This is a genomic window from Streptomyces sp. NPDC007164, from assembly GCF_040634135.1.
GTDB classification, from domain to species: domain Bacteria; phylum Actinomycetota; class Actinomycetes; order Streptomycetales; family Streptomycetaceae; genus Streptomyces; species Streptomyces sanglieri.
Genome location: NZ_JBEYFB010000008.1, coordinates 57,672 through 114,357 on the forward strand (window position 1 = coordinate 57,672; position 56,686 = coordinate 114,357).

The following is a 56,686-nucleotide window of genomic DNA, read 5'->3' on the forward strand; positions in this document are numbered from 1 at the left end:
ACGCGTACGACCATCATCACTGCTGACGGGGTTGTAAGCCCGGAAAACGCGTCCATCATCATCAACGTGCTCGCTGCGTTCGCTGAGTACGAGCGAGACATGATTAAGTCCCGCATCACGGCTAGCAAGGAACACTTCCGGTCGCGCGGCAATCACCTGGGCGGACTTGCCCCCTATGGCTATGCCGTAAGCGGTCCGATCAACAACAAGCGTTGGGTCATTGACGAGTCAGCGGCGGGAATTCTCCGAGAGTGCGCGGACCGCCTCATTAACCACGGCGCATCACTGACCGGTCTTACGCGTGAGCTGAACGACCGAGGAATTTCCTCCCCGGCAGACCATGCCCGAAAGCGTGCCGGTCGAAAGGTTCGCGGTACCAAGTGGGCTTCAACCACACTGCGCGACATCCTTTACACCCCGGCCGTCCGTGGCTGGCTCGTCCAGGCCGTGCCCGGAGAGAAGCGCAGCGCGTTGACCAATCAGCCCGTGCTAGACGCTGAGGGGAAGCCCGTATCAGCGGGGCCGGAACTCCTCAACGCTGAAACGTGGTCGGCCGTGCGTGCCGTCATTGACGGTAAGGCAAAGGGGCGGGGCGCTCCGCGCAACGCAAAAGCCTTGCTTCTACATGTGGCGCGCTGCTCGGAGTGCGACGGCCCCATGTACCGGCAGCGCCGTGAGGTCAACGGCAAGGACTACTCGACGTACGTTTGCCGGGCGGGTGTCGGCAAGGTGGGAATTCACAAGCCCAACGTCATCATTGCCCGGCATCTTGAAGAGTTGGTGACCGCCGACTACTTGAAGCGGTTCGGCTCATTCGCGCTTATGCGCTGGGCAGAGCCGGACGGCAGCGCCGTACTGCAACTCTCGGAAGTCACGGGGCAGATTGAGCGATTGGCCGGAAACCTTGCCCAGCTTGAACCGAACGGCACTGCGGCACGGGTAGTAATTGGTCAGCTCACATCGCTGGAAAAGCGGCAAGCGGAGTTGAAGGCTGAGGCCGATCACGCGGAAGGCCGTTGGGTGGGCACCGATGGCACAATTGCAGACGCGTGGGAATCGCGCAGCGAAGAGGGGCGACGGAACTTGCTTGGGGACCTGGGGGCACGCGTAGCGATTCGCCCGGCTACACCGGGAGCACCTAAGCGGTTCGATCCGCAACGGGTGACGCCGACATACGAGGGTCCGGCATGGTGGCGCGACAGCCACCCGGCAGAGGCACAGCTTGCCGCTATCGCACTGGACGAGGAGCTGTCGGCGTGAGCACCATCCACCTGACACCCCATCAGGTAATGGCAGCAAAGGCCGGTGACCCTGACGCCGTAAACGTCGTGCTCCGAGAGCTTGAGGGGCTGCTCTTGTCCCTCGCGTGGCGCGTCGACCGGGCCAATGCAGAAGACCTCTCGCAGGTAGGCCGGGAAGCGGTCTGGACGGCCCTTACGCGCTTCCGGGGGACCACGGTGGGGGAGTTCATCAACTACGCCCATCGGACGGCTACAGGGGCAATGTCGGACGCTCGGAAAGAGGCTCAGCGCCAAGGGGTAAGCCGTGCTGTTGCCGCTGATTTCGAGAGGGCGCTACGGCTTGCCGACGGGGACCCGTACCTAGCTCAGATCCTGGCAACTACCCCCGAGGTCATGGGCGTTCGCAGGATGACCCCGGAGACCGCCTATGCGGCCCGCATGTCGTACGAGGGGCCCGTGTCCCTCGATCTCCCCGTAGAGGGCTCAGGCAGCCTCGCGGAAGCGTTGCCCGGCAACTCCCCGGCGGACGACTCAGAGGCCCGCACAACGGCTACTGAGGCCCGTACGAGCTTCGCGCTCCGTCGTCTCGGTCGGCAGCACCGGACCGTGCTGGAACTGACCCACGGGATTGGGGAGAGCGGGACCCACAGCGACGCGGAGATATCGGCGCTGCTCGGTATCTCCCCGGAGCGGGTGCGTTCCGTCCGGGCGCGTGCTCGTCGTCGCTTCGCTGAGCTGTACCGGCAATGGGGCGGCATGGCTGCCTAACCGGCCCCTCAGGGCATAGCCCCCGTTCTCTCAATAGCGAGAGAGCGGGGGCTTCTTGCTGTCCGGCGAAGGGCGTTGTGCGGCCCGTAGGGGGCTAGTGGGACCGGCCGGGGCCCGAGGGTCACCGGACGGCTCAGGGGCGCCTAGGCGGGCGCGTGCGGATTCAGCGAGAGGGCGGGCCAGATGACGGTGATGACGAATCGAATCAGCGAAGGAGCGAGAAACAAGCCTCTGACCTGCATAAATGATGAAGTGACAAAAATAGCGTCATTTCTAGATCCCCCTATGCAAGTCCTCTCTTTAGCTCTATGCAGCGCAACCGGGAACCACTGTCATTTCGTCAGACGCGTCATTTTCGTCACGCACTCCGCCTCGCTGATCCTTATTTGGTAACGGCTCGGTAAAGAAATGACACTCACGAGCCAGCCTCGTCCTTATATGTCCGTTTCGTTGGAAGTCCTTTCGCTCTAGTAATAGTAGAGGGGAAAGCCCCTCCTTTCTGCGGACGGCATCACACCTTGTCCGCCACTTAGACGCCCCGCGCGTGGCTGTAACGCGCCAGAAGCCCTATCCGGGTTGACTCGCCATCGGGAAGTGATGCCCTCGATGCGTTGAGTCCCCGGATAGGGCTTCTTCCGTTTCTTCAGGCATCACACTGAATGGACTTCCACATGAGCGTTAGCTCTCAGTACCGCGCTGCCCATCTGCGCGTTGAGGACGAGTACGGCAAAGCCAACGTGAACACCTGTGCATGGTGCGGGGGTTTCGCTGACCACTGGGCTTACGACTGGACTGACAGAGACCAGCACGAGGCAGACGGTAGGACTTGGTCGGATGACCCCGAGCGTTACATGCCCCTCTGCATTCGCGACCACGCGGAGTTTGATAAGGCTTATCGCCGTGTGGGGCTCTCTGGCCTTGAGGCTGAGATTGCCCCACTGAGGGCAGAGGCCGGAAAGCGCTACGACGAGGAGCAGCGTCGGTTTATCGAGAGGGTTTGCACCCAACAAGCCATTCTGAGCGAGCGAGTTCGGGCGGCAGAGGCTATGCAGCGAATCGCTGAGCTTCGGGACGAGAGGGCCCGCCTGCAAGCCGCGAACGAGGTAAGGCAGCGTCGGGCGAACGGGTTTGCATTCAAGGACTCAGACACGCTCGCCGGATTCTTCCCGGGGCTGTTTGAACTTGGCAGCTCGTCTGACGTGTTCCTTGGCGCTGACCTATATGACGTCTACCGCGAATGGTGCGAGAGGTTCTGTAACCGGCTCGGCATTCGCGTGACCGTTCCCTTGGGTCGGACGTCGTTCTATCGCGCTCTCGAAGAGCGAGGAGCGGCACGCAAGAAGACTGACAAGGGAATAGCGATCTACGGAATTAAGTTCGCCTAGATCTTTCTCCTAAGGCAGCGAGTTCCGACGCATCCTCGCTGCGGCCGGACTGGACCCGTGTTGGGGAACCGGGTCCGTCCGGCCACCTACTGAATTCAGTACCTGCTAGCTCTCGAAAGGGGGCCCTATGGACCCGTATGCGGCCCACTACGCGTTGGGCGTGCTGGAATCCCACACGATCACGCCGGTAGGCGAGCAGGAGCGCATTTCTGTTCGCCGCTCGTTTGCCGTGCTTGAGGAACTTGCCACGCTCTATCGCGCGGCTACTGAGGAGACCAGTGCCCCCACTATCTGACTCTCATGTCCCTGCCCAACCACATCTCTAAGTCGCGCCCCAAAGGACACTACGAATGAGCAATATTCAGGAACCCACCCCGGCTAGCGCCGAGGGCGACACGCCCGAGATTGAGAGCGCCAATCCGAACGCTGAGGCTGCCAAGTATCGGCGCAAGCTGCGTGACACTGAGTCGGCCCTAGAGACGGCTGAGGGCCGCGTAAATGCGCTGCTCCGCCGTGAGGCTGAGGGAGTAGCCGGTAAGACGCTGGCCGTCGGCGCTGACCTGTTTGAAATCGGCGGGGTGGCTATTGATGACCTCACTGACCCTGAGGGAAACGTAATGCCCGATGCGGTTGAAGCTGCCGTTGAGGCGCTGCTTGCTAAGCGTCCCGGACTGCGTAACGCCGATGCAGGTTGGGGTGCTGTGAGTGGCGGTCGTTATGACGACGACGAAGCCCCACGACGCGCAAGCATGCGCGATGTACTGCGTGAGGCGCGCAATTCGCGCTGACGCTTACGCAGGAATTCTCAAAGTTTTCGTGGCCTTGTTTGTGCCCCAGGTGGGCAGCAGGGCCACACGTTTGGGCCAGGTGCCCGGATTCCTCTCGCTGTCAGGTACAGCGGGCTACCAAATAGGCTCAAACAGAAAGAGGACTGAGCGTAATGGCTCTCTACACTTCCAACACTGAGGCGCTAACCCCTGACGAGCGGGGCGCGCTAGTTACCAAGCCTGTTGAGGCGCTTTCCGTGGCGTACGCCGTGGGTACCCGAACGGTTACCAGCTCCACTGTCTTTGAGGTTCCGATTCTCGACAGTGACGTGACCGTTGGCGCTGTGGTCGAAGGCGCCGAGATCACGCCGAGCGACGCCACGTTTACGGCGCTGCGTATCGCCCCGGCCAAGTTCGCGGGCCTCACCATTATTTCGCGTGAGCTATTCAATGACTCCGACCCGTCCGCCGCTGATCAGATCGGCAAGTCCATTGCCCGGCAGATCGCTAAGGGTGTGGACATGGCACTATTCAACTCTCTGTCTGCGCCCAACCCTGCTGGCTTTGCTTCGCTCGCTGATATCAGCACGGTTGAGGCTCCGGTGACTTACGCCAACCTTGACCCGTTCGAGGACGCCCTAAGCATTAGTGAGGCGAACGGTGGTCGTGTTACCCACTGGGTTACTGGTGCCTCTAATGCTCTGGAGATTGCGAAGCTCAAGGAGGCTACTGGTAGCAACCGGGGTCTTCTCAACCCGGATCTTGCCGTTGATGGTCGCCGCACGCTTCTAGGCCGCCCGATTGTTGTTTCGCCGCACGTTCCCGCTGATGTGGTTTACGGCGTCAGCAAGGAGGACTTCCTAGTTATCGAGCGTCAGGACACCACGCTTGACGTTGACAAGTCGGCGTACTTCTCGTCTGACCGAATCGGCGTCCGGGGCACTATGCGAGTCGGTTTCGCTATGCCGGTTCCTGAGCGTCACGTCCGTATTCAGAACGCTGCTGCATAACGGCTAGCCACAAGGGCCCGGTATCCGCTGACGAGTGGGTATCGGGTCTTTCGTGTTTGCAACGCCACCCATCGGCCGGCGATTTCGTCACCCTGCGGTTGAGCTGGCCGTTCCTCTCTCGTCCTCGTTCGCCCCCCTGTTTGCTTGGAGGCAACATGCTTGCTGACCCCGACGCCCCTCAGCGGGCAACATCCCTTGCCGACGCGTTCGGCTATGCCCGGCAGTACGCCGAGGAACTGAGGGCAATTCTCGCTGCCGGACAGATAGACCACGAGAGAACACACCGGCTCGTGCAGGCAATGCATAACACCGTGCTTGCTGCCCTTGATGACATTCATGAACTAGACGACGTACAGCAAGAGATAGACGCAACTGACGCCATACAGGCGCTCAGCGACGAGGAGCTATTCAAGGCCCTAGTCACCCCACATAAGCCCCCTACCGCCGACTAGTCCCGCCTCGTATTCGGAGACCCCCTATGCCCTGGAAACCACCCCGTCCGTGTGCCCAGCCTGGGTGCCCTGAGTCGGTACGCGGGAAAGACAGCACATGCCCCGAGCACGCCAAGCAGCGGCATAAGCAGCGGGCTAATCGTGGTGGTAGTTCGTACGGGCGTAACTGGCGTGAGCGAGTGCAACCAAGGTTCATCTATCAGAATCCTTGGTGCGTCTTGTGCGGTGGGCAAGCGACTGTCGCTGACCATTGGCCAATCAGTCGGCGTGACCTCGTCGCCAAGGGTGAGGCGAACCCTGATTCGTTCAAACATCTGCGACCACTGTGCAAGGCATGTGATGCCAAGGAGCGGCCTAAGCGTGAGCCGGGCGGTTTCTACGCTGAGCGACGCTTTCAGCTAGAGGCGGCGCAACACAAGGCATCTGACTACGTCCGGTTCAATGATGTTCCGCCGTTCTGATCTCTGCTGACTCCCACCCCCTGGGTAGGGACCCCCTCCGCCTCTAAATGCGGCGCGGCAGGGAGGAAAAGTTCTACGATGGCTGATTAGACCATTTGCGCGGGATGATCTTGTCCGCTGACCTGTTGTCCGCAGGTGAGGAACTTTGCGCGGAGCCGAACCCTTCGCTGTTTGATCTCTCCCTTACGGCGCCTGGCGGGGATAGGGAGTCCCGTTCTCATCTGCGACTTCTGCCAACGACGCAGGCTGCACCTCAACCCGAAGAACGGGCCAGGGAGTTGGGCTGTCAGCATTCCCACCCTTCAGAAGCATGTGGCGCACGTACGCCCCAACCAAGAACTCACGCTCTGCTAGGCGGCTGACGTACTGTTGAAGGGCCTTCTCTGCGTCGCGATTCTCTCGGACGCTTACAAGTTCCCCGGCTATGTCAAGGTAATCCCTCAGTACGTCCATGAATTCGATGATTAGGTCTTCATCGTCCTCATTCAGATGGTCCGGCATCCCGTACTCAAACGCGACGCTTTCTTTAACCATGTTCCAAAGCGGATTTCCCCGCGTGATCAGCTTTAGTGCCTTGGGCTGAGGGAAAAGCGGGTCATGCACCAGCCTCAAGCGACTTTCATCGGCGTCCACCACGGAACGCACCCACGATTCATGGGCCGATTTGATCGACTGGAGCCGCTCCACAGTGAAGTGGTTAGGCTGATCGTCGACCCGTTTGTGATCCTTACTGCACAAGAGGATCAGATTCGTGTGATGGTTAATTAGATCCTCTGCCAGCCCTCCTGCCCGAGGGCCGCCCTCTGACCGTGCGACGATGTGCGCTTCCTCGCCAAATACAGAAGGGTCATCCGATGCAGTCCCAGGTGTGATCACCTGCGCTCTACAGATGGCGCAGATGCCGCCAGCCTGAACCCACAAGATCTTTCGAGTCTTCTCGGAGATACCCATGCGTCAACCTCGCAAGTATGTGGGTGCGCTGTCGGATTGATTCTGCTCCACTCGACCGCCCCGTACTCGCTGCCTTCCCTGGTGGCCGGTACGGGGTTTTCGTTGTCTAGTGCTCCCTCCGCACTGCCAGTGGCAGCCCCACGCGGAGGGAGCAGCCAGCAGCCTAGGCGCTGGTCGACAGACCCGGTTTCCCGTTCTGGAAATCAGAGGCTCTTGCCTTACCCGCTGACTGCGTGAACGATCTGACGAGACACCGCTACCGGCCGAGGGGAACGCCCGTGAAGGTGACCATGCTTGCGACGACGTGCGACAAGAAGGACTGCCCCACGATCTACAAGACGGACCGGGGCACGATCCTCGTGCAGGGCGAGACGCCGACGGATCACGGGCTCTCGATTCCGGCTCACGAAACCCTCGTTGAGATCCCGATTGAACTGATCCGCGAAGCGTTCGGAGACCAGCTCGGTGGCTAGGACCCTGGGGGACATGTTCGACGACTTCCAGCGGGAAGCGTTCCGGCTGGAAACCCTCGACGACTACAGCCGGTCCGGCAGCGTGGACGCGTACCGGCTGTTCCTTGAGGGGCACCCGAAGCCAGCGGACTACAACGCCGACTGGCTAGACGAGGTGCGCGGGCATGTCGGCGCCGGACGCAAGGTCTACCGGGTGCACGTGCTCACGCGTCCGCTGACCCCGTATCTGCGGTTCGAACTGGGGTGGGGCTACCAGACGAATGCGGCAGCCGGGGAAGAGTTCTTCATCTTGGATGTGACTGAACTACCCAATCCCATAGGGTCAGTTGGGGACTTCTGGCTATTCGACTCAGTCACGGCAGCACCGATGCAGTACAGCGATGACGGCAAGTTCCTCGGGGCTGACGTGCTGCCGGATGACCAGGGCGAGCAGTACGTCACGCACAGGGACACGGCGCTAGCTCACGCCGTGCCGTTCGCGGACTGGTGGGCTAAGTACGCCGAGTGAACCGTTCAGAGCTTGGGGCCGCGCTGCGGGTGCTGCGAAACGCTTCCGGGAAGGAAGCCAAAGCGGTTGCCCGCAGCGCTGTCATGTCGCCAAGCAAGCTCAGCAAGATTGAGACAGGGAAACTCTCCCCGAGCGCGGACGACGTTGACCGCATCCTGACTGCTATCGGCGTCTCAGACGACGTGAAAGCGGAGTACATGGATGCCGCCCGCGCTGTCGCCACAGAGGCCACAGCTTGGCGCCTAATCCAGCGTGCGGGGCTCCATAAGGCTCAGCAGCGTCTACGGGACGTAGAGGCGCGTATGGGCCTCCTACGGCTGTTCCAGCCCGCCCTAGTGCCGGGCCTGCTACAGACCCCGGAGTACATGCGGGCAATCCTGTCTCGTCACGAGGATCTGACCGAGGAGACCGTTCGCCGGACCGTGAGCGCACGGCTTGAGCGGCAAGAGGTTCTGTACGACGAGGCAAAGCAATTCCGATTCGTCATCACGGAACCGGTCCTTAGGTGGCTGATCGTTCCGCCCATGGTGATGGTGGGACAGCTTGACCGGCTCGCCTCAGCGTCCCGGCTGCCGAACATAGACGTTCGGGTGGTGCCGATGGCTGGTAGGAAGCACGACATTCCCAACCATGCGTTTGTGATCCGGGATGACCGGGCCGTGACCGTTGAGACCGTGCATGCGGAAGTCGTGGTGACTGACCCTCGGGATGTTGCGCTGTACGTCTCCAAGTTCGATGGATTCGCTCAAGACGCCCTTGTGGGGGGCGAGTTGATCGCGCTGCTTGAGTCCATCCGGGATGACCTGTTGCGGTAACGGGAAAGCGGCTAGGAAGCTCCTCGTTCCCGCCCCACGATGGTTCACCAGAGGCCACAAGCGGCGGGGAGTTCCCATGGCGAGCAACGCAGCAACCGCAGATACGACAGACGCGCGGAAGGGCGATTACGTGACCTACGCCCCGAAGGGCGAGAAGTGCGCCGACTGCAAGCAGCCGATCAACACCCTTGACCGTGTGTGGCGCATGACCATTGAGCGCCAATCCGGCCCCCCGGCCTTGGGTCCATACAGGCACTACGGCAAGTGCCCTGAGTAGGGAGGCTTAATGCTTGCTCCTATCGCCCCGAGCATGCTTGCACCCATTCCCCGAGACTCCGGCCCGCTGAACGACGGCGAGCAAAACAGTTCAGCGGATCGGACGGCAACGCTCCTGACCGGTTCAGCCTTGAGCGAGGGCAGACGTGCCCCGACGAGCGGACGCGCTCAGCTGTCGCCCCGGTCCGCCCCTTAGCTGGGGGGCCGCATCCTCGGCGCGGTAAGAGCTAGCCAACGGCCCCGTCTGTGCGTCCCCTACCCGGATGCGTGGGCGGGGCTTCGTCATGCCCGCTCACGTGTGCTACGCGCATGTATGGTTAAGCCAGACACCCGCCCTCATGGCCGGTGTTCAGCGCGGCCAGGAGCTCAGTGACCTCGGCACCACGCACTTCTCCGACCACCAGCCGGTCAGGCCGCATCCGCAGCGCCTGTCGCACCAGGTCCCGAAGGGTCACCCGTCCCGCGCCCTCCTGGTTGGCAGGACGCGACTCCAGGCGCACCACGTGCGGATGGTCCGGCCGTAACTCCGCCGAGTCCTCGGCGAGCACGATGCGTTCCCGCTCCCCGACCGCACCCAGCAGACTCGACAGAAGCGTCGTCTTCCCGGCCCCCGTACCTCCGCTGATCAGGTACGAGACCCGGGCCTCCACCAGGGCCCGCAGCACCCGGTCACCGCCCGGTGGCACCGTCCCCGCAGTGACCAGCTCCGCCAGCGAGAAGGCCCTGGGCCGGACCACCCGCAGCGACAGACACGTCGAGCCCACTGACACCGGGGGCAGCACGGCATGCATTCGGGTGCCGTCCGGCAGCCTCGCGTCCACCCAGGGGCGGGCGTCGTCCAGCCGCCGCCCCGCCACGGCGGCCAGCCGCTGCGCCAGCCTGCGCACCGCGGCTGCGTCCGTGAAGGTCACCCCGGTGAGTTCGAGGCCCCTGCCCCGGTCCACCCACACCCGGTCCGGTGCGGAGACCAGCACATCCGTGACCTCCGGATCGGCGAGCAGAGGCTCCAGAACCCCGGTCCCGACCAGCTCACCGCGCAACTCGTCGGCCGCCCCTAGCACTTCGGCGTCCCCAAGGAGCCGCCCCTGGGCCCGCAGCGCGGCAGCGACCCCGGCCGGTGTCGGCGCGGTGCCGCTCTGCGCGAGCCGCTGCCGTACGGCATCGAGCAGTGTCTCCGTCATGACGCACCCCCACCGGTCCGTCCCCCCGCACCCTCCGGGGCGAGCGCCTGTTCCCAGAACGCCGCGCAGAACCTGGCCAGCGGACCGCGCACACTGCCGCCCGGGGGCGCGCCGTCGTCCTGAGCGGCCAGCAGCCCGGCGTCGATCGGGAGTTCACCGGCGAGCGGCAGCCCCAGCGCCTGTGCCACCCACCGCTCGTCGAGGCCCGCCGCGTACGGCCCGCGGGATACCACTCGCAGGTCGTCCAGAATCATCCCGGCCATCGACGCCACACGCTTGGCCGCCGCGACCGCGCGGAGCTCCCCCGGGACCACCAGCAACCCGAGGTCCAGCTGTGTGAGCGCCTCGGCCACCGATTCGTCGACCCTGCGCGGCAGATCGACGACCACCACCCCGCCGAGCCTGCGCGCGGCAGCCAGCACGGCCTGTATGGCCTGCGGTGGGATGACCACCCAGTCGTCGCGGCCCCAGCTGAGCACCCGCAGTCCGTGCAGCGCGGGCAGTGACTCCTCCAGCGCACCGCCGCCGACCCGCCCCTTGGAATGGGTGAAATCCGGCCATCGCATTCCCTCGGCCCGTTCGCCCCCGAGCAGCACGTCGATGCCTCCGCCGAGCGGATCGCCGTCGATCAGCATGGTCCGCCGCCCGGCCCTGGCCGCCGTCACCGCGAGGGCACAGGCCAGCGTGGACGCGCCCGAGCCGCCACGGCCGCCGATCACCCCCACGGTGAGCGCCGGCCGGCCCACCCCCTCCGCCGCATTGGCGATCTGGTCGACGAGCCAGCCCTCCGCGTCGGGCAGCCTCAGCACATGTTCGGCCCCGATCTCCACGGCCCGGCGCCAGACATCCGGCGCGTCCCGGTCCCGGCCGACGAGCATCACGCCCCGCCTGCGCACCGCTCCTCGGCATCGCTGGGCGGCATCGTCGCCCACGAGAACCATCGGCGCCTGTTCCCAGCTGCCCCTGTTCTCGGGCGGCGAGTGATGAACTTCCGGTTCCGCTCCGGCGGCGGCACACAGCCGCAGCAGATCGTCGAGCAGTTCCACATCCTCGGTCACGATCAGCGGTCCGCCCCGCCGCCCTCCGGCGGCCGGCAGAGGATCCCGTGCGATGGACTCGGCCACGATCTCCGCCCCCTTCTCACTGCACCTTCATCGCGGTTCGCGGTGATCTCGGAGTGTTCCGGGATCGGCGATTCCACAACCCGCGGACTTCGCGGCTGGAATCACCGTGCAGCGCTTCGGAAAATCGTGTGGATCTTGCTCGAAAACTGTGGACAACTCCACCGTTGTGAATATCTCCGTCGCTCATACCGGCGACTTCCGGAGTGCAGCACTTCCGCTACGCACCGTGACGAGTCATCGTGGTGGGGGACGGAACGAGAAGCGGGCCGTCGCGACCGAAATGGAGGCGGAATGCTTGATTCCGAACTGCAGAAACGCGTCCGGACATGCGACGACCCCCGCCGGGGGGGAGAGCGGGGGTCGTCCCCACGGCCGACTCGGGGGGGGAGGAGCCGGACCGGGTTAGCACGGTCGCGAACGATCCGTGACTTCCATGGTGTACCCGAGAGCCTTCTCAGGCAAACCCACACGCCAGAGTTTACGCCGAATGGTGTCCCCCTATGCTCTGCCTTGTGGAAAACCGCTTCTTGCCGCGCACAGCCGCCTTCTTTGACCTGGACAAGACGGTCATTGCGAAGTCTTCGACGCTGACCTTCAGCAAGTCCTTCTACCAAGGCGGACTGATCAACCGCCGCGCTGTACTGCGCACTGCGTACGCACAGTTCGTGTTCCTTGCCGGGGGTGCAGATCACGACCAGATGGAGGGGATGCGGGAATATCTCTCCGCACTCTGCAAGGGCTGGAACGTCCAGCAAGTGAAGGAAATCGTCGCCGAGACCCTGCACGAGCTGATCGACCCCATCATCTATGACGAAGCGGCGACGCTCATCGAGGAGCATCACACCGCCGGGCGCGATGTGGTGATCGTTTCGACCTCGGGCGCCGAGGTCGTCGAGCCGATCGGCGAGCTGCTCGGTGCCGACCGGGTCGTCGCCACCCGAATGGTCGTCGGTGACGACGGCTGTTTCACCGGCGAAGTCGAGTACTACGCCTATGGGCCGACGAAGGCCGAGGCGATCAGAGCCCTCGCGGTGTCGGAGGGGTACGACCTCTCGCGCTGCTACGCCTACAGCGACTCCGCCACGGACGTACCGATGCTGGAGTCGGTCGGCCATCCGCACGCGGTCAATCCGGATCGTGCCCTACGGCGTGAGGCGACCCTCCGCGAGTGGCCGATTCTCGTCTTCGACCGGCCGGTCCGGCTCAAGCAGCGACTGCCCACGTTCTCGCTGCCGCCACGTCCGGCATTGGTCGCGGCGGCAGCGGTGGGAGCGGCCGCCGTCACGGCGGGACTGGTCTGGTACACCTCACGCCGTCGCACCGCGGCCTCCGCCTGACGCACCCCCGGGCGGCGGTCCGGCGTACGCCGACTCGACGGTCGGTGCGAAATATCCAACTCACCCGTAATTGAACCCAAAAGTAAAGAAGTGGGGCCAGCACTACCGCTCACCCCGGCTCTGGAGTACAAATGACTCAACGGCCCGCGAGACCAAGGACATCCGAGAGGATTACCTGTAACGCAGAGACGGCCCCACGGACCGAGCATGAAAACCGAGCACCCACGCGACGTCGACCCGTCGATTACGGGCCAGCCGCACCAGGGAACGGGCAAAGCATCCCGACCTGATGGGCACATATCGAGGACGCATGGTAACTGGGTAGACATGCCAGCGGCGGTACCGAGGACGGTACCGCCGCAACCCTTTTCCGGGCAGTGAAGCCAATACGGTAAGTCAATGCGGCGAGCCGAAGCGACAAGTCGACATGGTGAAGACATTCGTGAAGTTACCGGGATGAAGTTACTTCGGTGGATTTATCTCGACGCACACCGCGAAAGCGGCGCCCGGCGGACTCGAAACCGGTGCCCGATCGGCTCGCGACCCCAGGCCGGAATCCACCGCTTCCCCATTGAACGGCTTCCGCTGAACGACTTCCGCGCGAACGGTTTCTACGCGGCGCCGCGCTGCAGCGCCTCGCACACCGCCGTCGACTCCCTGACGCCCAGTTCCACGGAGCGTCCGCAGTGCGCGATCCAGGCCGCCATCCCCTCCGGCGTCCCCGACAGATAGCCCTCAAACGCCGCGACGTACGCCGCCCGCCCCTGCTCGGCGTGGCCCACCTCGGCGGGGCAGATCGACTTGGGGTCGAGCCCGCTACCGATCAGCACGATCCGCTCGGCGGTCCGCGCGACGAGGCCGTTGTGCGAGCCGAAGGGACGCAGGGCCAGCAGTTCGCCGTGCACGACCGCCGAGACCACCAGCGCGGGCGCCGAAGTGCCGGAAAGAATCAGCCCGGAGAGCCCCTCCAGGCGCCCGGCCACCTCGTCGGCGTCCGGCAGCGGCGCCTCGACCAGCGGCTCGTCCACCGGCTCGCCCGCCAGCCTCGGCCGGCCGACGGCGTCGTCGGGTGCCGCTCCGCCGGCCGCGACCAGATGCAGCCGCGCCAGCACCCGCAGCGGCGACTGCCGCCAGATGGAGAGCAGTTGGCCCGCTTCCGCGGTCAGCCGCAGAGCCGCCCCGATCACGTGCGCCTCGCCGTCACCACTGAAGTCGGTACGCCGGCGCACCTCCTCCAGGTTCCAGTCGGCGCCCGACAGCGCCGCCGAGCCACGGGCACCGCGAAGTGCCGCTTCCGCAGTGACCTCATTGCTGCGGCGCCGCATGACACGGTGACCGTAGACCCGGTCGACGGCCTTGCGCACGGAGTCCACCGCGTCGGCGACCCCAGGCAGGGTGCCCAGAGCGGCGAGCGGGTCAGGGGCAGTCGTACTCATAGGTAGCGAGGCTACGCGTCCACCGCGCCGATACGGCCCGGGAGTGGCCTTCTTCACGAAGTGTGACAGCAGAACGCGATCGCACCACTACCCTAGGTGAACATGAAGATCGCTTTCGTAGGGAAGGGCGGCAGCGGCAAGACAACGCTGTCCTCGCTCTTCATCCGCCACCTCGCAGCCAATGAAGCCCATGTCGTCGCGGTGGACGCCGACATCAACCAGCACCTCGGGGCCGCGCTCGGCCTCGACGACCAGGAGGCCGCCGCGCTGCCCGCCATGGGAGCGCATCTGCCTCTGATCAAGGAGTATCTGCGCGGCAGCAACCCCCGCATCGCCTCCGGCGAGACGATGATCAAGACGACTCCGCCCGGCGAGGGGTCGCGGCTGCTGCGGGTTCGCGAGAACAACCCGATCTACGACGCGTGCGCGCGCACGGTCCGGCTCGACGACGGGGAGATCCGGCTGATGGCCACCGGGCCGTTCACCGAGTCGGATCTGGGCGTGGCCTGCTACCACTCCAAGGTCGGCGCGGTCGAACTCTGTCTGAACCATCTCGTCGACGGCCCCGACGACTATGTCGTCGTCGACATGACGGCGGGTTCGGACTCCTTCGCCTCGGGGATGTTCACCCGCTTCGACATGACGTTCCTGGTCGCGGAGCCGACCCGTAAAGGCGTCTCGGTCTACCGCCAGTACAAGGAGTACGCGCGGGACTTCGGGGTCGCCCTCAAGGTCATCGGCAACAAGGTTCAGGGCGAGGACGACCTGGAGTTCTTGCGTGCCGAGGTGGGCGACGACCTGCTGGTCAGCGTCGGACACTCCGATTGGGTGCGTTCGATGGAGAAGGGCCGCCCCGCTCGTTTCGAGTTGCTGGAGGCGGACAACCGGATGGCTCTGCAGGCACTGCAGAACGCCGCCGAGGACTCGTACGAGCAGCGGGACTGGCAGCGCTACACACAGCAGATGGTCCATTTCCATCTGAAGAACGCGGAGAGCTGGGGCAACGAGAAGACGGGCGCCGATCTGGCCGCCCAGGTCGACCCCGCCTTCGTTCTCGACGAGCGGTACGCGCAGGACGGCGCCGCTCAGCCCGCCTGAACCCTCGGTACCCCGCCGGGCCCTCGCTCCCGCCGGACGGACTCGCCCCGCCCGGCGGGAGCCGTCGTCCCCGAGCGCCGGACGGGTCGGGTCCCCGACCTGTCCGGCGCTCGACGCCCGGTCCCGCTGCCCGGCCGGTCCGCCGCATGACGCGCCGGCCGCACCCGAAGTCCGCGCGGCTCAGCGGCCGGACTTGTCCCCGCCGGGCCCCGCGTGAGCCCGGTCGGCGCCCGTGGTCCGGCCGGTTCCGGAAGTTCCCGCTCCGTCGAGGAACGCGTTCCATCCCTTCTCGGGCGCCTGGCCGACATCCAGCGTGCCGAGCTTCGCCAGCGTCGCCGGGTCCTGGGCGTCCAGCCAGTCGGCCAACTGCCGGAAGGAGACGCAGCGGACGCCCTCCTTGGTGCAGACAGTCGCGATGGTGTCCTCGACGGCGCGCATGTAGGTGCCGCCGTTCCAAGACTCGAAGTGGTTGCCGATGATCAGCGGGGCGCGGTTTCCGTCGTACGAGCGGTCGAAGGCCTGAAGCAGGCCGTCGCGCATCTGGTTGCCCCAGTACTCGTGCATGTCCGGGTCGCCCTGCGTGGTCGTACCGGACTGGTTGAACATGAAGTTGTAGTCCATCGAAAGGGTCTCGAAGGCGCGGCCCGGCACGGGCACGAGCTGCATCGAGAGGTCCCAGACGCCGTCCTTCTTCTTCGGCCAGACCTGGTTGTTGACCCCGCTGGAGTCGTAGCGGAAGCCCATCGTCCGTGCCGCTGCCACCATGTTCTTCTGCCCTTCCAGGCAGGGGGTGCGGCCGCCGATGAGTTCCTTGTCGTAGTCGAAGGGGAGCGGCTTCTCCTCTTCGAGGCCCGGGTCGTTGGTCTTCCAGTTCTTCACGAAGGACTTGGCCTGGCTGATCTCGCTCTTCCACTGGTCGACGGACCAGGTCCCGACGCCGCCCTCGGGACCGCAGAAGTGCCCGTTGAAGTGGGTGCCGATCTCGTCACCGTCCTCCCAGGCCCCGCGCACCTGGGTGATGGTGTCCCGGATTCCGGCGGTGTCGTTGAAGCCGATGTCGGAGCTGCCGGCGTTGTGCTTCGGCGGGTCGTAGAGCTCCCGCTTGTCCTCCGGCAGCATGTACACGCCGCTGAGGAAGTACGTCATGTTCGCGTGGTACTTCTTGCCGACCTCACGGAAGTGCGAGAACAGCTTCTGGCTGTCCTCACCCGCGCCGTCCCACGAGAACACCACGAACTGCGGCGGCTTCCGACCCGGCGCCAGACGCTGGGCCACGGGCTGCTTCGGCTGGCTGCCGGTGAACGCGGTGGACCCGTCGCCGATGAGCCGGAAGAAGCTGTCGGGCGCGGCGGGGACTTCGGGGGCCTTCTTCTTCGGGGCGGCGGCCTTCTTCACCGCGCCCGGTCCGGCGGCCCCGGCACCCCCGCCGGAACCGGAGGAGCACCCGGCCACTCCCGCGGTCAGCGCGACGACCACGACACCCAGGGCGACCCGCCCGGCGGCGGCCTTCTTCTCGACGGCCTTCCTCGTAACGACTCTCTTCGCGGCAACTCTCCTCGTGGCGGCCATCATCCGCCCACCTCTTCCCTGCAGGTAATTTGCGTCGAACTGCCGACACGGCGCGGTCAAGTTCGCACGCGGCCCAGTCGCAACCGATGCGACATACCGAATGAAAAGATGCTTATTCACTTCAATAGGTGATTGAGTGGTCCGTTTGATCGCAAGTGTGGACGCATGTCTTTACTCTCCATTACGATCTGTTTACTGAGAGTTGAGAAATCCCGCCGCTGCACGCCGTGACCCACGGCCGCGTCCCACATTCCGCGACCGCGCTGCCCCGGAGGAGACGGGAACATGTCTGCTTGCGTCCCCACTCGCCACAACCGCACATCCCGCAGTTCGCGTCCACCACGCGCCTCGGGAGTCAAACGACCACACAGCCCGCCGCCACCGCGCGGTGGACGATTCCGTATCGCGGGCGCCGATCTGTCCGCATCGATCACGGTCTTCCTGCTCGCCGTTCCCATGTCGCTCGGCCTCGCCGTCGCCATGGACGCCCCGCTGGAAGCCGGCCTCATCTCCGCCGCGATCGGCGGCATCGTCGCCGGACTGCTCGGCGGAACCCCACTCCAGGTCAGCGGCCCGTCCGCCGGACTGACCGTGGTCACAGCAGAGTTGATCCAGATCTACGGCTGGCGCACCACCTGCGCGATCACCATCGGCGCCGGACTCCTTCAGATCCTGCTCGGCTCGCTGCGGGCGGCACGCAGTGCCCTCGCCGTCAGCCCCGCCATCGTCCACGGCACCCTCGCCGGCATCGGTGTGGCCATCGCGCTCGCCCAGCTGCACATCGTGCTCGGCGGCTCGCCGCAGAGTTCAGCCGTGGCCAACGCCCTCGCGCTCCCCGACCAATTGGGCCGGGTGAGCCCCGCCGCCCCGCTCATCGGCACGCTGACCATCACCGTCCTGATCCTGTGGCCCCGGGCTCCGGGCCGGTTCGGCAGAGCCGTACGACGGATTCCCGCCGCCCTCGCCGCGGTGGTGACCGCTACGGCGGTGGCTGCGATCGCCGCGCCCGGTATCGCCCGGGTCGATCTTCCGTCCTGGCGCTCGCACGCCTTGCCGGAAATGCCGCACGGGCCCGTACTGGCCCTGGCCACCGCCGTGTTCACAGTGATGCTGGTGGCCAGCCTGGAGTCGCTGCTCGCCGCGGTGGCCGTCGACAAACTGTCGGCCGACCGCGCAGCCGCGCAGACGGCCGCCCGGCCCGAGGCCCACTCGACGCCGCCCACACCGGCCGCACCCCCACTCGCGCTCGCGCTCCCGTCCGGGACATCGGCTCCGGCCACGCCCCTCGCCCTGCCCGCCAGACGCTCCGATCTCGACCGGGAGCTGCGCGCCCAGGGCATCGCCAACACACTGTCCGGACTGGTGGGCGGGCTGGCCGTGTCCGGTGGCGCGGTGCGCAGTTCGGCGAACGTACGTGCCGGGGCGACCGGTCGCGCCTCCACCGTGCTGCACGGCGTCTGGGTGCTGCTCGCCACCGGGCTGCTGGTCACCGTGCTGGAGTGGATCCCGTTGGCGGCGCTCGCCGCGCTGGTGATGATGGTCGGTATCCAGATGGTGAGTTTCGCCCACATTCGCAACGTCCATAAGCACCGCGAATTCCTGGTGTACGGGGCGACGATCACCGGCGTGGTGCTCTTCGGCGTACTCAAGGGCGTGGTGATCGGCATCGCGGTGGCGGTGACGGTCGCCCTGCACCGGCTGGCCCGGACCAGGATCACGGTCACCGATCAGGGCGGCCGGCATCTGGTCGTCGTACGAGGTCAGTTGACGTTCCTCGCGGTGCCCCGGCTCAGCCGTACGCTCGGCCAGCTGCCCCAGGGCGGGGACGCCGTCGTCGAACTGGACGGCTTCTTCATGGACCACGCGGCGTACGAGGCGATCCAGGGCTGGAGCACCGCCCAGACCGCCCATGGCGGCAGGGTCGTGTTCACCGGCAGGTCCGGCGGCCGGATCGCCGAGCCCGCATCAGCGGCGCACTCCTGTTGCCGCCCCTGGACTCCGTGGCGCAACCACCACTGCCACGACGAGCCCGGCCGTACGCCGGAAGCGAGCCATGACCTCGGCACCGGCCCTGGCCCCGTCCATGACCCTGGTCCTGGCCGTGGCCGTGGCCTCGGCAAACGGTCCACCGGCACCGGCCGCATCCGCCGCGCCGCCAACACCAGAAGCACCGGCAGCACTGGAAGCACCGGCACCACCGGCAGCACCGGCAGCTCCGATCGCTCCGACCCCACCGATCGCTCTGCCGACCGCCCCGCCGACCTCGCTGAATCGCAGGACATGACCACTGACAGCCCGGGCAACGCCCCCACCCCCGCGCCGGCCCCCGAGGCCCCCCGCCTGGTCGGCGGCAATCGGCTGATCAGCGGTCTGAGTTCGTTCCAGCGCAACACCGCTCCGCTGGTGCGCGACGAGCTGGCCCGTCTGGCCGTCGAGGGGCAGCGCCCGTCCCAGCTCTTCATCACCTGCGCCGACTCCCGTCTCGTCACCAGCATGATCACGGCGAGCGGCCCCGGCGACCTGTTCACCGTGCGGAACATCGGCAATCTGGTGCCCCTGCCGGACGCCGAATCCGGGGACCACTCGGTGGGCGCGGCGATCGAGTACGCGGTGGATGTACTGAAGGTGGAGTCCATCACCATCTGCGGGCATTCCGGCTGCGGAGCGATGCAGGCGCTGCTCGGCGGCGAACCGGACCGGGAGGCTCCGCCCACGTCCCTGTGGCGGTGGCTGAGACACGGGCTGCCGAGCCTGGAGCGGATGGCGTCCCGGCACCACGCATGGGCCCGGATCTCCGGGCGGCTGCCGACCGATGCGTTGGAGCAGCTCTGCCTCACCAATGTGGTCCAGCAGCTGGACCATCTGCGGGCACACGAATCGGTGGCTCGGCGGCTCGCCGAGGACACGATCCAGCTGCACGGCATGTACTTCCACGTGGGCGAGGCCCAGGCCTATCTGCTGACCGAGGGCGCGAGCAGCGGGCTGGAGCTCGACGAGGTCTTCGACCGCGTGGACCCCGGCGACGCTCCTGGTTCCGGCGAGTTGGAACGCACCGGCGTCTGAACCTCGTTCGTCCCCGGTCCGTGAGACCTTGTGGTCCTGCCTCCGCGCTGCTGCGCAGCGCATTGCACAGCTCCGTGTCGCTCTGCGGCGCATTGCACAGCTCCCCGCACTGCGCCGTACCGCGTCGCGCCGCACGTGGATGCGGGGCCGTGTCTCCATACACGAGACACAGGTCTAAACCAATTCCGGGCAGGCACTTGTCACCCGGCCTTTGGCCTGATGAGCTATGCCCCGGGACACAACGGACACCCTGGGAATGGGAGATGTCGTGAGCAACGAAAGCTTGGCCAATCTGCTTCGTGAGGAGCGGCGGTTCGCACCGCCTGCCGATCTGGCCGCGAACGCCAACGTCAAGGCGGAGGCGTACGAGCAGGCCGAGGCGGACCGGCTGGGCTTCTGGGCCGAGCAGGCCCGTCGCCTGACCTGGGCCACGGAGCCGACCGAGACGCTCGACTGGAGCAACCCGCCCTTCGCGAAGTGGTTCGCGGACGGCAAGCTCAACGTCGCGTACAACTGCGTGGACCGCCATGTAGAGGCGGGCAACGGCGACCGGGTCGCCATCCACTTCGAGGGCGAGCCCGGCGACAGCCGCGCCATCACCTACGCACAGCTCAAGGACGAGGTCTCCCGCGCCGCCAACGCGCTCATCGAGCTCGGTGTCGGCAAGGGCGACCGGGTCGCCGTCTATCTGCCGATGATCCCCGAGGCCGCCATCGCGATGCTGGCCTGCGCCCGCATCGGCGCCGCCCACTCGGTGGTCTTCGGCGGCTTCTCCGCCGACGCCATCGCCACCCGCATCCAGGACGCGGACGCCAAGGTCGTCATCACCGCCGACGGCGGCTACCGCCGGGGCAAGCCGTCCGCGCTGAAGCCCGCCGTGGACGACGCCGTCTCCCGTATCGACAGCGTCGAGCACGTCCTCGTGGTCCGGCGCACCGGCCAGGACACCGCGTGGACCGAGGGCCGCGACGTCTGGTGGCACGAGATCACCGGCCGGCAGTCCGCCGAGCACACCCCCGAGGCCTTCGAGGCGGAGCAGCCGCTCTTCATCCTCTACACCTCCGGCACGACGGGTAAGCCGAAGGGCATCCTGCACACCTCCGGCGGCTACCTCACGCAGGCGGCGTACACCCACAACGCGGTCTTCGACCTCAAGCCGGAGACCGATGTCTTCTGGTGCACCGCCGACATCGGCTGGGTGACCGGCCACTCGTACATCGTCTACGGTCCGCTGGCCAACGGCGCGACGCAGGTCATGTACGAGGGCACGCCCGACTCCCCGCACCAGGGGCGTTTCTGGGAGATCGTGCAGAAGTACGGCGTCACGATCCTGTACACCGCGCCGACCGCGATCCGTACGTTCATGAAGTGGGGTGACGACATCCCCGCCAAGTTCGACCTGAGCAGTCTCCGGGTCCTCGGTTCGGTCGGTGAGCCGATCAACCCCGAGGCGTGGATGTGGTACCGCAAGCACATCGGCGCCGACAAGTGCCCGATCGTGGACACCTGGTGGCAGACCGAGACCGGCGCGATGATGATCTCGCCGCTGCCGGGCGTGACGGAGACCAAGCCGGGCAGCGCCCAGCGCGCCCTGCCCGGTATCGCGGCCACGGTCGTCGACGACGAGGCCAACGAGGTTCCCGACGGCGGGGGCGGCTACCTCGTCCTCACCGAGCCGTGGCCGTCGATGCTCCGCACCATCTGGGGCGACGACCAGCGCTTCATCGACACCTACTGGTCGCGCTTCGAGGGCAAGTACTTCGCGGGCGACGGCGCCAAGAAGGACGAGGACGGCGACATCTGGCTGCTCGGCCGGGTCGACGACGTGATGCTCGTGTCCGGGCACAACATCTCGACCACCGAGGTCGAGTCGGCGCTCGTGTCGCACCCCTCGGTCGCCGAGGCGGCCGTGGTCGGTGCCGCCGACGAGACGACCGGCCAGTCCATCGTCGCGTTCGTGATCCTGCGCGGTACGGCCGAGCCCTCCGACGAGCTGGTCGCGGAGCTGCGCAACCACGTCGGTGCCACGCTCGGCCCGATCGCCAAGCCGAAGCGGATCCTGCCGGTCGCCGAGCTGCCGAAGACCCGCTCCGGCAAGATCATGCGGCGCCTGCTGCGGGACGTGGCCGAGAACCGCGAGCTGGGCGACGTGACGACGCTGACCGACTCCTCGGTCATGGATCTCATCCAGACCCAGCTGCCGTCGTCCTCCTCCGAGGACTGATCCGGCAGACGCGGAAGTACGTCCCCGAGGGGCATCCGGCAACGCGCCGGGTGCCCCTCGGGCATCTAAGGTGAAGATCACCGCATAGAACCCCGCGCACCCCGGGTACAGTGGCAGTTGCGTCAACAAAGCAATAAGAAATCTCCACAGGGTGTGCCGGGAAGTCTGGTCGGCAAGTGCATCAGCCATGCCATCGCTGCCGTACCGACCCGGAGGTCTCCACTCGTGGCCGCGCCCACCCCCGCACCCCCTTCGCCCCGCCGCACCCTGCTCGGACGGCTCTCCCTCCCCGAGCGGAACTACCTCGCGGAGGCCCTGCGCACCGAGACCGTGGGCGGCGTGATCCTGTTGGTCGCCGCGGTTGCCGCGCTGATGTGGGCGAACACCTTCGGCTCCGGCTACGACTCGGTCAGCAACTTCCACTTCGGGCCGGATTCACTGGGCCTCAACCTCTCCGTGGCGCACTGGGCGGCTGACGGGCTGCTCGCGATCTTCTTCTTCGTCGCAGGCGTCGAACTCAAGCGGGAACTGGTCGCGGGCGAACTGCGCGACCCCAGGGCGGCCGCCCTCCCGGTCGTCGCCGCGCTGTGCGGAATGGCGGTTCCGGCCGTCGTCTACACGCTGGTGAACGTGGTCGGCGGAGGTTCGACGGACGGCTGGGCCGTCCCCACCGCCACCGACATCGCCTTCGCGCTCGCCGTCCTCGCGGTCATCGGCACCTCGCTGCCGAACGCGCTGCGCGCCTTCCTGCTGACCCTCGCCGTCGTCGACGACCTCTTCGCGATCCTGATCATCGCGGTCTTCTTCACCGAGAAGATCAACTTCATGGCGCTGATCGGCGCCTTCATCGGCCTGGCCGTCTTCTATCTGCTGCTGCGCAGGAACGTGCGCGGCTGGTACATCTACATACCGCTCGCCCTGGTCATCTGGGGCCTGATGTACAACAGCGGCATCCACGCCACGATCGCCGGTGTCGCCATGGGTCTGATGCTCCGCTGCACCCGGCGGGACGGCGAGAGCCACTCGCCCGGCGAGCACATCGAGCACCTGATCCGCCCGCTGTCGGCCGGTTTCGCCGTGCCGCTGTTCGCCCTCTTCTCGGCCGGGGTCTCCCTCTCCGGCGGCGCGCTGGCGGACGTCTTCACCCGGCCCGAGACGCTCGGTGTCGTCCTGGGCCTCGTCGTCGGCAAGACCGTGGGCATCTTCGGCGGTACGTGGCTGGCCACCCGGTTCACCAAGGCGGAGCTGAACAAAGACCTGGCCTGGGCCGATGTCTTCGCGGTCGCCTCACTCGCCGGCATCGGCTTCACCGTCTCGCTGCTCATCGGCGAACTGGCCTTCGCCGGCGACGCGGAAACGATCAACGAGATCAAGGCCGCCGTGCTGATCGGCTCCCTGACGGCCGCCGTGTTCTCCGGTGTACTGCTCAAACTCCGGGTACGCAGGCACCGGGAGCTGCACGAGGCGGAGGAGCTCGACGAGGACCAGGACGGGGTGCCCGACATCTACGAACAGGGCGACCCGGCGTACCACCTGCGGATGGCCGCGATCCACGAGAAGAAGGCGGCCGAGCACCGCCGCCTTGCCCAACTGGCGGGGGCGGCGAGCAACGAGCCGGACAGTCCGGCATGATCTGACACCAGATGTGTTCAGCAGCAGGACTGGAGAGGGAGTCAGGGATGAGCGACCCCGGCAACAACGCGGGCAGCGCCGACCGCAGTCTCGGGCAGCTGGTCGCCTCGGCGACGGCGGAGATGTCCGCACTGGTGCACGACGAGATCGCCCTGGCCAAGGCAGAGGTGCGGCAGGACGTCAAGCGCGGCGCCATCGGCAGTGTGGCGTTCATCGTCGCGGGCGTGCTGGCTCTGTTCGCGGTCCCCGTGCTGAGCTTCGGAGCCGCCTACTGGATCCACACCACGGGACTTGGCCTCGCCTGGTGCTTCGGGATCGTGGGTCTCGCCTTCATCGTGGTGGCGGGACTGCTCGCGCTGTTCGCCGTCGCCAAGATCAAGAAGGTCAAGCCGCCGGAGAAGTCCATCGCCTCGGCGAAGCAGACGGCGGCCGTGCTGCAGGGCGTCAAGCCGCACCCGCGGCCCGCCGTCACGGCGGGGACGAGCCTTCCGGCCGCCTCGGGCAGCACACTGACGGGCAAGGCCATGGAGAAGGCTCCGGTCCAGGACAAGGCCTCCACTGTGGCACGCTCGTCCACATGACGGTCCCCGATTCCAGCGCATTCGGCCCGGTAGGCCCCGTAGGCCCGGAAGGTCAGGCAACCCCTGCGGACAGGGGCGACCGGGCGGGCTCAGGCAGCCCGGCAGGCTCGGACAGCACCTCGGGCCCTGCAAACTCACCCGCCTCACCAGACTCGACCAGCCTGGCCACCCCGACCGACGCACCCGACTCGACCGGCCCGGCCACCCCGACCGACGCACCTGCCCCGGCCGACTCGACCGACGCGCCCGTCCCGGCTGGTCCGACCGACGCACCCGTCCCGGCCGGCACCGGCGGGCCTGTGCGGATCGACGGGCCCTGGACCCACCGGGACGTGGCGGCCAACGGCGCCCGTTTCCACATCGCCGAGCTCGGCGAGGGGCCGCTGGTGCTGCTGCTGCACGGCTTCCCGCAGTTCTGGTGGACCTGGCGCCACCAGCTCACCGCGCTGGCCGACGCCGGCTTCCGGGCCGTGGCGATGGACCTGCGCGGGGTCGGCGGCAGCGACCGTACGCCCCGGGGTTACGACCCCGCCAACCTGGCGCTCGACATCACCGGCGTGATCCGCTCGCTGGGCGAACCGGACGCGGCCCTGGTCGGCCACGACATGGGCGGCTACCTCGCCTGGACCGCCGCGGTGATGCGTCCGAAGCTGGTGCGCCGCCTCGTGGTCTCCTCGATGCCGCATCCGCGCCGGTGGCGTTCCTCGATGCTCTCCGACTTCGCGCAGTCCCGGGCGGGCTCGTACGTCTGGGGCTTCCAGCGGCCGTGGGTGCCGGAACGTCAGCTCGTCGCGGACGACGCGGCGTTGGTCGGCCGGCTGATCCACGAATGGGCGGGCCCCCGGACCCCGGAGTTCCCCGACGACGCGACGGTGGACGTCTACCGGCGCGCGATGTGCATCCCGTCGACGGCGCACTGCTCGATCGAGCCGTACCGCTGGATGGTGCGGTCCCTCGCCCGTCCGGACGGAATCCAGTTCAACCGGCGGATGAAACTGCCGGTGCGGGTACCGACTCTGCATCTGCATGGTTCACTCGATCCGGCGATCCGTACCCGAAGCGCGGCGGGGTCCGGCGAGTACGTCGAAGCTCCCTACCGTTGGCGACTTTTCGACGGTCTGGGGCACTTCCCCCACGAGGAGGACCCGGACGGGTTCTCGGCCGAACTCATCAACTGGCTCAAGGATCCGGAGCCCGACCGGTAGCCGCAGGGGCACAGTTGTCCGTCGAACGGCCAATTGCCCGGCGCATAGGCCAATTGGCTGACGGATGGGCGGTTACCGACCATGAGGCACGGGCAGACGTCCCGGTATGGGCTGGACGCACGACTTCGGTGACGCAGCACGCAACCGCCGCTCGACCGCCACGGCGAGTCCGAGCACTCATGAGGGGGGCGGCCCCCAGGGCCGGGTGCACGATATGCGGGTTCTGCACGACCCCCGGCTCGGTATTCCGCGCATTCTGCGCCGCAGGGCCCGCTGGGTCTCGGCGCGACTGCGCCATCCACGCGGATGATTTCCGCCCCGGTCGGCCGGTGAAGACTCACCGGCCGGGCGGGACTTCACCACACTTCTCCCGGCCTCGACGGGCCGCGCCGCGCCCGGGTCCTGTCCGACCCGGACCGGCGCTCAGCAGGCGCTCGGGGTGCGCTCCGCAGGCGTCGACAGGCGCTCGGTGCACACACCGCAGGCGTCGACAGGCGCTCAGAGCGCGCACACCTGGCTGTCGACCTGCTGGTTGGCAGCGCGGCCGCGTGCAATGTCCTGGCGGATCTCGTCGGCCGTCAACGCGTACCCGGTGTCGGGATCGTCGAGCGACTTGGCGAACACGACGCCGTACACCTCGCCCGCCGGGGTAAGCAGCGGTCCGCCGGAGTTGCCCTGACGGACCGTCGCGTAGAGCGAGTACACATCGCGGTGGACGGTGCCCCGGTGGTAGATATCCGGGCCGCCCGCGTTGATACGGCCCCGGACCCGCGCCGCCCGTACGTCGTACGAGCCGTTCTCCGGGAACCCCGCGACGATGGCGCTGTGCCCCGTCCGGGCGTCGCTGTCGGGGCCTGCGAACCGCAGCGGCTTCGCGTCCAGGTCCGGTACGTCGAGCACGGCGATGTCGCGCCGCCAGTCGTACAGGACGACCTTCGCGTCGTACACCCGGCCCTGGCCGCCGATCTGGACGGTCGGCTCGTCGACGCCTCCGACGACGTGCGCGTTGGTCATCACCCGGCGGTCGGAGAAGACGAAGCCGGTGCCTTCGAGGACCTTGCCGCACCCCGGGGCCGTGCCGACGACCTTGACGATGGACTTCTTGGCGCGGGCCGCGACGGGGCTGCCCACCAGCGCCGGGTCCGGGGCCTTGACCTCGGTGATCGGCTCGTTGGCGAACGGGCTGAAGACCTGCGGGAAGCCGTTCTGCGCGAGGACCGAGGAGAAGTCCGTGAACCAGGTGGAGGCCTGCGTGGGCATCACCCGGGAGATGCCGAGCAGGACCGAGGAGCTGCGGACCTCCTTGCCCAGCGTCGGCAGTGTGGTGCCGGCCAGCGCGGAGCCGATCAGCCAGGCGACCAGCAGCATCGCGACGACATTGACCAGGGCGCCGCCGGTGGCGTCGAGGGCGCGCGCGGGCGACCAGGTGATGTACCGGCGGAGCTTGTTGCCCAGGTGGGTGGTGAATGCCTGGCCCACCGAGGCGCAGACGATCACGATGACGACGGCGACGACGGCAGCCGTCGACGAGACCTCGGAGCCGTCCGTCAGCTGGTCCCACAGGATCGGCAGCAGATAGACGGCGACAAGGCCGCCGCCCAGGAAACCGATCACCGACAGGATGCCGACGACGAACCCCTGTCGGTAGCCGATGACCGCGAACCACACGGCGCCGGCCAGCAGCAGGATGTCCAGCACGTTCACCGTCTATAGCCTCGCAGATTCGTCACCGGGCCCGTTCCTTCTGCCGGCTCCGGGCGGGGCCGGACAGCGCAGCACGGGAGTCAGACTGTCATGCGCGCCAGTCGAGCGGCACCTGCTTGGCCCTGTCCCAGGTGCGCTCCCAGCCCGCGAAGTGCAGGATCCGGTCGATCACCCCGGCGGTGAAACCCCAGACCAGGGCGGATTCGACCAGAAATGCCGGACCCCGGTGACCGCTCGGGTGGACCGCGGTCGCGCGGTTGGCCGGATCCGTGAGATCCGCCACGGGAACGGTGAAGACCCGGGCCGTCTCACCCGGATCGACGACGCCGACCGGACTCGGCGAGCGCCACCAGCCGAGGACCGGCGTCACGACGAAGCCGCTCACGGGGATGTAGAGCCGGGGCAGCACACCGAAGAGCTGGACCCCTCGCGGATCGAGACCGGTCTCTTCCCGGGCCTCCCGCAGCGCGGCCCTGAGCGGCCCCGTCGTCGCCTGGTCGCCGTCCTCCGGGTCCAGGGAGCCGCCGGGGAAGGACGGCTGCCCGGCATGGGAACGCAGGCTTCCGGATCGCTCCATGAGGAGCAGCTCGGGGCCGCGCTCGCCCTCGCCGAACAGTACGAGCACGGCGGACTGCCGCCCGGCACCGCTCTCCGGCGGCAGGAAGCGGCTGAGCTGGTCGGGCTCGATGGTCCGCGCGGCACTGGCCACGGGGTCGAGCCAGGCGGGCAGCCCCTCGGTCGTGACGGTGATCGCGGCGTCCTCATCGGCGGCGGCCATGGCCGCCGCGACCGCCGCCGCGGGGCTGACCGCCGCGGGGCCTTCCACTGCCCGGTTTCCCACTGCCGGGTTTCCCGCGACGGATGCGGCGGGTCTTGCGGCTGCGGGGCCGGTCACCGCCCGGTCCGCTGCCGCGGGAGCGGCTGCCGTGTCCGTGCTCTGTCTGTGCGTCTTCATAGGCACCCCTCGTTTCACAACGCCTGTCATCACGCATTTCGTTCCGGCCGCTCCGGTCACCCCTGCCGTTCCGGCCGTCCCGGCCGCCCTGCGGCCGGTGCCGGGCGTCAGCCCGCTCCGAGGGCCGGAGCGGGCTTGCCCGGGTAGTCGGCGGGCGGGCTCAGCCGCTGGCCCGGCTGACCGCCCATCTCGTACTTCAGCAGCTTCCTGGCCTTCTCGGGGTCCGTCTCGCCCTCGCCGTACGCTGGGCAGAGCGGGGCGATCGGGCAGGCGCCGCAGGCGGGCCTACGGGCATGGCAGATGCGGCGGCCGTGGAAGACGACCCGGTGCGAGAGCATCGTCCACTCGCTCTTGGGGAAGATCGTGGCGATCTCGGCCTCGACCTTCTCCGGGTCCTCCTGCTCGGTCCACTTCCAGCGGCGGACCAGACGGCCGAAGTGCGTGTCGACGGTGATCCCGGGGACGCCGAACGCATTTCCGAGAACGACGTTGGCGGTCTTGCGGCCGACCCCCGGCAGCTTGACGAGATCGGCGAGCCGGCCCGGTACCTCACCGCCGTGGTTATCCCTGAGCGCCACGGAGAGGCCTATCAGCGACTTGGTCTTGGCCCGGAAGAATCCGGTCGGCCGGATGAGCTCCTCCATCTCCTCGGGTACGGCGGCGGCCATGTCCTCGGGGGTGGGGTAGGCGGCGAAGAGCGCGGGAGTGGTCTGGTTGACCCTCAGATCGGTGGTCTGGGCGGAGAGGACCGTGGCGACCAGGAGCTCGAAAGGGTTACGGAAATCCAGCTCGGGGTGGGCGTACGGGTACAGCTCGGCGAGCTCGCGGTTGATCTTGCGGGCGCGGCGCACCATCGCCAGACGCGACTCCGGCTTCCATCCCGACCCTGCCGCAGGCTTCACCGCCGCCTTCACGGCCGGCTTTCGTGCCGACTTCCCCACCGGTCTCTCCACCGGCGTCCCCACTGACTTCCTCGCGAGGCGTTTTGTCGCTTTTTCCGGGCGAATCGCACCCTGTTCGCCCACAGCGGAATCACGGCCTTCCGACACCCCATCAGCCCCCTTGGCCTGCGCTCTCACCGGCGATTTGGACACCCGGCCAGCCTAGAGCCACGCGCTGACATCTGGGCCCGTCACCGTGTATCCGCCCCCAATCGGCCCCCTGCCGCACGATTGGGCACGCCCGTGCGTCAAACTGGTTTGTGATCGATCGCACTGTTTTACCGTCCGGCATGATGGGGACCACGGTTCCCTGAACAGGCCGACAAGGAGAGAACTCGTGGACGACGTTCTGCGGCGCGCCCCGCTTTTCGCGGCGCTCGATGATGAGCAGGCCGCGGAGCTCCGCGCCTCGATGAGTGAGGTGACCCTCGCACGCGGCGACGCGCTCTTCCACGAGGGCGACCCGGGCGACCGCCTCTACGTGGTCACCGAGGGCAAGGTGAAGCTCCACCGCACCTCCCCCGACGGGCGCGAGAACATGCTGGCGGTCCTCGGCCCCGGCGAGCTGATCGGTGAGCTGTCGCTCTTCGACCCGGGCCCCCGCACCGCCACCGCGACCGCGCTGACCGAGGTCAAGCTCCTCGGCCTCGGCCACGGCGACCTCCAGCCCTGGCTGAACGCCCGCCCGGAGGTGGCCACGGCCCTGCTGCGCGCCGTCGCCCGCCGCCTGCGCAAGACCAACGACCAGATGTCCGACCTGGTCTTCTCCGACGTACCGGGCCGCGTCGCCCGCGCCCTTCTCGACCTGTCGCGCCGCTTCGGCGTCCAGTCCGAGGAAGGCATCCACGTCGTCCACGACCTGACGCAGGAAGAGCTGGCCCAGCTGGTCGGCGCCTCCCGCGAGACGGTCAACAAGGCACTCGCCGACTTCGCCGGACGCGGCTGGCTGCGCCTGGAGGCGCGCGCCGTGATCCTGCTGGACGTGGAGCGCCTGGCCAAGCGGTCCCGCTAGCCGGACCGGGGCCCCGGCCTCATCGGTACCCGTACGCAAGGCCCCGCCACCACCCGGCGGAGCCTTGCCGCGTTTCCGCCCCGCCCGCGGACGGCGGCCCGAGGCACTGAATCCCGAGGCCCAGGATGAGGACGGCGGCCCGAGGCCCTAGATGAGCCCGTGCTCGCCCAGGTACTCCAGCTGGGCCAGTACCGAGAGTTCCGCGGCGGGCCACAGGGACCGGTCCACGTCCGCGTACACCTGCGCCACCACCGCCGACGCCGTCCGGTGCCCGGCCTCGACCGCCGTCTCCACCTGGGCCAGCCGGTGTGCCCGGTGCGCGAGGTAGAACTCGACCGCGCCCTGCGCGTCGTCCAGCACCGGACCGTGCCCCGGCAGCACCGTGTGCACGCCGTCGTCGACGGTCAGCGAGCGCAGTCTCCGCAGCGAGTCGAGGTAGTCGCCGAGCCGCCCGTCCGGATGCGCGACGACCGTGGTGCCGCGCCCGAGGATCGTGTCCCCCGTCAGCACCGCCCGGTCGGCGGGCAGATGGAAGGAGAGCGAGTCCGCGGTGTGCCCGGGGGTCGGTACGACGCGGAGTTCCAGACCGCCGGTGGTGATCACGTCGCCCGCGGTCAGCCCCTCGTCGCCCAGCCGCAGCGCCGGGTCCAGGGCGCGCACCTTCGTACGGGTCAGCTCGGCGAACCGCGCCGCGCCCTCCGCGTGGTCGGGGTGCCCATGGGTGAGGAGGGTGAGCGCGATCCGGCGGCCGGCCCGCTCCGCGGCGTCGACGACGGCCCGCAGATGCGTGTCGTCCAGCGGGCCCGGGTCGATGACGACCGCGAGGTCCGAGTCGGGCTCGGCGACGATCCAGGTATTGGTGCCGTCCAGCGTCATCGGCGAGGCGTTGGGGGCGAGGACGTTGACGGCTCGGGCCGTGGCGGGGCCGGACAGGACCACGCCGCGCGGCTGTCCGGGCAGCGCTGCCGCATTGCTCATATGGATCCGCCTCCCGCGCCACCGGAGCCATCGCCGGATCTGCTCCCGGATCCGCTCCCGGGACCGCCACCGGAGCCAGCACCGGGACCACCGCCAGTACCGCCATCGGAGCCGTCACCGGGCCCGTCACCCACCGGCCCGCTCGGGATGTGCTTGGTGAACTCGTCGTGTCCCGGCCAGCTCAGCACCAACTCGCCGCCCTCCAGCCTCGCCTGTGCCAGCACCGGCGTGAGGTCCTGGGAATCCGCCGCCTTCAGGGCCTCGACGGCCGTCCCGTACGGCCTCAGCGCCCGCAGCGTCGACACGGTCGGCGGCATCATCAGCAGCTCGCCCCGGTCGTACCCGTCGGCCGCCTCGCCCGGCTCGATCCACACCGTGCGGTCGGCCTCCGTGGAGGCGTTGCGGGTGCGCTGGCCCTCGGGGAGCGCGGCGACGAAGAACCAGGTGTCGTAGCGGCGGGGCTCGAACTCCGGGGTGATCCAGCGCGCCCACGCGCCCAGCAGGTCCGAGCGCAGCACCAGACCGCGCCGGTCCAGGAACTCGGCGAAGGACAGCTCCCGGGCGACCAGCGCCTCGCGGTCGGCCTCCCAGTCGGCACCGGTGGTGTCGCTGACCACCGTGTCGGCGCTCGGCCCCGCGAGAAGGACGCCCGCCTCCTCGTACGTCTCCCGGACCGCCGCGCAGACGATGGCCTGGGCCTCGGCCGGGGTGCCGACGCCGAGCCGCTCGGCCCAGCTCTCCAGCGCGGGTCCGGCCCAGCCGACGAGCCGGTCGTCGTCGCGCGGGTCGACCCCGCCACCCGGATAGGCGTACGCCCCACCGGCAAAAGCCATGGAGGCCCGGCGGCGCAGCATGTGGACGGCGGGACCGCCCTCGGTGTCAGCGGCGGAATCCCGGAGCAGCATCACGGTGGCGGCCCGCTTCGGGGCCGCGGCGCTCAGCTCACCTGCGGCGAGTGCCCGGATCCGGTCGGGCCATTCCGGTGGGTACCACTGACCATTGGACATGGCCGGAGGCTATCCGGAACCGCGCCGATGTTCGAGAGGTGCAGTGATCCGTACATGCCCCGTACACAGATGATCCCGCCCGGTCATCGCGACCGGACGGGATCGAAAATAATCCGAACAGGACCAGAGAAGATCCGACCGGGACCGAAGAAGATCCGGACGGGATCAGAAAGGGTTGCGAAGGGAACGTACGGCTCAGGCCCCGACCAGCTCGACCTGGACCTCGACCTCCACCGGAGCGTCCAGCGGCAGCACCGCGACGCCCACCGCGCTGCGCGCGTGCACACCCTTGTCGCCGAGCACCGCGCCCAGCAGCTCGCTGGCGCCGTTGATCACGGCGGGCTGGCCGGTGAAGTCGGACGCCGAGGCGACGAAGCCCACGACCTTCACCACACGTGCGATACGGTCCAGGTCGCCCGCGACGGACTTCACGGCGGCCAGCGCGTTGAGCGCGCAGGTCTTCGCCAGCTCCTTCGCCTCGTCGGGCGTGACCTCGGCACCGACCTTGCCGGTGACCGCGAGCTTGCCGTCCACCATCGGCAACTGGCCGGAGGTGTACACGTACACCCCCGACTGCACGGCCGGCTGGTACGAGGCCAGCGGCGGCACGACGTCCGGCAGCGTCAGCCCGAGCTCGGCGAGCTTCGCCTCTACGGCGCCCGCCACTACGCCTTCTCCCGCTTCAGGTAGGCCACGAGCTGCTCGGGGTTGTTCGGGCCGGGAACGACCTGGACCAGCTCCCAGCCGTCCTCGCCCCAGGTGTCCAGAATCTGCTTGGTCGCGTGCACGAGAAGGGGCACCGTCGCGTATTCCCACTTGGTCATGGGCCCGACTGTAACGCCTGTGTAATCCCTGGCACGCGCAGCCTCGTGCGTAGCCTGCGGTGTGACTGGTTAGGCTCGAATACGTGAGCAGGTTCCAGGTCGTCAGCGGCAAGGGCGGTACCGGTAAGACCACGGTTGCCGCCGCTCTCGCGCTCGCCCTCGCGACCGAGGGCAGGCGCACCCTTCTCGTGGAGGTCGAGGGCAGGCAGGGCATCGCCCAGGTCTTCGAGACGGAGCCCCTTCCGTACGAGGAGCGCAAGATCGCCGTCGCGCCGGGCGGCGGCGAGGTGTACGCCCTCGCGATCGACGCCGAGCGCGCCCTGCTCGACTACCTCCAGATGTTCTACAAGCTGGGCAGCGCGGGCCGGGCGCTCAAGAAGCTCGGCGCGATCGACTTCGCCACCACGATCGCGCCCGGTGTGCGGGACGTACTGCTGACCGGTAAGGCCTGCGAAGCCGTACGCCGCAAGGACAAGCAGAACCGGTACGTCTACGACTACGTGATCATGGACGCGCCGCCCACCGGACGCATCACCCGCTTCCTCAATGTGAACGACGAGGTGGCGGGGCTGGCCCGGATCGGCCCGATACACAATCAGGCACAGGCCGTGATGCGGGTGCTGAAGTCCCCCGAGACCGCCGTCCATCTGGTGACGCTGCTGGAGGAGATGCCGGTCCAGGAGACCGCGGACGGCATCGCCGAGCTGCGCGACGCCGAACTGCCGGTGGGCCGGGTCATCGTGAACATGGTGCGGCCCCATCTGCTGGACGAGGACACCCTGCGCACCGCCGCGGGCGGCCGCCGCAAGGAGATCGCCAAGGCGCTGACCCGGGCCGGAGTGACCGGCTCCGCGGGGCTCGTGCGCCCGCTGGTCGAGCAGGCGGCCGAGCACGCGCAGCGGGTCGAGCTGGAGCGCGAACAGCGTGCCGTGCTCGCCGGCCTGGAGCTGCCCGGGTACGAACTCCCGCTGATCGGCGAGGGAATGGACCCGGCCGGTCTCTACGACCTGGCGACCGAGCTCCGCAAGCAGGGCGTGGGCGAAGGGGCGGGACAAGGGGTGGGGACATGACACAGCGCACGGGAACAGCCACGACGGGCACGGCCGGGGCGACGGAGAACGGCTCCTCCCCGGACCTGGCGAAGGACCCTTCGGAGGGGCCCGCGAAGGACACCTCGGCCGGGCCGGCGGAGGACCTCCCCTCCCCCACGCCCGCGCTGGACACCGACGCACTGCTCGACGACCCCGGCATCCGGATCGTCGTCTGCTGCGGTTCGGGCGGCGTAGGCAAGACCACGACCGCGGCGGCTCTCGGCGTACGGGCGGCCGAGCGCGGGCGCAAGGTCGTCGTCCTCACCATCGACCCGGCCCGCCGGCTCGCCCAGTCCATGGGCATCGACTCGCTGGACAACGTCCCGCGCCGGGTGCCGGGCATCAAGACCGCGGCAGAGGGCGAGAACGCCGGGGAACTGCACGCCATGATGCTCGACATGAAGCGGACCTTCGACGAGATCGTCGAGGCGCACGCGGACGCCGAGCGGGCCCACGCGATCCTGGAGAACCCCTTCTACCAGTCCCTGTCGGCCGGTTTCGCGGGCACGCAGGAGTACATGGCGATGGAGAAGCTCGGGCAGCTGCGCGCACGCGACGAGTGGGACCTGATCATCGTCGACACCCCTCCGTCGCGCTCAGCCCTGGACTTCCTGGACGCGCCGAAACGGCTCGGCTCGTTCCTGGACGGAAAGTTCATCAAGCTGCTGATGGCCCCGGCGAAGATGGGCGGCCGGGCCGGGATGAAGTTCCTGAACGTCGGCATGTCGATGATGACCGGCACCCTCGGCAAGCTGCTCGGCGGTCAGTTCCTGCGCGACGTACAGACCTTCGTGGCAGCGATGGACACCATGTTCGGCGGCTTCCGTACCCGGGCCGACGCCACGTACAAGCTGCTGCAGGCGCCCGGTACGGCGTTCCTGGTCGTCGCGACTCCGGAGCGGGACGCGCTGCGCGAGGCGGCGTACTTCGTGGAACGGCTGGCCGCGGAGGAGATGCCGCTGGCCGGTCTGGTGCTCAACCGGGTCCACGGCAGCGATGCCGCCCGGCTCTCCGCCGAGCACGCCCTGGCCGCCGCAGAAAATCTTGACGGGGTCGGCATTGTGGATCAGACGACCGGGAAGGCTGGACTTCGTGACCGGGCCGACCACTCGGTCGCTCCCGACTCCCCCGAAGTCGTTGCCATGCCCGGTTCCGCACCGGACGCCGCCCCCGACGTAACGCCCGACAACTCCGAGCGCGAGGACACCGCCGAGCAGAAGAACACCGAGGACCACGAACCGACCGCTTCGGACCGCGTGCCGACCGCTTCCGTCGAGGAGCTGACCGCGGGTCTGTTGCGGCTGCATGCTGAACGGATGCAGGTGGTCGCGCGCGAACAGCGCACACGTGACCGCTTCACCGCGCTGCACCCCGAGGTCGCCGTGGCCGAAGTGGCCGCGCTGCCCGGTGACGTACATGATCTCGAAGGGCTCAGGGCCATCGGAGACCGGCTCGCGACCGGTTCCACCCCGGCCGGAGCTGCGTAGCAACCCGCCGGTCCTATCCCACTGCGGCGTACCTCTCGTGCAGTTCGTCGTCGTCCAGTCCGATCGCCACGGGCAGAATGCCCGTGGACTGCTCGTACTCGCTGCGCGCGGTCTCCAGCAGCCGGCGCCAGGACGTGACGGTGGGACGCCTGCGCAACAGTGCGCGGCGCTCCCGCTCGGTCATTCCGCCCCACACGCCGAATTCGACGCGATTGTCCAGCGCATCGGCCAGGCACTCGGTCCGCACCGGACATCCGGTGCACACCGCCTTGGCCCTGTTCTGCGCTGCCCCTTGTACGAACAGTTCATCCGGATCGGTAGTGCGGCAGGCTGCCTGCGCACTCCAGTCGGTTACCCAGCCCATCACGGCGCCGTCCTCTCCCGAATCGAGGCTCCCCCACGGCGGCAGCGGCATATTCACCGCTGCCAGTTGAGGACGTTACGGAAGGTGGCGACAGCACAACACCCCCTTCGGGCCCAATCTTGAATGGCCCGAACGGACTATGCGTATGCGGCAGATCACCCAGGGGAGTGAGGCGAGGGCATACGCGACTATCCCGTCAGAATCGGGACAGTTCACCTGGATCACAACGGACGTTCAATGACACACGAGGCGAATTCGGGAGCGCCTGAGGTCATGGCCGGGACTTGCACGGGGGTTGATACGGAACCGGACTGCTGTGACAGTTGAGAGCAGCTTAGGCCAAGGCATATACGTGTGTCCGGCGAATGAGAACGTAGGCTGCCCCCATGCCAAAGAAGCGCTCGGGCGGGGGTCTCTCGACGACCCAGCAGGCCGCCAAGTTCCTCGGTGTCGCCGCGCTCTCCGGAGTCGTGCTCGCGGGCATCGCGCTGCCGGCCGCCGGAGCACTGGGCCTCGCCACCAAGGGAACGGTCGAGGGATTCGACGAGATCCCGGCCAATCTGAAGACTCCGCCGCTGAGCCAGCGCACCACGATCCTGGACAGCAAGGGCGGAACGATCGCCACGGTGTACTCGCGCGACCGCACGGTGGTCCCGCTGAAGAACATCTCGCCGTACATGCAGAAGGCGATCGTCGCGATCGAGGACGCCCGGTTCTACGAACACGGGGCCGTCGACCTCAAGGGCATCCTGCGCGCACTGAACCGCAATGTGCAGTCGGGCGGGACCGCCGAGGGCGCGTCGACCCTCACTCAGCAGTACGTGAAGAACGTCTTCGTGGAGGAGGCGGGCGACGACCCGGACAAGGTCGCGCAGGCCACCCAGCAGACGATGGGCCGTAAGGTCCAGGAGCTGAAGTACGCGATCCAGGTCGAGGAAGAGCTCGGCAAGAAGAAGATCCTGGAGAACTACCTCAACATCACCTTCTTCGGGCAGCAGGCCTACGGCATCGAGGCCGCCTCCCAGCGCTACTTCTCCAAGTCGGCGAAGGAGCTGACGCTGGAGGAGTCCGCGCTGCTGGCCGGCGTCGTGCAGTCGCCCAGCCGCTACGACCCGGTCAACGACACGGCCGAGGCCACCAAGCGCCGCAACATGGTGCTCCAGCGGATGGCGGACGTCGGGGACATCTCGCGGGCCCAGGCCGACAAGGCGAAGGCGACCCCGATCAAGCTCCGGGTCAAGAAGCCGAAGAACGGCTGCATCACCGCCGTCAGCGGCGCCGGCTTCTTCTGCGACTACGTACGCCACGTCTTCCTCACCGACCCGGTCTTCGGCAAGACCAAGGAGGACCGGGCCAAGATCTGGAACCGCGGTGGCCTGACGATCCGGACGACGCTCGATCCGCAGTCCCAGCAGTCGGTGCAAGCCTCGATCAAGAGCCACGTCTACAAGTCGGACAAGGTCGCGACGGCCGTGACGCTGGTCCAGCCGGGCACCGGCAAGATCATGGGCATGGGCCAGTCCAAGCCGTACGGCTTCGGCACCAACGAGACCCAGTACAACTACTCGGTCGACAAGGCCATGGGCGGCTCCAACTACGGCTTCCCGACCGGTTCGACGTTCAAGCCGTTCGTCGCGGCGGCCGCCATAGCGCAGGGGAAGCCCGCGACCCAGGTCTATTCGTCGCCCTACGAGATGCCCTATCCGACGGTCCAGACCTGCGACAAGCCGTACGTGAACCTGAACGGCGAGCGGGTACCGAACGAGAACGAGTCGGAGCGCGGTCCGTACGCGCTGAAGGAGGCGATGGAGAAGTCCGTCAACACCTACTTCATCCAGATGGTGGAGGACATCGGCCTCTGCCCTGTGGCGAAGATGACCGACAAGCTCGGTGTGGTGCAGGGCAACGGTGAGAAGCTCCCCCAGTCCCCCGCCATCGCGCTCGGCTCGAAGGGGCTGTCCCCTCTGACGATGGCCAGCGCGTACGCCGCCTTCGCCAACCGCGGTACGTACTGCACGCCGGTCGCCATGGAGTCGGTCAGCAAGGCCGACGGCACTACGCTGCCCGTGCCCAAGTCCACCTGTTCGCAGGCGATGTCGCCGACCACGGCCGACACCATCAACACCCTGCTGCGCGGAGTGGTCGACTCCGGTACCGGCCAGGAAGCGGGTCTCCAGAGCCGCGACAACGCGGGCAAGACCGGTACGACCGACGCCCGGAAGAATGCCTGGTTCGTCGGGTACACGCCGAACATGTCCGGCGCGGTGTGGGTCGGCAGCCCGTCCCAGAGCGTCGAGATGGAGCACATCACGATCGGTGGCGTGTACCAGGACAAGGTGTACGGCGGACAGGTTCCCGGACCGATCTGGCGTGACGCGATGACGGGCGCGCTCAATGGGGTGACCGCCCCCTCCTTCAACACCGTCGACATCCCGGACCCGCCGAAGAACGACGAGCCGGACGGGGACAGGGACAAGGGCAAGGGCCACGGCCGGGACAAGGGCAGGCCCGGCGCCGGGGGCAAGAAGCCCGGCGACAAGAGCCCCTTCCCCGGCATCAGCATCTCGCCGGACCTGATCGGCGGGAACAACGGCGGCGGCCACCGCGGCCAGACCAACGGCGGCACACCGGGCCCCTGAGCCACCCGGCTCGGCCCTGGAACGAGGGTGGGGTGCCCGGATCGATCCCGATCCGGGCACCCCACCCTCGTATATGTCTGCGCCGCCATACATGTCTGCGCCGCGCTACCCCTGTCGTACGGGCTCAGCCCGCGAGGAGCTTCTTCACCGAGGCGGCCACCCGGCCGCCGTCGGCGAGCCCGGCCACCTTCGGGTTCACAATCTTCATGACGGCGCCCATCGCGCGCGGTCCCTCGGCCCCGGCGGCCCTGGCCTCCTCGACGGCGGACGCCACGATCGCACCCAGCTCTTCGTCGCTCAGCTGCTTCGGCAGGTACGCGTCGAGAATCTCGCCCTCCGCCTTCTCACGCTCGGCCTGCTCGGTGCGGCCGCCCTGCGCGAAGGCCTCGGCCGCCTCGCGGCGCTTCTTCGCCTCCTTGGCGATCACCTTCTGCACCTCGTCGTCGGAGAGCTCGCGGGCCGTCTTGCCGCTGACCTCCTCCTTCGTGATGGCGGTGAGCGTCAGCCGGAGCGTGGACGAGGTCAGCTCGTCACGCGCCTTCATGGCCGTGGTGAGGTCTTCCTTGAGCTTGGACTTGAGCGTGGTCATGTGCTGATTGTGGCAGGTACGGGGCGACCGGCGCCCGCCGGTTTTCTGTCTGCCGCACGGTATCTGCGACGATGGACGCATGCGCGCACGCTACGGAGTACCCCTGAAAGTCACGGCAGTCGGCGCGGCGATCGGCGCAGCCGGCATCGCCTACGCCGCCGGATTCGAGGCCCGCTCGTTCCGCCTGCGACGGGTCGCCATCCCCGCACTCCCGCACGGGGCACGCCCGTTGCGCGTGCTCCAGGTCTCCGACATCCACATGGTGAGCGGCCAGCGCAAGAAGCGTGCCTGGCTCCAGTCGCTGGCCGGCCTGCGCCCGGACTTCGTCGTGAACACCGGAGACAACCTCTCCGACCCCGAGGGCGTGCCCGAACTGCTCGACGCTCTCGGACCGCTGATGGAGTTCCCGGGGGTGTACGTCTTCGGCTCCAACGACTACTACGGCCCCAAGCTCCGCAACCCCGCCCGCTACCTCCTCGAAAAGACCCGGGGCAAGCACGGCCTCAACGGGAACGCGCCCGCGGTCGGCGTCGTCCACAACCCCTGGGAGCCGATGCGCGACGCCTTCGACGAGGCGGGCTGGCTGGGCCTGTCCAACACCCGCGGCCGCCTCAAGATCGACGGCCTGGAGCTCGCCTTCACCGGCCTGGACGACCCGCACATCAGGCGCGACCGCTACGCGGAGGTGTCCGGCGGCCCCGAGACGGGCGCCGACCTCTCCATCGGCGTGGTCCACGCCCCCTACCTGCGCTCCCTGGACGCCTTCACCCAGGACGGCTACCCCCTGATCCTGGCCGGTCACACCCACGGCGGCCAGCTCTGCATCCCCTTCTACGGAGCCCTGGTCACCAACTGCGACCTGGACACGGACCGGGTCAAGGGCCTCTCCACCCACTCCGTCGACGGCCACCGCGCCTACCTCCACGTATCCGCCGGCTGCGGCACCAACCGCTACACCCCGGTCCGCTTCGCCTGCCCACCCGAGGCGACCCTCCTGACCCTGACGCCCCAGGACTGACCTCCAGGATTGACGCCCCAGGACTGAGGCCCCGCCCGCGGCCCCGGGCTGGGGCCCCGCGCTTCCCCCGTCGGCGGCACAGAAACCGGATTTCGCCTGCGGGCGCGAGTGGGCTAGAGTAATCGATGTCGCCGGGAGACCGGCGGCGATCGGGGTGTAGCGCAGCTTGGCAGCGCGCTTCGTTCGGGACGAAGAGGTCGTGGGTTCAAATCCCGCCACCCCGACAGCTGAAGTACCAGGTCAGGGGCCTGATCCACTTTGTGGATCAGGCCCCTGAGTGGTTTGTGGAGACCGCGCGGGTGCGCCCGAGAGTCACACGAGCCACCAGGAACCCCGCGGGGCCACAGTCAGCGGGTCGTAGGCACGCCACCCTCCCCTCAGGTCGGCTCCGCGTTGCGGTGGCACCTACAACGTCTCCGCATACGACGCCACGAACATTCCAGGTCCCTGTCACCCGGCACGCGACGCCGACGGCTTCAATTACCCATCCGGAAATGCCGACGGCTTCGCAGCGATCAATGCGGCCGAACGGCACGGCTTCAAGTCCGGAGCTCGAGTCTTCTTTGAGGTCGACTTCGACGCGTACGACTACGAAGTCAGTGACAATATCCTTCCCTATTTCAAGGGCATTGAAGATGCCATAGCCATATCGGGAAACTCCTACCGCGTCGGCGTCTACGGGCCGCGCAATGGTGCATCCTCGTTTCCGAAGCGGGCCATGCCACCGCAAGCTTCGTCTCCGACATGTCCAGCGGCTTCTCGGGGAACTACGGCTACCCGCTGCCGCCGAACTGGGCCTACGACCAGATCGTCACCCGGACCCTCGGAACGGGAGACGCCGCCATCAATGTCGACCACGACATTGCCTCCGGCCGCGACATCGGTGAGGGCTCCTTCAACGCGCCGCGAACCGACGGGCCCGACACCGCCTTCACCATGGGCTACTACCAGGTCCTGAACAGCAACATCGGCTCGTACATGCAGTCGATCGGTTTTGCCGATGAGGACGGCAACCGCATCTTAGGGGGAATTGGTGGGGAGTCGGTGAGGTCGACCGGGGGCTCAGGCGGGATTGAGCAGCAGGGTCGGCCGGTCGTCCTTGTTCCGGATGTGGTGGTGGGGCACGGTCGTTGCCCCGGTGCTCAGCTCGGCGGCCAGGCGGCGATGGATGGTCAGCTTCTTCCTGGGTAGGTCCCGGGGGATCGTCCCCCATCTCACGCTCCGCCCGTGTCGGCGGGAGCAGCCGCTTCGGTCCATTCGACGAACTGGACGACGATGCCGTTGGGGTCGGTGACCTGGAAAAGGCGTTCGCCCCATGGTTCTTCGCGTAGCGGCATGGTGATCTCGACGCCCTCGGTGCGCAGCCGCTTCTCCTCGTCCTCTATGCCGTTCAGAGTGAAAGCGAGGATCAGGCCGGAGGCGTGCCGGTCACGCTGGTCGGCCGGCAGGACCTCGGTGCCGCGCTGGAGCAGGACGATGTCCACGCCGGCGTCCTTGCGGGTGAGCGATGCGAATCCGTCGGCGGCTGCCTGCACTTCGTAGGCGAGGTGCGTGGTGAAGAAGTCCTGGGACGCAGCCACGTCGTCGACGGTGAGCGAGACGGTTGAGGTGGTGATCTGCATGGTGGTTCCTCTCGAATCGGCACGGGGAGCCTTGCTGACTACGCGTCAGTGGGTGTTTCTGCGCAGGGCGTTGCATATAGGACGCGCGCCGTTTCGGACTCGGTCGACGCGAGGCGGGGTGAAGCGCCGGGGCGCCCGGAGGGGTTGCCGGCGGGGCCGTTGGCCTGAATCGGCCGCCCGGGCCGCGAGGAACGCCGCGAGATCGATCTTCCGCATGGGCACTTCTTTCCACGAGGGGAAACTTACGACGGATGTAACATTAGATCGAGTGGCGCGAGGGTGTCAACGTAAAAATGCCACGAGGGTAAGATTTCTCCATGGGTATCGACAGCGAAGCGAGGGCGAGTGCCCCGGAGTCCGGACCCCGCACCGATCACACCGAGCCGGTGGGCTTGCGGGAGTCCAAGAAACGGGAGACCCGGCAGCTGATCTCCGACCATGCGACCAGGCTTTTCATCGAGCAGGGCTTCGAGCGGACGACCATCGCGGAGATCGCCGCCGCGGCCCGCGTCGCCAAGAAGACGGTGACCAACTACTTCCCGCGCAAGGAGGACCTGGCCCTCGATCACCAGGAGGACTTCATCGCGAGCCTGGCGGACACCGTGGCCTCCCGGGACAGCGGTGAGTCCGCGCTGTCCGCGCTGTGCCGCGCCTTCGAGACCGCGGTGGCCGCACAGGATCCGGTCTGCGGCTTCGCGGGGCCGGAGTTCTCCCGCATGATCGCGGACAGCCCCACCCTCTCGGTCTGCCTGCGCGGCCTGCACGACCAACGCGAGGAAGCGCTGGCCGACGCACTCGCCGAGGCCACCGGCTCCACTCCCGACGACATCACCACGCGGACCGCCGCGACCCTGTTCGGCGCCGTGCACCGCACCCTGTTCCGGCGCATCCAGGACCTCACACTCACCGGCCGTACCAACCCCGAAATCGCCGGCATCGTCGCGGAGGAAGCGGCCCGCGCCTTCGACGTACTCGAACCAGCCCTCGCCGACTACGCCGTGGCCTGACCCTCACCAGTGGCACGGGAGGCACCATGGACGGTGTCATCGCCGGGGTGCCGCCCAGCGCCGCAGGACCGGCCGGCCGGACCACGCCGTATCGGCCCGCGCCGCCCTTGACGTGGCCGCGCCGGGTCTCGAGTGAGCCCGGCGTCGAAGCACCCGCGCCGCCCTCGACCTCGCCGCAGCCCGCGTACGGGCCGTCTTCCCCAGCCGATGCCGCCCCGTACGAGTGAGCGCGTGACCTGGAGGGACAGGCAGGAGCCGGGCTCGGTCGTCGTGGACAGTCGCACCCGGCGACAGCCACCCGGAATGCACCTTTCTTACCCACATGCGAGTCTGGTGATGGCCCATCGTCCGAGATCCGCAACAGGAGGCACGATCGTGGGCAAGAAGCAGAGTCGGCAGAACCGCGGTGCCCGCACCGGCGGCCACGAACGCAGCACTGCTCCGGAGCCGAAGGAGCAGACGCAGCCAACGGCAGCCCAGGACACGGTGCACGCGATCTCAGAACAGGTCTCCCACCGGAAGCAGCGGAGGTTCGGCCACAACTGATCCTCGGATAACCAGGACAACCGCCCTCCGCGGTGGCACCCACTTTGTGGGTTTGCCGCCGCGGAGGGCGGTTTCTTTTTGTGGGCACCCATCGAAGGGGTCGCCGTAAAAGGGCCCGCCTGGAGGGGCAGCGGCTTCTAGAGCCCATCTGAAGGGGCGGCGGTTTCCAGGGCCCATCTGAAGGGGCCACCCGGGGGAGCTCCCAAGTAGTACCGCCCACACCCTGTCCGCGCGCCGCGTGTGCTCTCCGCGTGCGCCACCCATGAACCCCGCGGACCCCCGCACACCCCCGTGGACCCCCGTGGCCCCCCACGCTCCCCCTGCACTCCCTCTGCGCACCCCCGCGACCACACCCGACCTCCCGGCGTCACACCACCCATTCGAGGTGCGGCCGGAGGTTTATCTACGCGCGGAGCTACGATGCCCGAACGATCATTCGGGCATATCAGACCAGTTCTTCCGCAGCTATTACCGGCCGGTACCGATAGCTGCTAGAAACGTGGCGCTCAATCAACCCCCCACCCACCCCCCACACTTCGGAGGGCTGACAGCCATGTCAGTACGGAGATTCTGGGCGTCCGCATCCACTCTGGTCCTCGCCGCCGTAGCCGCGCTGGGCGTTGCCCAGCCGGCTTCGGCCAACTCCTCGGCCGCCGCCGATGGTTACGTCGCTCTCGGCGACTCGTACTCCTCCGGCGTCGGCGCAGGAAGCTATCTGTCCGACAGCGGCGACTGCCGCCGCAGCACCAACGCCTACCCCTACCTCTGGGCGGCTGCGAACTCGCCGTCCTCCTTTGCCTTCGTGGCCTGTTCGGGCGCCACGACCAGTTCGGTCGCCGGAACCCAGCTGGGGGCGTTGAACTCGTCCACCGGCCTGGTCAGTGTCACCGCAGGCGGCAATGACGTTGGCTTCGCCGATGTCATGCAGGACTGCGTGCTGTCCGGTGAGGCCACCTGCCTCAGCAGCATCGGGTCGGCCGTTTCGCAGATGCAGAACTCCCTGCCTTCCGGCCTGAGTTCGCTCTACGGCTCCATCCGGTCGCGGGCCCCGCAGGCCCGTGTCGTGGTGCTGGGCTACCCGCGCTTTTACCAGCTCAGCGGCAGCTGCATCGCCGGGCTCTCGGAGAAGGAACGGGCGGCGATCAACAACGCTTCCGACGTGCTGAACGGAGTCATCGCCAAGCAGGCGGCCGACGCCGGATTCACGTTCTCAAGCGTGGTCGACGAGTTCACCGGGCACGAGCTGTGCTCCGGTGACGCGTGGCTGCACAGCGTGTCGATCCCCGTCTACAACTCGTACCACCCCAAGGCCGCCGGTCAGTCCGGCGGTTACCTTCCGGCCTTCCGCTCGGCCGCGTAGGACGCGGACGACGGAGGTGCAGAAAGTGCGGCGGACCGCCGGGGATCATCCCGGCCGTCCGCCGCACTGCTGCCACGGTGCGGTCAGACGGGGGCCGGCGCTGCGTCCGGCCGGTGCAGGGTCAGGGCGGCGAACGCGGCGAGTACGGCGGTGGCGGCGGCCACCCACCAGCCGTGGCGGAACGCGTCGAGCACCGCGCCCGGTCCGTCCGGCGCACCGAGCAACGTGACCATCAGCGCCACCCCCAGCACCGAACCCGTCTGGCGGGCCATCGTGGTGACGGCCGATCCGGTGGCGAAACGGGTGGGCGGGAGGGCCGCCGCGGCCGCGCCGACCAGGGTGGTCAGGGCCAGGCCCACGCCGATGCCGGTGATCATCATGCCCGGCAAGAAAGCGCTCGCGTAGTGCGGAGCCGTGTCGAGCGCGACGGCCCACCAGGCGAGCCCGCAGCCGAACAGCAGGCAGCCGAGCGCCGCCGTGCGGCCCGCCCCGAGCCGGCGGACGACCGGTCCCGAGAGGACGGCGAGCACCGGCACGACCAACGGCCCCGGTGCGATGGCGAGTCCGGTACGGATCGCCGAGTACCCCCACACCTGCTGGCACCAGAGCACCGAAGTCAGCAGCATCGCCGCGAACGCGACGGTGAAGAGCAGCGCCGCGAGGGTGGCCGTCGCGAAGACCCGGGAACGCAGTATCGGCAGTTCGACGACCGGGGCCGGGTGCCGGGCGGACCGTATCCAGAAGCCTGCGGCGAGGACGGCCGTCGCGATCAGCGGAACCAGGACTCCGGGCGAACTCCAGCCCCAGGCATCTGCCTTGACCAGGGCGAGTGCCAGCGCGGCGATCGCGAGGGTGAGGAGCACCGCCCCGACCAGGTCGGGAAAGGGGCCCTCGCGGTGCGGGCGGGAATCGGGGAGCAGCCGGGCGCCCGCGAGCAGCCCGATCACGCCGACCGGCACATTGACGAGGAAGACCCAGCGCCAGTCGGCCTCCACGAGCACGCCCCCGACCACCGGACCGAGGCCGGCCGCGATGCCGCCGATCGCCGCCCAGCTCCGGATGGCCCTGGGACGGCGCTCTGCCGGTGTGTTGACGAGCAGGAGCGCGAGGGACGTCGGCATGAGCGCCGCGGCTCCGGCGGCCTGCAGCGCGCGGGCGGCCACCAGCCAGCCGACGCCCGGGGCCACGGCGCAGAGCGCGGAGGCGGCGGTGAAGACCGCCAGCCCGAGGAGGAAGCCGCGGCGGTGACCGTACCGGTCGGCGAGCCTGCCCGCGACGACCAGCAGGGCGGCGAAGACGATCGCGTACGCGTTGAGCACCCAGGACAGCGAGGAGAGCGAGCTGCCGTCGAAGGCGTCGCCGAGGGCCGGGACCGCGACGTTGACGATGAACAGGTCGAGATTCACGACGAAGACACCGGCCGCGATGATCCAGACAGAGGCACGGGAGGAGGAGGCGGGAGGGGAAGCGGAAGGGGCCGGAGCGGCTCCGTGAGCGGCCGCCGCGTCGCCCCCGGAGACGAGTGAGTTTGATTTTCCAACTGTCATGGCCGCAAGGTAGCGCCAGTGAGTTTGAGATGGCAACCTTGTGGTGATGAGTGCCGCACAGGAACCCCACGCCCCGACCGCCGCGACGGTCACGCTGCCCGGCCGGCCCTGCTCGGCCGCCGCCACGCTGCATGTGGTGGGTGAGAAATGGGCGCTGCTCGCGGTGCGCGAGATCTTCTTCGGCAACCACCGGTTCGAGGCGATCGCCCGTAACACCGGCGCGCCCCGCGACCGTCTCGCGGCGCGGCTTCGCTCGCTGGAGCAGGCAGGAGTGGTCGAGCGGCGGCCCTACAACGAGCGCCCGCCGCGGTACGAGTACCACCTGACCGAATCCGGACGCGATCTCGCGCCGGTCATCCGGGCCCTGCTGGACTGGGGCGACCGGTGGGTGCTGGAGGACCGGCCGGTGGTCATGGTCCACGAGTCGGCCGCGGACGCCCGGACGTCCGGGGACGCCCGTACTCCCGGGGGTACGCAGCCGCCCGCGCACGATCTCGATGCGGCGTGGATCTGCCGCACCTGCGGCGAGGAAGTCGTGATGAACACGCTGACGGTCGACGTCCGCGCCCCGGGGTGGGACCGCTCGGGCCCCAGGGAGCCGGGCCCGTCCGACGTCTGAGCACTGGGGCGGCGCCTGGGCGCGAGATCGACACCGCGCAGTACGAGGCCGACGCCGCCCAGTACAGGATCGACGCCGCGCCGTACGAGGCCGGCAGGGGGCAGTACGAGGCCGACAGGGATCAGTCGGCAGGCAGGAGGATCAGTACCGCTCGACGAGGTGCTCCCGGCCCGCCGGGGGCTCGTACGGCTCGGGCCAGAAGTCGGTGATCTCGCTGATCCGCCCCGTCGCGTCGAACACGAAGAAGTGGACGGCGGGCAGCTCCTCGGCACCGACTGTGAAGCGCGTACGGGCGGCCGCCTGCCGCCCCTCGCCATCGGCCACCACGCGCTCTACGCGGACCCGCCACTCCCCCGGGTACTCCCGGTTGAACCGCAGGTACCGCTCCTTCCCGCGAATGCGTTCGCGGGTCTGCGGCAGGTCGTACAACACTTCGTCGGCGAGCGTCGCGGCGAAGGCGTCCCAGTCGCGGGTGTCGGCCGCGCTCCAGTACGTCTCCACCGCGGCGCGCAGATCGGCAGTCGTTGTCATGGTTCCGAGTCTGAACCCCACCACTGACAATCGGCTCCTGTTCAGGAATCGGCTGCCCTCGACGCCTTGATGGAGTACATCAGCGGGATGCGCGGCCGGTCCGCCGGGAAGCGGTAGAAGCCGTCGCTCTGCCGTTCCAGCGTCGGGAAGCGGGCGAAGAGCGAGGCGTCGTGCTCGTGCAGGAACTCGATCCGCAGCCCGGCGGCGGCCAGTGCCGACACCACCTCGCCGATCGGGTGCTGCCATTCGACGCTGCGGTTGTGGACGGTGGGCGCGTCGAAGTCCGCGTACGTGCCCGGCGTCTCGTCCACCCACGCGTCGCGGCTGAAGTAGTCGTGCTCGACCTTCGTCCCGGTGGCGTCGTCGAGGCAGTCCGTCATCGGATGGAATTCCGCGAGGTAGAGGAATCCGCCGGGCGCCACGAGCGATGCGGCGGTCTCGGCCCAGCGGCGGGTGTCGGGCAGCCAGTTCAGCGCGCCGATGCCGGTGTAGACGATGTCGTACGACGAATCGGGGACGGCTTCCGCGGCGTCGTGGACGTCGGCCGCGACGAACGCCGCCCGGTCCTGGCCGAGCCCGAGCTCGCGGGCCAGGGCGCGCGCGGTCTCGACGGCCGGTTCGGAGAAGTCCAGGCCGACGACCTGTGCGGCGCCGTGCCGGGCCCAGGAGAGGGTGTCGACGCCGATGTGGCACTGGAGGTGCAGCAACGACTTGCCGGTGACGTCCCCGACCTCGGCGAGTTCGAAGTCGCGCAGGGCGTCCTTCCCGGCTCGGAACGATTCGAGGTCGTAGAAGTCGCTCGTGGCGTGTATCGGGACGCGCTCGTCCCAGTGCGCACGGTTTGCCTCGTGCCAGTCGGCAGGGGTCGGTACATGCATGACGGGAGGTTATCCACAGGCTGAGGACGAAGCGAACGGATTGTCGGCGTTCCGACGCAGAATGGGGGACATGACTGAGATCACTGGCTCGACGACGGACCTTTCCGCCCAGGCCCCCGCTGCCGCGGCGGCCGCTTCCACACCGAAGTGGGAGCAGCGCTTCCGGGCGCCACGGGTGTCGTTGCCCGACTGGGCGGAGGACGCCCCCGACCGCGCGCTGTTCGTCTCCAACGCCACGGGTACGTACGAGCTGTACGCGTGGGACCGCGCCACCGGCGAGCAGCGCCAGGTGACCGACCGGCCGAACGGCACGACGGACGGGGTGCTGACGCCCGACGGGGAGTCGGTCTGGTGGTTCAGCGACACCGACGGCGACGAGTTCGGGGTGTGGATGCGCCAGCCGTTCCACGGCGGCCGGGACGGGCAGTCGGGTGACGAGCCGGCCGCGCCCGGTCTCGGCGCTTCGTACCCGGCCGGGCTCGCGATCGGGCGGGACGGCACGGCGGTGGTCGGCCGCTCGACCGACGACGACGGGACGACGGTCCATGTCGTGCGGCCCGGTGCGGCTCCCGTGGAGATCTACCGCCACCGCGAGTCGGCGGGCGTCGGTGACCTCAGCCACGACGGGACACTGATCGCCCTGGAGCACACCGAGCACGGCGACGCGATGCACCCCGCGCTGCGCGTGGTGCGGCCGGACGGGACGACGGTCGGCGAACTGGACGACACGGAGGGCGGCACGAAGGAGCTGGGCCTGTCCGTGCTGGGCTTCGCCCCCGTGGCCGGGGATCCGCGGCTCCTGGTCGGGCACCAGCGGCGGGGTCGCTGGGAGCCGATGATCTGGGATCCGACGACCGGCACGGAGACGGAGCTGGCGATCGATCTGCCCGGCGATGTGGTCGCCGAGTGGTATCCGGACGCCTCCGCGCTGCTGGTGGTGCACGAGTTCGAGGCCCGCAGCGAGCTGTGGCGGTACGAGCCGGAGGCGGGCGGCGCACCCGTCCGGGTGGAGACCCCCGCGGGTTCGGTGTCGGGTGCCACGGCCCGGCCTGACGGCACGGTGGAGTACCTGTGGTCCTCGGCCGCGCAGCCACCCGTCGTCCGGTCGACATCGGGTGCGGTGGTGCTCGATCCGCCCGGCCTGAAGGCTCCGGCGTCCGTTCCGGTGGAGGACGTGTGGGTGGACGGGCCCGGGGGGCGCGTCCATGCTCTCGTCCAGCGGCCGGCCGGCCCGGCGGAGGGGCCGTTCCCCACCGTCTTCGAGATCCACGGCGGTCCGACCTGGCACGACAACGACGCCTTCGCCTCCGGCCCCGCCGCCTGGGTGGACCACGGCTACGCGGTCGTCCGGGTCAACTACCGCGGTTCCACCGGATACGGCCGCGCCTGGACAGACGCGCTCAAGCACCGGGTCGGCCTGATCGAGCTGGAGGACATCGCCGCAGTACGGGAGTGGGCGGTGAAGTCCGGCCTCGCGGACCCGGAGAAGCTGGTCCTGGCGGGCGGTTCCTGGGGCGGCTATCTGACCCTGCTCGGCCTCGGTACACAGCCGGACGACTGGGCCCTCGGCCTGGCGGCGGTCCCGGTCGCCGACTACGTCACGGCGTATCACGACGAGATGGAGAACCTGAAGGCGATGGACCGCACGCTGTTGGGCGGCACACCGGAGGAGGTCCCCGAGCGCTTCGAGGCGTCGTCCCCGCTGACGTACGTGGACGCGGTCCGGGCGCCGGTCTACATCTCGGCGGGCGTCAACGACCCGCGCTGCCCGATCCGCCAGGTCGAGAACTACGTCGACCGGCTGAAGGACCGGGACGCGGTGCACGAGGTGTACCGGTACGACGCGGGACACGGTTCGCTCGTCGTGGAGGAGCGGATCAAGCAGGTCCGCCTGGAACTGGAATTCGCCCGGCGCCACCTGGCCACGGGGACGGACCCGTCCGCCGCGTAGCGGGCAGACCGCCGGGGGCCTGTTCCGTCCGTACGGGGGCCTGCTCCGTCCGGTGCGGGGCCTGTTCCGTCCGGTACGGGGGGGGCGGCCCCGTACCGGGGGGCGGGGGCGCAGGTGCGGGCGGCGGGTACGCAGGTACGCGGGTGCGGGACCCAGGTACGGGTACCGGGGCGGGTACGCAGCCCGAAAACGAGGGCAGGGGTGGAGTAGGGACGGGTACGGCGACAGGACCGGCGCCAGCACCGGGGTGAGGATCGGAGCCAGGACCGGAGCTGGCGCCGGGGCCACGGCCGGGGGTCAGCGCCGGGCCGGGGCCAGGACCGGAGTCAGCGCCAGCGGCTGGCCGGGCTCAGGGCCGGGACCACGGCCGAGGGTCGGCGCCGGGGCCGGAGCCAGCGCCTGGGGGCGGGACCGGGGCCAGGGTCATGCCAGGCTCAGCGCCGGGGCCAGGACCAAGGTCAGGACCGGGGTCAACGCCGGGACCACGGCCGGGGCTCAGCGCCGGGGCCAGGACCGGGCTCAGCGCCGCGGCCAAGACCGGGCTCGGCGTCGGGGGCAGGGCCGGGCTCAGCGCCGGGACCACGGCCGGGGCTCGGCGCCGGGGCCAGGACCGGGCTCAGCGCCGCGGCCAAGACCGGGCTCGGCGCCGGGACCACGGCCGGGGCTCAGCGCCGCGGCCAGCACCGGGCTCAGCGCCGCGGCCAAGACCGGGCTCGGCGTCGGGGGCAGGGCCGGGGCACGGTCGTCAGGCGGCACCCCGCTCCGGGCCACCGGAGCGGGGACCGTACCGTGGAGGGGTGTACCGGTTCCTGCTGACCCCGCGATGGTGGGGGATCAACCTCTTCGTCGTGCTGGCCATCCCGTTCTGCGTGTTCATGGGCACCTGGCAGCTCGGCCGCTTCGAGGACCGCGTGCAGACGCACGACGCCGCCGAGAAGCAGCCCGCCCCCGGCACCAGGCCCGCCAAGCCGATCGACGATCTGCTCCCCGTCGACACGGTGACCTCCGGCCGCCCCGCCACCGCCACCGGCCGGTACGCCGATCAGTTCCTGGTGCCCGGACGGAAGTTGGACGACAGGAGCGGCTTCTATGTCCTGGACATGCTCCGTACGGACAGTGGCAAGGCCCTGCCGGTGGTACGCGGCTGGCTGCCCGGCAAGCCCGGCGGGACCTCCGTGCCCGCCGCGCCGACCGGCAAGGTCACGGTGACCGGTGACCTGCAGGCGTCCGAGAACGCGGGGACCACGGGCGTCGAGGCGACGGGCGGGCTCCCCGACGGCCAACTGGGTATGATCAGCGCCGCGTCGCTGATCAATCTCGTCCCGTACGACGTCTACGACGCATGGGTGACGCTCCAGGACACGGGGGCCGGCGAGCTGCGTCCCGTTCCGGCCGCCGCGGCGCAGGGCACCGGGCTCGACCTGAAGGCGTTCCAGAACCTCGGCTACACCGGTGAGTGGTTCGTCTTCGCCGGGTTCGTGCTCTTCATGTGGTTCCGGCTGGTCCGCCGCGAGGCCGAGGCGGCCCGCGACCTGCAACTCGGCCTGGTGGACGAAGCAGCAGCCGCTCCTGAAACGGAGCCCGAGAAAGCGGCAGAGCCCGGCAAGGACGCTGTGGGCACGGTCACGGTCACAGGCACAGGGTCCGGCGCCGTCTGAGACACGGACGACGCGGGGGCTCGGACGGTACGGACATACGCGAGGGGCCCGGCGGATCGGTGATCGATCCGGTGGGCCCCTCGCGTCATGTCTCGGTCTGTCCCGCCCGCCCCCGCTGCCACGTCACGTCGCGGGAGCCAGCACCCCGGTCCGGTAGATCGTGCCCGAGCAGGCGTTGGCGATCTTCGTCTCCGCGACCGGCGCCCCGGGCTCCGGCGTGTGCATCACCGCGACGCTGCCGTCCTGCGTACTGCCGCCGTCCTCGCTGCCGAACTGCGTGACCGTCTCCGACGTCCCGTCGCCGCTCCCCGTGCCGGCACCGGCGGCCGCCGCGCCACTCGCGCCGCCCGCACCGCCCGCGTCGTCGGTCGGCGTCGGGCTCGGCGAGCCGCCGACGGTCGGGCAGGTGTCCTTCGGCACCCAGGCGAACTTCACCTCGTACGACATCGACGGCTTCAGCAGCACCGTCTCCTGCTCCTGCGAGGGGTCGGGCAGTCCGGCCGCCGCGTCGCCCGCGGTGTGCTGGACGACCGCGATCCGGGCCGGGTCGGCCGCACCGATCGCCTGGAAGCCCACGCTGCCGCTGCTGCTCACCGAGCAGTCCGTGCCGGAGACGTTGGAGATCCGGAAGGTGCCGTAGACCGTGCCGTCGGCACCGGCCGCACCGGTCTCGGCCGAGGCGACACCGAGCTGTCCCGGGTCGCAGGTCCGCATCGCGACCACCGCCGAGCCGGACGGGTCGGCGACCCCGCCGGACAGGTTGCCGTCGGCACCCTGGCCCCGGCTGTCGGAGGGGCTGCTTGTGCTGGTGGGATGGTCCCGGCCACCATCGGCCTGCCCATCGGTGTTGCCGCTGCTGCCCTTCCCGCCGGACTGCGATTCGGTGTCGGTGCCGTTGCCGCCCTGCGCCTGCTCGCCGTGCCCGGCTATCGCGGGATTGGCGGTGTTCGAACCGTCGGAGTTCGCGACATGGACGAAGGCGGGGACCGCGGTGCCGATGAGCAGTGCCGCGGCCGCCAGTCCGACGACGGCCTGGCGTCGCTTGGCGCGCCGGGCGGGAACCGCGCGCTGCAGATGGTCGAGCGTGCCGTCGCTGGGCTCGATGCTCCGGACGGCGCCCTGCAGCATGCGGCGCAGTGCGACCTCGTCGAGATCCGTGCCGACACCGGCACCCGCGCCGCCGCCGGGACCGGCACCCGAGTCGGCACCGGGACCGCCGTCCCCACCGGCCCCCGAGCCGAAGAGGCTGCTCAGACTGCCGAGCTCGGCAGTCTCGCCGGCCTCAGAAGCCCGGTCGGCCCCACCAGCCCGGTCGGCCCCACCAGCCCGGTCGGCCTCATCAGCCCTGGTGGCTCTGATGGCCCGGCCGGCCCCGCCAGGGCCACCAGCCCCGTCAGCTCCGGACACAGCCCCATCAGCCCCATCAGCCCCATCAGCACCGTCAGCTCCGTCGGCTCCGGTCGCCCCCGCCGTTCCAGGGTCGTGGTTCACAATTCCGTTTCCAGTCCGGTCATTCCGACGCTCACGCCGATGCTCCCGTTCGGGGCCGTTCTCGCCCTCGGGGCCGTTCCCGTACTCGCGCCGGCTCATCCCTGCGCCTCCATCACGACGCGCAGCGCCGCGATCCCGCGGGAGCCGTAGGCCTTGACCGAGCCCAGGGATATCCCGAGCGTCTCGGCCACCTGGACCTCCGTCATGTCCGCGAAGTAGCGCAGCACCAGCACCTCCCGCTGGCGCCGTTGCAGCCCCCGCATCGCCTTGATCAGCGCGTCCCGCTCCAGCTGGTCGTACGCGCCCTCCTCCGCGCTCGCCATGTCTGGCATGGGCTTGGAGAGCAGCTTCAGCCCGAGGATGCGGCGGCGCAGCGCGGAGCGCGAGAGGTTGACGACGGTCTGGCGCAGATACGCGAGCGTCTTCTCCGGGTCCCGCACCCGGTTGCGCGCCGAGTGCACCCGGATGAACGCCTCCTGCACCACGTCCTCGCAGGAGGCCGTGTCGTCCAGGAGCAGAGCCGCGAGCCCGAGCAGCGAGCGGTAATGGGCCCGATAGGTCTCGGTGAGATGGTCGACCGTGGTTCCGGCAGCCACGGCCTCCTCAGCGCCCTCGCGCTGCGCGGGCAGCCGTGCGGGACGCGCAGCGGGCATGGGCGCAATCACCGGCATACCGCCGGGTGCGCGGGGCCGTCGGAGCGGACGCACCGAAGCGCCGCGCAAGGGGCCCACCACTGTGATATCGAGAACCTCTGCCACGCCAGTTGGACACGTTTCCCCCCATCAGGGTTGTACGCGCGCGGCACCGCGTTCGCCGCTGTGCGACATGCCCTCATACGTACCTGCACTTCCCCGAAAACCCTGAATGCCCCGAATTTTTCGCCCCGCCGCGCCAGAGGTGACCGCATAGACGCGTAGTCCCCGGTCGGCGGTTGCAGCAGGCCGAAAGTCATCGTCGGATACCCCGACACCCCATCTCAAGAGGTTGAGACCTTCAACTTACTCACAGGACGTTCACAGAGAGTACAAAACAGGTTCGATCAGGACCGAGGGAACTCCGCGGCCACCGATTCGGCGATCTGTGCCACGTTCAGCGCCGCCCCCTTGCGGAGGTTGTCGCCGCAGACGAAGAGCTCCAGACCCCGGGGATCGTCCAGTGACCTGCGCACTCGTCCCACCCAGGTCGGATCGGTGCCGACGACGTCGGACGGTGTCGGGAAGTCTCCCGCCGCCGGGCTGTCGTAGAGGACCACGCCCGGCGCCGTCGCCAGGATCTCGTGGGCCCGGTCGACCTCGATCTCGTTCTCGAACCGGGCGTGCACGGACATCGAGTGCGTCGCGATGACGGGCACGTACACACAGGTCGCCGCGACCCGCAGACCCGGCAGGTCCAGGATCTTGCGGCACTCCTCGCGGATCGCCAGTTCCTCGGAGGACCAGCCGTCCCCGGCATCGGTGCCGGCCCAGGGCACCACGTTGAGGGCGACCGGGGCGGCGAAGGGGCTGCCCTCGGTGTCCCCCAAGGCCCTGCGTACGTCCCCCGGGTTCGTGCCCAGTTCCGTACCGGCGACCAGCGACAGTTGTTCGCGCAGCGCGGCGACGCCGTCCCGGCCCGCCCCGCTCACCGCCTGGTAGGAGGAGACGACCAGCTCCCGTACGCCGAACTCGGCGTGCAGCGCCCCCACCGCGACGATCAGCGCGAGGGTCGTGCAGTTGGGGCTCGCGACGATGCCGCGTGGCCTGATCCGTACGGCGTGCGGATTGATCTCGGGCACGACCAGCGGAACGTCCGCGTCCAGCCGGAACGCGGCGGAGTCGTCGATGACGACCGCGCCCTTGGCGGCGGCGATCGGCGCCCACTGCGCGGACACCTCGTCGGGCACCAGGAACAGCGCCACGTCGATGTCGTCGAAGACGTCCTCGTCGAGCTGGAGGACCTCGCTCTCCTCGCCGCGCACGACCAGCTTGCGGCCGGCCGAACGCGGCGAGGCGATCAGCTTCACCTCGCCCCAGACATCCGCGTGCTGCGAAAGGATCTGGAGCATGACGCCGCCGATCGCCCCGGTCGCTCCGACGACCGCGAGCGAAGGGCGGCGCGCGGTCATCGGCCGGTGCCCCCGTAGACGACGGCCTCGTCGGAGTCGCTGTCGAGACCGAAGGCGGTGTGCACGGCGCGCACGGCCTCGATGACGTCGTCGGCGCGGGTGACCACCGAGATGCGGATCTCGGACGTCGAGATCAGCTCGATGTTCACACCGGCGTCCGACAGCGCCTCGAAGAAGCCCGCCGTGACACCCGGGTTGGTCTTCATGCCGGCGCCGACCAGGGAGATCTTCGCGATCTGGTCGTCGTAGCGCAGCGACTCGAAGCCGATGGTGCCGCGGTTGCGCTCCAGGGCGTCGATGGCCTTGCGGCCCTCGGCCTTCGGCAGCGTGAACGAGATGTCGGTCAGACCGGTCGACGCGGCGGAGACGTTCTGCACCACCATGTCGATGTTGATCTCCGCGTTCGCGATGGTGCGGAAGATCGCGGCGGCCTCGCCCGGCTTGTCGGGAACGCCGACGACGGTGATCTTGGCCTCGGAGACGTCATGGGCGACTCCGGAGATGATCGCGTGCTCCACCTTCTGGTCCCCTTGCGGCTCGTTGCTGACCCAGGTTCCGCGCAGTCCGGAGAAGGACGAGCGGACATGGATCGGAATGTTGTAGCGGCGTGCGTACTCCACGCACCGGTGCAGCAGCACCTTGGAGCCGGACGCGGCCAGCTCCAGCATGTCCTCGAAGGAGATCCAGTCGATCTTCCGGGCCTTCTTCACGACCCGCGGGTCGGCGGTGAAGACACCGTCCACATCGGTGTAGATCTCACAGACCTCGGCGTCCAGCGCGGCCGCGAGCGCGACGGCGGTGGTGTCGGACCCGCCGCGGCCGAGGGTGGTGATGTCCTTCTTGTCCTGGGACACACCCTGGAACCCCGCGACGATCGCGATGTTCCCCTCGTCCAGCGCCGTACGGATACGGCCCGGCGTCACATCGATGATGCGCGCTTTGTTGTGGACCGAGTCGGTGATGACGCCTGCCTGGCTGCCGGTGAACGACTGGGCCTCGTGGCCCAGGTTTTTGATCGCCATCGCCAGCAGGGCCATGGAGATCCGCTCTCCGGCGGTCAGCAGCATGTCGAACTCACGCCCGGCAGGGATCGGGGATACCTGCTCGGCGAGATCGATCAACTCGTCCGTCGTGTCGCCCATCGCTGACACCACGACAACCACTTGGTTGCCGTTCTTCTTGGCATCGACGATTCGCTTGGCGACG

Annotated in this window: 50 protein-coding genes, 1 tRNA gene and 2 pseudogenes (2 of these 53 only partly in view); 31 read left to right on the forward strand and 22 right to left on the reverse strand. The window is 68.6% G+C overall.

The window, feature by feature from the left end:
• The 7 genes from ABZ622_RS13885 to ABZ622_RS13915 form a co-directional block, all read left to right on the forward strand.
• A protein-coding gene (locus tag ABZ622_RS13885; RefSeq protein WP_360542726.1) for a recombinase family protein crosses the window boundary here: on the forward strand, positions 1–1,260 show its 3' portion. 291 nt of this gene lie to the left of the window's left edge; only the last 1,260 of its 1,551 coding nucleotides appear in the window; its start codon lies beyond the left edge, outside the window; its stop codon occupies positions 1,258–1,260.
• Positions 1,257–2,009 (forward strand): sigma-70 family RNA polymerase sigma factor, encoded by a 753-nt coding sequence (locus ABZ622_RS13890; protein ID WP_360542728.1) that lies wholly within the window; start codon positions 1,257–1,259, stop codon positions 2,007–2,009. The genes ABZ622_RS13885 and ABZ622_RS13890 overlap by 4 nt, the downstream gene beginning before the upstream one ends.
• Before the next feature lie 659 nt (positions 2,010–2,668).
• Positions 2,669–3,394, forward strand: coding sequence for a hypothetical protein (locus ABZ622_RS13895; protein ID WP_360542730.1), 726 nt, complete (start codon positions 2,669–2,671; stop codon positions 3,392–3,394).
• 127 nt (positions 3,395–3,521) lie between these two features.
• A complete protein-coding gene (locus tag ABZ622_RS13900) occupies positions 3,522–3,689 on the forward strand; it encodes a hypothetical protein (RefSeq protein ID WP_360542732.1) in 168 nt (55 codons plus the stop codon).
• A 55-nt stretch (positions 3,690–3,744) separates the two neighbouring features.
• Positions 3,745–4,182 (forward strand): hypothetical protein, encoded by a 438-nt coding sequence (locus ABZ622_RS13905; protein WP_360542734.1) that lies wholly within the window; start codon positions 3,745–3,747, stop codon positions 4,180–4,182.
• Between the two features lie 152 nt (positions 4,183–4,334).
• The gene (locus ABZ622_RS13910) at positions 4,335–5,171 is read left to right on the forward strand and encodes a phage major capsid protein (protein ID WP_360542736.1); all 837 of its coding nucleotides are present in this window, start codon (positions 4,335–4,337) and stop codon (positions 5,169–5,171) included.
• A 155-nt stretch (positions 5,172–5,326) separates the two neighbouring features.
• Positions 5,327–5,623 carry a hypothetical protein gene (locus ABZ622_RS13915; RefSeq protein WP_360542738.1) on the forward strand — a complete coding sequence of 99 codons (297 nt, stop codon included), beginning with the start codon at positions 5,327–5,329 and terminating at the stop codon, positions 5,621–5,623.
• Between the two features lie 644 nt (positions 5,624–6,267).
• Here ABZ622_RS13915 and ABZ622_RS13920 read toward each other — a convergent pair.
• The gene (locus ABZ622_RS13920) at positions 6,268–7,035 is read right to left on the reverse strand and encodes an HNH endonuclease signature motif containing protein (protein ID WP_360542740.1); all 768 of its coding nucleotides are present in this window, start codon (positions 7,033–7,035) and stop codon (positions 6,268–6,270) included.
• Positions 7,036–7,313: 278 nt separating this feature from the next.
• Here ABZ622_RS13920 and ABZ622_RS13925 point away from each other — a divergent pair, with 278 nt between their 5' ends.
• Genes ABZ622_RS13925 through ABZ622_RS13935 form a run of 3 tightly spaced genes read left to right on the forward strand, consistent with a single transcriptional unit; the run spans position 7,314 to position 8,831 of the window.
• A complete protein-coding gene (locus ABZ622_RS13925) occupies positions 7,314–7,508 on the forward strand; it encodes a hypothetical protein (protein WP_360542742.1) in 195 nt (64 codons plus the stop codon).
• 13 nt (positions 7,509–7,521) lie between these two features.
• Entirely contained in the window at positions 7,522–8,016 is a 495-nt protein-coding gene (locus ABZ622_RS13930; protein ID WP_360542744.1) for a DUF6879 family protein, read from the forward strand.
• The gene (locus tag ABZ622_RS13935) at positions 8,013–8,831 is read left to right on the forward strand and encodes a helix-turn-helix transcriptional regulator (protein WP_360542746.1); all 819 of its coding nucleotides are present in this window, start codon (positions 8,013–8,015) and stop codon (positions 8,829–8,831) included. Before ABZ622_RS13930 ends, ABZ622_RS13935 begins: the two co-directional genes overlap by 4 nt.
• 602 nt (positions 8,832–9,433) lie before the next feature.
• Here the strand turns inward: ABZ622_RS13935 and ABZ622_RS13940 are convergent.
• Together ABZ622_RS13940 and ssd are read right to left on the reverse strand one after the other, a co-directional pair.
• Positions 9,434–10,288 (reverse strand): annotated as a pseudogene (locus ABZ622_RS13940) (TadA family conjugal transfer-associated ATPase); the annotation flags it as partial.
• Entirely contained in the window at positions 10,285–11,346 is a 1,062-nt protein-coding gene (ssd, locus tag ABZ622_RS13945; RefSeq protein ID WP_360542971.1) for a septum site-determining protein Ssd, read from the reverse strand. The pseudogene ABZ622_RS13940 and the gene ssd, both read right to left, overlap by 4 nt.
• Before the next feature lie 566 nt (positions 11,347–11,912).
• Between ssd and ABZ622_RS13950 the strand changes: the two genes are divergently transcribed.
• The gene (locus ABZ622_RS13950) at positions 11,913–12,749 is read left to right on the forward strand and encodes an HAD-IB family hydrolase (RefSeq protein ID WP_360542748.1); all 837 of its coding nucleotides are present in this window, start codon (positions 11,913–11,915) and stop codon (positions 12,747–12,749) included.
• Between the two features lie 611 nt (positions 12,750–13,360).
• Here the strand turns inward: ABZ622_RS13950 and ABZ622_RS13955 are convergent.
• Positions 13,361–14,185 carry an oxidoreductase gene (locus tag ABZ622_RS13955; RefSeq protein ID WP_360542750.1) on the reverse strand — a complete coding sequence of 275 codons (825 nt, stop codon included), beginning with the start codon at positions 14,183–14,185 and terminating at the stop codon, positions 13,361–13,363.
• A gap of 102 nt (positions 14,186–14,287) precedes the next feature.
• Here ABZ622_RS13955 and ABZ622_RS13960 point away from each other — a divergent pair, with 102 nt between their 5' ends.
• The gene (locus ABZ622_RS13960) at positions 14,288–15,283 is read left to right on the forward strand and encodes an ATP-binding protein (protein WP_360542752.1); all 996 of its coding nucleotides are present in this window, start codon (positions 14,288–14,290) and stop codon (positions 15,281–15,283) included.
• A gap of 180 nt (positions 15,284–15,463) precedes the next feature.
• Here ABZ622_RS13960 and ABZ622_RS13965 read toward each other — a convergent pair whose 3' ends face one another.
• Positions 15,464–16,852: a hypothetical protein gene (locus ABZ622_RS13965; RefSeq protein ID WP_360542973.1), complete on the reverse strand. Its 1,389-nt coding sequence runs from the start codon at positions 16,850–16,852 to the stop codon at positions 15,464–15,466.
• 285 nt (positions 16,853–17,137) lie between these two features.
• On the opposite strand from ABZ622_RS13965, the gene ABZ622_RS13970 reads away from it, so the two are divergent.
• The 6 genes from ABZ622_RS13970 (at position 17,138) to ABZ622_RS13995 (ending at position 25,867) form a co-directional block, all read left to right on the forward strand.
• The gene (locus ABZ622_RS13970; protein WP_360542754.1) at positions 17,138–19,915 is read left to right on the forward strand and encodes a SulP family inorganic anion transporter; all 2,778 of its coding nucleotides are present in this window, start codon (positions 17,138–17,140) and stop codon (positions 19,913–19,915) included.
• A 226-nt stretch (positions 19,916–20,141) separates the two neighbouring features.
• Positions 20,142–22,139 (forward strand): acetate--CoA ligase, encoded by a 1,998-nt coding sequence (acs, locus tag ABZ622_RS13975; protein WP_360542756.1) that lies wholly within the window; start codon positions 20,142–20,144, stop codon positions 22,137–22,139.
• 225 nt (positions 22,140–22,364) lie between these two features.
• On the forward strand, positions 22,365–23,771 hold the full coding sequence (nhaA, locus tag ABZ622_RS13980) for a Na+/H+ antiporter NhaA (protein ID WP_360542758.1): 1,407 nt from the start codon (positions 22,365–22,367) through the stop codon (positions 23,769–23,771).
• Between the two features lie 47 nt (positions 23,772–23,818).
• A complete protein-coding gene (locus tag ABZ622_RS13985; protein WP_360542760.1) occupies positions 23,819–24,352 on the forward strand; it encodes a phage holin family protein in 534 nt (177 codons plus the stop codon).
• A gap of 161 nt (positions 24,353–24,513) precedes the next feature.
• Positions 24,514–25,557 (forward strand): alpha/beta hydrolase, encoded by a 1,044-nt coding sequence (locus ABZ622_RS13990; RefSeq protein ID WP_360542975.1) that lies wholly within the window; start codon positions 24,514–24,516, stop codon positions 25,555–25,557.
• 106 nt (positions 25,558–25,663) lie between these two features.
• Positions 25,664–25,867 (forward strand): hypothetical protein, encoded by a 204-nt coding sequence (locus ABZ622_RS13995; protein ID WP_266915029.1) that lies wholly within the window; start codon positions 25,664–25,666, stop codon positions 25,865–25,867.
• A 188-nt stretch (positions 25,868–26,055) separates the two neighbouring features.
• Here ABZ622_RS13995 and ABZ622_RS14000 read toward each other — a convergent pair whose 3' ends face one another.
• From ABZ622_RS14000 to nth, 3 genes are all read right to left on the reverse strand, one after another.
• Positions 26,056–27,261 (reverse strand): MarP family serine protease, encoded by a 1,206-nt coding sequence (locus tag ABZ622_RS14000; RefSeq protein ID WP_360542762.1) that lies wholly within the window; start codon positions 27,259–27,261, stop codon positions 26,056–26,058.
• A gap of 88 nt (positions 27,262–27,349) precedes the next feature.
• Positions 27,350–28,039 carry a CoA pyrophosphatase gene (locus ABZ622_RS14005; RefSeq protein ID WP_360542977.1) on the reverse strand — a complete coding sequence of 230 codons (690 nt, stop codon included), beginning with the start codon at positions 28,037–28,039 and terminating at the stop codon, positions 27,350–27,352.
• 284 nt (positions 28,040–28,323) lie between these two features.
• On the reverse strand, positions 28,324–29,130 hold the full coding sequence (nth, locus tag ABZ622_RS14010; protein WP_360542979.1) for an endonuclease III: 807 nt from the start codon (positions 29,128–29,130) through the stop codon (positions 28,324–28,326).
• A 364-nt stretch (positions 29,131–29,494) separates the two neighbouring features.
• Here nth and ABZ622_RS14015 point away from each other — a divergent pair, with 364 nt between their 5' ends.
• The gene (locus ABZ622_RS14015) at positions 29,495–30,169 is read left to right on the forward strand and encodes a Crp/Fnr family transcriptional regulator (protein WP_014046869.1); all 675 of its coding nucleotides are present in this window, start codon (positions 29,495–29,497) and stop codon (positions 30,167–30,169) included.
• Positions 30,170–30,316: 147 nt separating this feature from the next.
• Here the strand turns inward: ABZ622_RS14015 and ABZ622_RS14020 are convergent, their stop codons facing one another.
• The 4 genes from ABZ622_RS14020 to ABZ622_RS14035 all read right to left on the reverse strand — a co-directional run bounded on the left by ABZ622_RS14020 (position 30,317) and on the right by ABZ622_RS14035 (position 32,978).
• Positions 30,317–31,147, reverse strand: a complete 831-nt coding sequence (locus tag ABZ622_RS14020) for an MBL fold metallo-hydrolase (RefSeq protein WP_360542764.1) — start codon at positions 31,145–31,147, stop codon at positions 30,317–30,319.
• On the reverse strand, positions 31,144–32,154 hold the full coding sequence (locus ABZ622_RS14025) for an NUDIX hydrolase (RefSeq protein ID WP_360542766.1): 1,011 nt from the start codon (positions 32,152–32,154) through the stop codon (positions 31,144–31,146). Before ABZ622_RS14025 ends, ABZ622_RS14020 begins: the two co-directional genes overlap by 4 nt.
• A gap of 195 nt (positions 32,155–32,349) precedes the next feature.
• Positions 32,350–32,820: a RidA family protein gene (locus tag ABZ622_RS14030; RefSeq protein WP_114245273.1), complete on the reverse strand. Its 471-nt coding sequence runs from the start codon at positions 32,818–32,820 to the stop codon at positions 32,350–32,352.
• A complete protein-coding gene (locus tag ABZ622_RS14035; protein ID WP_003967454.1) occupies positions 32,820–32,978 on the reverse strand; it encodes a DUF4177 domain-containing protein in 159 nt (52 codons plus the stop codon). The genes ABZ622_RS14030 and ABZ622_RS14035 overlap by 1 nt, the downstream gene beginning before the upstream one ends.
• A gap of 83 nt (positions 32,979–33,061) precedes the next feature.
• Here ABZ622_RS14035 and ABZ622_RS14040 point away from each other — a divergent pair, with 83 nt between their 5' ends.
• Together ABZ622_RS14040 and ABZ622_RS14045 are read left to right on the forward strand one after the other, a co-directional pair.
• Complete coding sequence (locus tag ABZ622_RS14040; RefSeq protein WP_124719561.1) at positions 33,062–34,048, forward strand: ArsA-related P-loop ATPase; 987 nt, start codon at positions 33,062–33,064, stop codon at positions 34,046–34,048.
• Positions 34,045–35,556 (forward strand): ArsA family ATPase, encoded by a 1,512-nt coding sequence (locus tag ABZ622_RS14045; protein WP_360542769.1) that lies wholly within the window; start codon positions 34,045–34,047, stop codon positions 35,554–35,556. Before ABZ622_RS14040 ends, ABZ622_RS14045 begins: the two co-directional genes overlap by 4 nt.
• 13 nt (positions 35,557–35,569) lie before the next feature.
• Here ABZ622_RS14045 and ABZ622_RS14050 read toward each other — a convergent pair whose 3' ends face one another.
• Positions 35,570–35,920, reverse strand: coding sequence for a WhiB family transcriptional regulator (locus tag ABZ622_RS14050; protein ID WP_176740522.1), 351 nt, complete (start codon positions 35,918–35,920; stop codon positions 35,570–35,572).
• 386 nt (positions 35,921–36,306) lie between these two features.
• On the opposite strand from ABZ622_RS14050, the gene ABZ622_RS14055 reads away from it, so the two are divergent.
• Positions 36,307–38,559, forward strand: coding sequence for a transglycosylase domain-containing protein (locus ABZ622_RS14055; RefSeq protein ID WP_360542771.1), 2,253 nt, complete (start codon positions 36,307–36,309; stop codon positions 38,557–38,559).
• 124 nt (positions 38,560–38,683) lie between these two features.
• Here ABZ622_RS14055 and ABZ622_RS14060 read toward each other — a convergent pair whose 3' ends face one another.
• Positions 38,684–39,148, reverse strand: a complete 465-nt coding sequence (locus ABZ622_RS14060) for a GatB/YqeY domain-containing protein (protein WP_124719564.1) — start codon at positions 39,146–39,148, stop codon at positions 38,684–38,686.
• Between the two features lie 79 nt (positions 39,149–39,227).
• Between ABZ622_RS14060 and ABZ622_RS14065 the strand changes: the two genes are divergently transcribed.
• From ABZ622_RS14065 to ABZ622_RS14075, 3 genes and pseudogenes are all read left to right on the forward strand, one after another.
• The gene (locus ABZ622_RS14065; protein WP_360542773.1) at positions 39,228–40,166 is read left to right on the forward strand and encodes a metallophosphoesterase; all 939 of its coding nucleotides are present in this window, start codon (positions 39,228–39,230) and stop codon (positions 40,164–40,166) included.
• A 150-nt stretch (positions 40,167–40,316) separates the two neighbouring features.
• Positions 40,317–40,390 (forward strand) — tRNA-Pro (locus ABZ622_RS14070).
• A 236-nt stretch (positions 40,391–40,626) separates the two neighbouring features.
• Positions 40,627–41,177: pseudogene (locus tag ABZ622_RS14075) on the forward strand (glycoside hydrolase domain-containing protein); the annotation flags it as partial.
• A 203-nt stretch (positions 41,178–41,380) separates the two neighbouring features.
• On the opposite strand, the gene ABZ622_RS14080 reads toward ABZ622_RS14075, so the two are convergent.
• Positions 41,381–41,788, reverse strand: coding sequence for a VOC family protein (locus ABZ622_RS14080; RefSeq protein ID WP_360542775.1), 408 nt, complete (start codon positions 41,786–41,788; stop codon positions 41,381–41,383).
• Positions 41,789–42,105: 317 nt separating this feature from the next.
• Here ABZ622_RS14080 and ABZ622_RS14085 point away from each other — a divergent pair, with 317 nt between their 5' ends.
• From ABZ622_RS14085 to ABZ622_RS14095, 3 genes are all read left to right on the forward strand, one after another.
• Positions 42,106–42,795: a TetR/AcrR family transcriptional regulator gene (locus ABZ622_RS14085; RefSeq protein WP_360542777.1), complete on the forward strand. Its 690-nt coding sequence runs from the start codon at positions 42,106–42,108 to the stop codon at positions 42,793–42,795.
• Between the two features lie 375 nt (positions 42,796–43,170).
• Positions 43,171–43,341: a hypothetical protein gene (locus ABZ622_RS14090; protein ID WP_360542779.1), complete on the forward strand. Its 171-nt coding sequence runs from the start codon at positions 43,171–43,173 to the stop codon at positions 43,339–43,341.
• A 553-nt stretch (positions 43,342–43,894) separates the two neighbouring features.
• Positions 43,895–44,701 (forward strand): SGNH/GDSL hydrolase family protein, encoded by an 807-nt coding sequence (locus ABZ622_RS14095; RefSeq protein WP_360542781.1) that lies wholly within the window; start codon positions 43,895–43,897, stop codon positions 44,699–44,701.
• 83 nt (positions 44,702–44,784) lie between these two features.
• On the opposite strand, the gene ABZ622_RS14100 is transcribed toward ABZ622_RS14095, so the two are convergent.
• On the reverse strand, positions 44,785–46,248 hold the full coding sequence (locus ABZ622_RS14100) for an MFS transporter (protein ID WP_360542783.1): 1,464 nt from the start codon (positions 46,246–46,248) through the stop codon (positions 44,785–44,787).
• Positions 46,249–46,294: 46 nt separating this feature from the next.
• Here ABZ622_RS14100 and ABZ622_RS14105 point away from each other — a divergent pair, with 46 nt between their 5' ends.
• Positions 46,295–46,867 (forward strand): helix-turn-helix domain-containing protein, encoded by a 573-nt coding sequence (locus tag ABZ622_RS14105; protein ID WP_360542785.1) that lies wholly within the window; start codon positions 46,295–46,297, stop codon positions 46,865–46,867.
• A 141-nt stretch (positions 46,868–47,008) separates the two neighbouring features.
• On the opposite strand, the gene ABZ622_RS14110 is transcribed toward ABZ622_RS14105, so the two are convergent.
• Positions 47,009–47,398, reverse strand: coding sequence for a nuclear transport factor 2 family protein (locus tag ABZ622_RS14110; RefSeq protein WP_360542787.1), 390 nt, complete (start codon positions 47,396–47,398; stop codon positions 47,009–47,011).
• A 41-nt stretch (positions 47,399–47,439) separates the two neighbouring features.
• Positions 47,440–48,276 carry a methyltransferase domain-containing protein gene (locus ABZ622_RS14115; RefSeq protein WP_360542789.1) on the reverse strand — a complete coding sequence of 279 codons (837 nt, stop codon included), beginning with the start codon at positions 48,274–48,276 and terminating at the stop codon, positions 47,440–47,442.
• Between the two features lie 61 nt (positions 48,277–48,337).
• On the opposite strand from ABZ622_RS14115, the gene ABZ622_RS14120 reads away from it, so the two are divergent.
• Together ABZ622_RS14120 and ABZ622_RS14125 are read left to right on the forward strand one after the other, a co-directional pair.
• Complete coding sequence (locus tag ABZ622_RS14120) at positions 48,338–50,227, forward strand: prolyl oligopeptidase family serine peptidase (protein WP_360542791.1); 1,890 nt, start codon at positions 48,338–48,340, stop codon at positions 50,225–50,227.
• A 797-nt stretch (positions 50,228–51,024) separates the two neighbouring features.
• Positions 51,025–51,885: an SURF1 family protein gene (locus ABZ622_RS14125; protein WP_360542793.1), complete on the forward strand. Its 861-nt coding sequence runs from the start codon at positions 51,025–51,027 to the stop codon at positions 51,883–51,885.
• 123 nt (positions 51,886–52,008) lie between these two features.
• Here the strand turns inward: ABZ622_RS14125 and ABZ622_RS14130 are convergent, their stop codons facing one another.
• From ABZ622_RS14130 to ABZ622_RS14145, 4 genes are all read right to left on the reverse strand, one after another.
• Complete coding sequence (locus ABZ622_RS14130; RefSeq protein ID WP_360542795.1) at positions 52,009–53,475, reverse strand: hypothetical protein; 1,467 nt, start codon at positions 53,473–53,475, stop codon at positions 52,009–52,011.
• Entirely contained in the window at positions 53,472–54,047 is a 576-nt protein-coding gene (locus ABZ622_RS14135) for a SigE family RNA polymerase sigma factor (RefSeq protein WP_342286556.1), read from the reverse strand. The genes ABZ622_RS14130 and ABZ622_RS14135 overlap by 4 nt, the downstream gene beginning before the upstream one ends.
• A 368-nt stretch (positions 54,048–54,415) precedes the next feature.
• The gene (locus ABZ622_RS14140) at positions 54,416–55,480 is read right to left on the reverse strand and encodes an aspartate-semialdehyde dehydrogenase (RefSeq protein WP_360542798.1); all 1,065 of its coding nucleotides are present in this window, start codon (positions 55,478–55,480) and stop codon (positions 54,416–54,418) included.
• On the reverse strand, positions 55,477–56,686 hold the 3' portion of the coding sequence (locus tag ABZ622_RS14145) for an aspartate kinase (RefSeq protein ID WP_266915004.1). Its footprint extends 62 nt past the window's final position; only the last 1,210 of its 1,272 coding nucleotides appear in the window; its start codon lies off the right edge, out of view; it ends in the stop codon at positions 55,477–55,479. Before ABZ622_RS14145 ends, ABZ622_RS14140 begins: the two co-directional genes overlap by 4 nt.

What these genes read in the sequence shown, in the direction of transcription:
- ABZ622_RS13895 (WP_360542730.1), top strand. Translation starts at nt 2,669, where the DNA reads ATGGACTTCCACATGAGCGTTAGCTCTCAGTACCGCGCTGCCCATCTG.
- ABZ622_RS13900 (WP_360542732.1), top strand. Translation starts at nt 3,522, where the DNA reads ATGGACCCGTATGCGGCCCACTACGCGTTGGGCGTGCTGGAATCCCAC.
- ABZ622_RS13905 (WP_360542734.1), top strand. Translation starts at nt 3,745, where the DNA reads ATGAGCAATATTCAGGAACCCACCCCGGCTAGCGCCGAGGGCGACACG.
- ABZ622_RS13910 (WP_360542736.1), top strand. Translation starts at nt 4,335, where the DNA reads ATGGCTCTCTACACTTCCAACACTGAGGCGCTAACCCCTGACGAGCGG.
- ABZ622_RS13915 (WP_360542738.1), top strand. Translation starts at nt 5,327, where the DNA reads ATGCTTGCTGACCCCGACGCCCCTCAGCGGGCAACATCCCTTGCCGAC.
- ABZ622_RS13920 (WP_360542740.1), bottom strand. Translation starts at nt 7,035, where the DNA reads ATGGGTATCTCCGAGAAGACTCGAAAGATCTTGTGGGTTCAGGCTGGC.
- ABZ622_RS13930 (WP_360542744.1), top strand. Translation starts at nt 7,522, where the DNA reads ATGTTCGACGACTTCCAGCGGGAAGCGTTCCGGCTGGAAACCCTCGAC.
- ABZ622_RS13950 (WP_360542748.1), top strand. Translation starts at nt 11,913, where the DNA reads ATGCTCTGCCTTGTGGAAAACCGCTTCTTGCCGCGCACAGCCGCCTTC.
- ABZ622_RS13955 (WP_360542750.1), bottom strand. Translation starts at nt 14,185, where the DNA reads ATGAGTACGACTGCCCCTGACCCGCTCGCCGCTCTGGGCACCCTGCCT.
- ABZ622_RS13960 (WP_360542752.1), top strand. Translation starts at nt 14,288, where the DNA reads ATGAAGATCGCTTTCGTAGGGAAGGGCGGCAGCGGCAAGACAACGCTG.
- ABZ622_RS13965 (WP_360542973.1), bottom strand. Translation starts at nt 16,852, where the DNA reads ATGGCCGCCACGAGGAGAGTTGCCGCGAAGAGAGTCGTTACGAGGAAG.
- ABZ622_RS13970 (WP_360542754.1), top strand. Translation starts at nt 17,138, where the DNA reads ATGTCTGCTTGCGTCCCCACTCGCCACAACCGCACATCCCGCAGTTCG.
- acs (WP_360542756.1), top strand. Translation starts at nt 20,142, where the DNA reads ATGCCCCGGGACACAACGGACACCCTGGGAATGGGAGATGTCGTGAGC.
- ABZ622_RS13985 (WP_360542760.1), top strand. Translation starts at nt 23,819, where the DNA reads ATGAGCGACCCCGGCAACAACGCGGGCAGCGCCGACCGCAGTCTCGGG.
- ABZ622_RS13995 (WP_266915029.1), top strand. Translation starts at nt 25,664, where the DNA reads ATGGGCTGGACGCACGACTTCGGTGACGCAGCACGCAACCGCCGCTCG.
- ABZ622_RS14005 (WP_360542977.1), bottom strand. Translation starts at nt 28,039, where the DNA reads ATGGCCGCCGCCGATGAGGACGCCGCGATCACCGTCACGACCGAGGGG.
- ABZ622_RS14020 (WP_360542764.1), bottom strand. Translation starts at nt 31,147, where the DNA reads ATGAGCAATGCGGCAGCGCTGCCCGGACAGCCGCGCGGCGTGGTCCTG.
- ABZ622_RS14025 (WP_360542766.1), bottom strand. Translation starts at nt 32,154, where the DNA reads ATGTCCAATGGTCAGTGGTACCCACCGGAATGGCCCGACCGGATCCGG.
- ABZ622_RS14035 (WP_003967454.1), bottom strand. Translation starts at nt 32,978, where the DNA reads ATGACCAAGTGGGAATACGCGACGGTGCCCCTTCTCGTGCACGCGACC.
- ABZ622_RS14045 (WP_360542769.1), top strand. Translation starts at nt 34,045, where the DNA reads ATGACACAGCGCACGGGAACAGCCACGACGGGCACGGCCGGGGCGACG.
- ABZ622_RS14050 (WP_176740522.1), bottom strand. Translation starts at nt 35,920, where the DNA reads ATGGGCTGGGTAACCGACTGGAGTGCGCAGGCAGCCTGCCGCACTACC.
- ABZ622_RS14055 (WP_360542771.1), top strand. Translation starts at nt 36,307, where the DNA reads ATGCCAAAGAAGCGCTCGGGCGGGGGTCTCTCGACGACCCAGCAGGCC.
- ABZ622_RS14060 (WP_124719564.1), bottom strand. Translation starts at nt 39,148, where the DNA reads ATGACCACGCTCAAGTCCAAGCTCAAGGAAGACCTCACCACGGCCATG.
- ABZ622_RS14065 (WP_360542773.1), top strand. Translation starts at nt 39,228, where the DNA reads ATGCGCGCACGCTACGGAGTACCCCTGAAAGTCACGGCAGTCGGCGCG.
- ABZ622_RS14080 (WP_360542775.1), bottom strand. Translation starts at nt 41,788, where the DNA reads ATGCAGATCACCACCTCAACCGTCTCGCTCACCGTCGACGACGTGGCT.
- ABZ622_RS14085 (WP_360542777.1), top strand. Translation starts at nt 42,106, where the DNA reads ATGGGTATCGACAGCGAAGCGAGGGCGAGTGCCCCGGAGTCCGGACCC.
- ABZ622_RS14095 (WP_360542781.1), top strand. Translation starts at nt 43,895, where the DNA reads ATGTCAGTACGGAGATTCTGGGCGTCCGCATCCACTCTGGTCCTCGCC.
- ABZ622_RS14100 (WP_360542783.1), bottom strand. Translation starts at nt 46,248, where the DNA reads ATGACAGTTGGAAAATCAAACTCACTCGTCTCCGGGGGCGACGCGGCG.
- ABZ622_RS14105 (WP_360542785.1), top strand. Translation starts at nt 46,295, where the DNA reads ATGAGTGCCGCACAGGAACCCCACGCCCCGACCGCCGCGACGGTCACG.
- ABZ622_RS14110 (WP_360542787.1), bottom strand. Translation starts at nt 47,398, where the DNA reads ATGACAACGACTGCCGATCTGCGCGCCGCGGTGGAGACGTACTGGAGC.
- ABZ622_RS14115 (WP_360542789.1), bottom strand. Translation starts at nt 48,276, where the DNA reads ATGCATGTACCGACCCCTGCCGACTGGCACGAGGCAAACCGTGCGCAC.
- ABZ622_RS14120 (WP_360542791.1), top strand. Translation starts at nt 48,338, where the DNA reads ATGGGGGACATGACTGAGATCACTGGCTCGACGACGGACCTTTCCGCC.
- ABZ622_RS14130 (WP_360542795.1), bottom strand. Translation starts at nt 53,475, where the DNA reads ATGAGCCGGCGCGAGTACGGGAACGGCCCCGAGGGCGAGAACGGCCCC.
- ABZ622_RS14135 (WP_342286556.1), bottom strand. Translation starts at nt 54,047, where the DNA reads ATGCCGGTGATTGCGCCCATGCCCGCTGCGCGTCCCGCACGGCTGCCC.
- ABZ622_RS14140 (WP_360542798.1), bottom strand. Translation starts at nt 55,480, where the DNA reads ATGACCGCGCGCCGCCCTTCGCTCGCGGTCGTCGGAGCGACCGGGGCG.